Annotated in this window: 50 protein-coding genes and 1 pseudogene; 23 read left to right on the top strand and 28 right to left on the bottom strand. The window is 40.3% G+C overall.

The window, feature by feature from the left end; translation table 11 throughout:
- Positions 1-309, top strand: a 309-nt coding sequence (locus tag CALSC_RS07935; protein WP_200817592.1) for a Spy/CpxP family protein refolding chaperone, incomplete at its 5' end; no start/stop codon positions are given.
- Positions 310-717: 408 nt separating this feature from the next.
- On the opposite strand, the gene CALSC_RS07930 is transcribed toward CALSC_RS07935, so the two are convergent.
- Both CALSC_RS07930 and CALSC_RS07925 read right to left on the bottom strand, forming a co-directional pair.
- A complete protein-coding gene (locus tag CALSC_RS07930; RefSeq protein ID WP_088240828.1) occupies positions 718-933 on the bottom strand; it encodes a DUF2839 domain-containing protein in 216 nt (71 codons plus the stop codon).
- A gap of 70 nt (positions 934-1,003) precedes the next feature.
- Entirely contained in the window at positions 1,004-2,566 is a 1,563-nt protein-coding gene (locus CALSC_RS07925) for an ATP-dependent DNA helicase (RefSeq protein ID WP_088240827.1), read from the bottom strand.
- Positions 2,567-2,780: 214 nt separating this feature from the next.
- Between CALSC_RS07925 and CALSC_RS07920 the strand changes: the two genes are divergently transcribed.
- The 6 genes from CALSC_RS07920 to CALSC_RS07895 all read left to right on the top strand — a co-directional run bounded on the left by CALSC_RS07920 (position 2,781) and on the right by CALSC_RS07895 (position 7,476).
- Positions 2,781-3,749, top strand: coding sequence for a M48 family metallopeptidase (locus CALSC_RS07920; RefSeq protein WP_088240826.1), 969 nt, complete (start codon positions 2,781-2,783; stop codon positions 3,747-3,749).
- A gap of 79 nt (positions 3,750-3,828) precedes the next feature.
- Positions 3,829-4,833, top strand: a complete 1,005-nt coding sequence (locus CALSC_RS07915) for a metal ABC transporter solute-binding protein, Zn/Mn family (protein ID WP_088240825.1) — start codon at positions 3,829-3,831, stop codon at positions 4,831-4,833.
- A 72-nt stretch (positions 4,834-4,905) separates the two neighbouring features.
- On the top strand, positions 4,906-5,757 hold the full coding sequence (locus tag CALSC_RS07910; protein ID WP_200817591.1) for a phytanoyl-CoA dioxygenase family protein: 852 nt from the start codon (positions 4,906-4,908) through the stop codon (positions 5,755-5,757).
- Between the two features lie 49 nt (positions 5,758-5,806).
- Entirely contained in the window at positions 5,807-6,193 is a 387-nt protein-coding gene (locus CALSC_RS07905; RefSeq protein ID WP_088240824.1) for a nuclear transport factor 2 family protein, read from the top strand.
- A gap of 93 nt (positions 6,194-6,286) precedes the next feature.
- Complete coding sequence (locus CALSC_RS07900; protein ID WP_088240832.1) at positions 6,287-6,619, top strand: excinuclease ATPase subunit; 333 nt, start codon at positions 6,287-6,289, stop codon at positions 6,617-6,619.
- A gap of 161 nt (positions 6,620-6,780) precedes the next feature.
- Positions 6,781-7,476: a CAP domain-containing protein gene (locus tag CALSC_RS07895; RefSeq protein ID WP_088240823.1), complete on the top strand. Its 696-nt coding sequence runs from the start codon at positions 6,781-6,783 to the stop codon at positions 7,474-7,476.
- Between the two features lie 41 nt (positions 7,477-7,517).
- On the opposite strand, the gene CALSC_RS07890 is transcribed toward CALSC_RS07895, so the two are convergent.
- Both CALSC_RS07890 and CALSC_RS07885 read right to left on the bottom strand, forming a co-directional pair.
- Complete coding sequence (locus CALSC_RS07890) at positions 7,518-7,901, bottom strand: type II toxin-antitoxin system VapC family toxin (protein WP_088240822.1); 384 nt, start codon at positions 7,899-7,901, stop codon at positions 7,518-7,520.
- Positions 7,898-8,128, bottom strand: a complete 231-nt coding sequence (locus tag CALSC_RS07885; RefSeq protein WP_088240831.1) for a type II toxin-antitoxin system Phd/YefM family antitoxin — start codon at positions 8,126-8,128, stop codon at positions 7,898-7,900. Before CALSC_RS07885 ends, CALSC_RS07890 begins: the two co-directional genes overlap by 4 nt.
- Positions 8,129-8,380: 252 nt before the next feature.
- On the opposite strand from CALSC_RS07885, the gene CALSC_RS07880 reads away from it, so the two are divergent.
- Positions 8,381-8,992, top strand: a complete 612-nt coding sequence (locus CALSC_RS07880; RefSeq protein WP_088240821.1) for a hypothetical protein — start codon at positions 8,381-8,383, stop codon at positions 8,990-8,992.
- A gap of 66 nt (positions 8,993-9,058) precedes the next feature.
- Here the strand turns inward: CALSC_RS07880 and CALSC_RS07875 are convergent, their stop codons facing one another.
- From CALSC_RS07875 to argS, 5 genes are all read right to left on the bottom strand, one after another.
- A complete protein-coding gene (locus tag CALSC_RS07875) occupies positions 9,059-9,403 on the bottom strand; it encodes a Dethiobiotin synthetase (RefSeq protein WP_088240820.1) in 345 nt (114 codons plus the stop codon).
- Between the two features lie 330 nt (positions 9,404-9,733).
- Positions 9,734-9,994 carry a type II toxin-antitoxin system TacA family antitoxin gene (locus CALSC_RS07870; RefSeq protein WP_235006720.1) on the bottom strand — a complete coding sequence of 87 codons (261 nt, stop codon included), beginning with the start codon at positions 9,992-9,994 and terminating at the stop codon, positions 9,734-9,736.
- Between the two features lie 255 nt (positions 9,995-10,249).
- Complete coding sequence (gene vapC / locus CALSC_RS07865; RefSeq protein WP_088240819.1) at positions 10,250-10,651, bottom strand: type II toxin-antitoxin system tRNA(fMet)-specific endonuclease VapC; 402 nt, start codon at positions 10,649-10,651, stop codon at positions 10,250-10,252.
- On the bottom strand, positions 10,652-10,879 hold the full coding sequence (locus CALSC_RS07860) for an antitoxin (RefSeq protein WP_088240818.1): 228 nt from the start codon (positions 10,877-10,879) through the stop codon (positions 10,652-10,654). It lies immediately after the preceding gene.
- A gap of 130 nt (positions 10,880-11,009) precedes the next feature.
- Positions 11,010-12,767, bottom strand: coding sequence for an arginine--tRNA ligase (argS, locus tag CALSC_RS07855; RefSeq protein ID WP_088240817.1), 1,758 nt, complete (start codon positions 12,765-12,767; stop codon positions 11,010-11,012).
- Positions 12,768-12,950: 183 nt separating this feature from the next.
- On the opposite strand from argS, the gene CALSC_RS07850 reads away from it, so the two are divergent.
- Together CALSC_RS07850 and CALSC_RS07845 are read left to right on the top strand one after the other, a co-directional pair.
- Complete coding sequence (locus CALSC_RS07850) at positions 12,951-13,331, top strand: recombinase family protein (protein WP_088240816.1); 381 nt, start codon at positions 12,951-12,953, stop codon at positions 13,329-13,331.
- 515 nt (positions 13,332-13,846) lie between these two features.
- Positions 13,847-15,064 carry a CBS domain-containing protein gene (locus CALSC_RS07845; protein ID WP_088240815.1) on the top strand — a complete coding sequence of 406 codons (1,218 nt, stop codon included), beginning with the start codon at positions 13,847-13,849 and terminating at the stop codon, positions 15,062-15,064.
- Here the strand turns inward: CALSC_RS07845 and CALSC_RS07840 are convergent.
- Positions 15,038-15,937 (bottom strand): DUF1338 domain-containing protein, encoded by a 900-nt coding sequence (locus CALSC_RS07840; protein ID WP_088240814.1) that lies wholly within the window; start codon positions 15,935-15,937, stop codon positions 15,038-15,040. The two genes, CALSC_RS07845 and CALSC_RS07840, sit on opposite strands and share 27 nt — an antisense overlap.
- 227 nt (positions 15,938-16,164) lie before the next feature.
- Here CALSC_RS07840 and CALSC_RS25810 point away from each other — a divergent pair, with 227 nt between their 5' ends.
- On the top strand, positions 16,165-16,392 hold the full coding sequence (locus tag CALSC_RS25810) for a hypothetical protein (RefSeq protein WP_143288186.1): 228 nt from the start codon (positions 16,165-16,167) through the stop codon (positions 16,390-16,392).
- Between the two features lie 30 nt (positions 16,393-16,422).
- On the opposite strand, the pseudogene CALSC_RS07835 reads toward CALSC_RS25810, so the two are convergent.
- The 4 genes and pseudogenes from CALSC_RS07835 to CALSC_RS07820 form a co-directional block, all read right to left on the bottom strand.
- Positions 16,423-16,932 (bottom strand): annotated as a pseudogene (locus tag CALSC_RS07835) (MogA/MoaB family molybdenum cofactor biosynthesis protein).
- Positions 16,933-17,129: 197 nt separating this feature from the next.
- Entirely contained in the window at positions 17,130-17,465 is a 336-nt protein-coding gene (gene psb28, locus CALSC_RS07830) for a photosystem II reaction center protein Psb28 (RefSeq protein WP_088240813.1), read from the bottom strand.
- 100 nt (positions 17,466-17,565) lie between these two features.
- Positions 17,566-18,009, bottom strand: coding sequence for a D-aminoacyl-tRNA deacylase (gene dtd, locus CALSC_RS07825; protein ID WP_088240812.1), 444 nt, complete (start codon positions 18,007-18,009; stop codon positions 17,566-17,568).
- Between the two features lie 190 nt (positions 18,010-18,199).
- Positions 18,200-19,318, bottom strand: a complete 1,119-nt coding sequence (locus CALSC_RS07820; RefSeq protein WP_088240811.1) for a CobW family GTP-binding protein — start codon at positions 19,316-19,318, stop codon at positions 18,200-18,202.
- A gap of 138 nt (positions 19,319-19,456) precedes the next feature.
- Here CALSC_RS07820 and cysS point away from each other — a divergent pair, with 138 nt between their 5' ends.
- From cysS to CALSC_RS27340, 4 genes are read left to right on the top strand one after another with little or no spacing between them, the layout of a single operon-like run.
- Positions 19,457-20,923 (top strand): cysteine--tRNA ligase, encoded by a 1,467-nt coding sequence (gene cysS / locus CALSC_RS07815; protein WP_088240810.1) that lies wholly within the window; start codon positions 19,457-19,459, stop codon positions 20,921-20,923.
- Between the two features lie 23 nt (positions 20,924-20,946).
- Positions 20,947-22,026 carry an AI-2E family transporter gene (locus CALSC_RS07810; protein ID WP_088240809.1) on the top strand — a complete coding sequence of 360 codons (1,080 nt, stop codon included), beginning with the start codon at positions 20,947-20,949 and terminating at the stop codon, positions 22,024-22,026.
- A gap of 10 nt (positions 22,027-22,036) precedes the next feature.
- Complete coding sequence (locus CALSC_RS27810) at positions 22,037-22,168, top strand: type II toxin-antitoxin system HicB family antitoxin (protein WP_268807193.1); 132 nt, start codon at positions 22,037-22,039, stop codon at positions 22,166-22,168.
- Positions 22,169-22,207: 39 nt separating this feature from the next.
- The gene (locus tag CALSC_RS27340; RefSeq protein WP_235006719.1) at positions 22,208-22,369 is read left to right on the top strand and encodes a hypothetical protein; all 162 of its coding nucleotides are present in this window, start codon (positions 22,208-22,210) and stop codon (positions 22,367-22,369) included.
- 2 nt (positions 22,370-22,371) lie between these two features.
- Here CALSC_RS27340 and CALSC_RS07800 read toward each other — a convergent pair whose 3' ends face one another.
- Positions 22,372-23,499 (bottom strand): acyltransferase family protein, encoded by a 1,128-nt coding sequence (locus tag CALSC_RS07800; protein ID WP_088240829.1) that lies wholly within the window; start codon positions 23,497-23,499, stop codon positions 22,372-22,374.
- Positions 23,500-23,804: 305 nt separating this feature from the next.
- Here CALSC_RS07800 and CALSC_RS07795 point away from each other — a divergent pair, with 305 nt between their 5' ends.
- Positions 23,805-24,260, top strand: a complete 456-nt coding sequence (locus CALSC_RS07795) for a peroxiredoxin (protein WP_088240808.1) — start codon at positions 23,805-23,807, stop codon at positions 24,258-24,260.
- A 298-nt stretch (positions 24,261-24,558) separates the two neighbouring features.
- Here the strand turns inward: CALSC_RS07795 and hpf are convergent, their stop codons facing one another.
- On the bottom strand, positions 24,559-25,209 hold the full coding sequence (gene hpf, locus CALSC_RS07790; RefSeq protein ID WP_088240807.1) for a ribosome hibernation-promoting factor, HPF/YfiA family: 651 nt from the start codon (positions 25,207-25,209) through the stop codon (positions 24,559-24,561).
- Between the two features lie 560 nt (positions 25,210-25,769).
- On the opposite strand from hpf, the gene lipB reads away from it, so the two are divergent.
- A complete protein-coding gene (gene lipB, locus CALSC_RS07785; RefSeq protein ID WP_088240806.1) occupies positions 25,770-26,432 on the top strand; it encodes a lipoyl(octanoyl) transferase LipB in 663 nt (220 codons plus the stop codon).
- 64 nt (positions 26,433-26,496) lie between these two features.
- Here lipB and CALSC_RS07780 read toward each other — a convergent pair whose 3' ends face one another.
- Entirely contained in the window at positions 26,497-27,039 is a 543-nt protein-coding gene (locus CALSC_RS07780) for a hypothetical protein (RefSeq protein ID WP_088240805.1), read from the bottom strand.
- A 350-nt stretch (positions 27,040-27,389) separates the two neighbouring features.
- On the opposite strand from CALSC_RS07780, the gene CALSC_RS07770 reads away from it, so the two are divergent.
- Entirely contained in the window at positions 27,390-27,956 is a 567-nt protein-coding gene (locus tag CALSC_RS07770) for a Uma2 family endonuclease (protein WP_088240804.1), read from the top strand.
- A 625-nt stretch (positions 27,957-28,581) separates the two neighbouring features.
- Here CALSC_RS07770 and CALSC_RS07765 read toward each other — a convergent pair.
- From CALSC_RS07765 to CALSC_RS07735, 6 genes are all read right to left on the bottom strand, one after another.
- A complete protein-coding gene (locus tag CALSC_RS07765) occupies positions 28,582-31,797 on the bottom strand; it encodes an efflux RND transporter permease subunit (protein WP_088240803.1) in 3,216 nt (1,071 codons plus the stop codon).
- A 6-nt stretch (positions 31,798-31,803) separates the two neighbouring features.
- Entirely contained in the window at positions 31,804-33,252 is a 1,449-nt protein-coding gene (locus CALSC_RS07760; protein ID WP_407641895.1) for an efflux RND transporter periplasmic adaptor subunit, read from the bottom strand.
- Positions 33,253-34,007: 755 nt separating this feature from the next.
- Positions 34,008-35,069, bottom strand: coding sequence for an S-methyl-5-thioribose-1-phosphate isomerase (mtnA, locus tag CALSC_RS07755; RefSeq protein WP_088240801.1), 1,062 nt, complete (start codon positions 35,067-35,069; stop codon positions 34,008-34,010).
- Positions 35,070-35,554: 485 nt separating this feature from the next.
- Positions 35,555-37,468, bottom strand: coding sequence for a 1-deoxy-D-xylulose-5-phosphate synthase (gene dxs / locus CALSC_RS07750; RefSeq protein ID WP_088240800.1), 1,914 nt, complete (start codon positions 37,466-37,468; stop codon positions 35,555-35,557).
- Between the two features lie 719 nt (positions 37,469-38,187).
- Positions 38,188-38,874: an S-layer homology domain-containing protein gene (locus CALSC_RS07740; RefSeq protein ID WP_088240798.1), complete on the bottom strand. Its 687-nt coding sequence runs from the start codon at positions 38,872-38,874 to the stop codon at positions 38,188-38,190.
- Positions 38,875-39,072: 198 nt separating this feature from the next.
- Positions 39,073-39,840 carry a WecB/TagA/CpsF family glycosyltransferase gene (locus CALSC_RS07735; RefSeq protein WP_088240797.1) on the bottom strand — a complete coding sequence of 256 codons (768 nt, stop codon included), beginning with the start codon at positions 39,838-39,840 and terminating at the stop codon, positions 39,073-39,075.
- A 588-nt stretch (positions 39,841-40,428) separates the two neighbouring features.
- On the opposite strand from CALSC_RS07735, the gene CALSC_RS07730 reads away from it, so the two are divergent.
- The 5 genes from CALSC_RS07730 (at position 40,429) to CALSC_RS07710 (ending at position 45,206) form a co-directional block, all read left to right on the top strand.
- Complete coding sequence (locus CALSC_RS07730; protein ID WP_088240796.1) at positions 40,429-41,148, top strand: response regulator transcription factor; 720 nt, start codon at positions 40,429-40,431, stop codon at positions 41,146-41,148.
- Positions 41,149-41,296: 148 nt separating this feature from the next.
- Positions 41,297-42,970 carry a SpoIIE family protein phosphatase gene (locus CALSC_RS07725; RefSeq protein WP_088240795.1) on the top strand — a complete coding sequence of 558 codons (1,674 nt, stop codon included), beginning with the start codon at positions 41,297-41,299 and terminating at the stop codon, positions 42,968-42,970.
- A gap of 5 nt (positions 42,971-42,975) precedes the next feature.
- Positions 42,976-43,401: an ATP-binding protein gene (locus CALSC_RS07720; RefSeq protein WP_088240794.1), complete on the top strand. Its 426-nt coding sequence runs from the start codon at positions 42,976-42,978 to the stop codon at positions 43,399-43,401.
- Between the two features lie 218 nt (positions 43,402-43,619).
- Positions 43,620-44,567, top strand: coding sequence for a tRNA epoxyqueuosine(34) reductase QueG (gene queG, locus CALSC_RS07715; protein ID WP_088240793.1), 948 nt, complete (start codon positions 43,620-43,622; stop codon positions 44,565-44,567).
- Positions 44,568-44,570: 3 nt separating this feature from the next.
- Positions 44,571-45,206, top strand: a complete 636-nt coding sequence (locus CALSC_RS07710; RefSeq protein ID WP_088240792.1) for an HAD-IA family hydrolase — start codon at positions 44,571-44,573, stop codon at positions 45,204-45,206.
- Between the two features lie 43 nt (positions 45,207-45,249).
- On the opposite strand, the gene miaB is transcribed toward CALSC_RS07710, so the two are convergent.
- The 5 genes from miaB to CALSC_RS07680 form a co-directional block, all read right to left on the bottom strand.
- Complete coding sequence (gene miaB, locus CALSC_RS07705) at positions 45,250-46,614, bottom strand: tRNA (N6-isopentenyl adenosine(37)-C2)-methylthiotransferase MiaB (RefSeq protein ID WP_088240791.1); 1,365 nt, start codon at positions 46,612-46,614, stop codon at positions 45,250-45,252.
- Between the two features lie 189 nt (positions 46,615-46,803).
- The gene (locus CALSC_RS07700; RefSeq protein ID WP_088240790.1) at positions 46,804-47,553 is read right to left on the bottom strand and encodes a creatininase family protein; all 750 of its coding nucleotides are present in this window, start codon (positions 47,551-47,553) and stop codon (positions 46,804-46,806) included.
- A gap of 314 nt (positions 47,554-47,867) precedes the next feature.
- Complete coding sequence (locus CALSC_RS07690) at positions 47,868-48,806, bottom strand: helix-turn-helix domain-containing protein (RefSeq protein WP_200817589.1); 939 nt, start codon at positions 48,804-48,806, stop codon at positions 47,868-47,870.
- Positions 48,807-48,824: 18 nt separating this feature from the next.
- Positions 48,825-49,706, bottom strand: coding sequence for a hypothetical protein (locus CALSC_RS07685; RefSeq protein WP_088240787.1), 882 nt, complete (start codon positions 49,704-49,706; stop codon positions 48,825-48,827).
- Positions 49,707-49,847: 141 nt separating this feature from the next.
- Positions 49,848-50,507, bottom strand: a complete 660-nt coding sequence (locus tag CALSC_RS07680; RefSeq protein WP_088240786.1) for an Npun_F0813 family protein — start codon at positions 50,505-50,507, stop codon at positions 49,848-49,850.
- Positions 50,508-50,686: the final 179 nt, after the last annotated feature.

The following is a 50,686-nucleotide window of genomic DNA, read 5'->3' as shown; positions in this document are numbered from 1 at the left end:
CAGCAAGTAGAAAAGATTAAAAGCATTTACAACGAAGCCAAACAAGATCCAGAGATGCAAAGTTTGTATCAGGATATGAAAGCAGCCAAAGAGGAAATGGGTAATCTCATAGCAAGTGATAATGCTACCAATGAAGAGTTAATTGAACAACATAACAAAATTCAAGGTATTCGTCAGCAGTTATCACGGAAGCGTTTGGATAAAAATCTAGCAGTTCGCGAAGTACTTACATCCGAGCAACGGAAGAAAATGGTTGAGTTGAAACGGCAGCGCCGTCAACGTTGGAAATCAAGAAGAGGCAATCGTTAGAGCAACTTTTGCTAGATAAATCATAATTTTTTTCACTATTCAGAAAATTCGCCGTAAATCAGAACAAGGTTGGTAATGAAAAGTTTGAGAAAACAACGTCAATATCACAGAGGTAGCAATTTGAGCGGTAAAAGTTTCTAGAAAAATCAATCAGTAGTCATATTTATTAGTCTCTGTTTCTATGAAGAATGGAGATTTTTTTTCATGGTTATACCAATTCAAATAATCTTTACGACACATACATTCTTCGTCAGGGCACGGCACCAGTGAGATCATTTTATATACCAAAAGATTGTGGATGCCGTGCCCCTACACATCTGTCCCATTCTTTTTTCAAAATGGTATTATTTTGGCACTATGCAATATTACTTATTACTTATTACTTATTACTTATTACTTATTACCAGTCTAATCTACTACTTGCCACCAACCAAAAGCTGGGCCAATAAAGCGGATGGTTAGCCAAATTACCACCATCAAACCAATGCCCAACCAACTACCCCTGGTTGTCAATTTCATAAACAAATCTGCTTGGGTTTTGGTAATGGGAACCCAAGGGAGGATGCGAGATTCTTGACCGTAGTTTTCTCCTAATGCAGCTTTACGACGCTTTGCTTCGCCCATGTTCTTAAAATCAAATGCTGTTTATGGTCGATCATAACGTTTGTCTGCCCACTGGCTAAGGATCATAATGTTAAGAATTATCTTGATCATTATTACTAAACAGGCTGGGATCTAAATAGTTGATTCTAGCTAAGGGACTCAAAGCCGCTAGAACTTGAGCACCATAACTGCGATTAACTACTCGACTGTCCAATAAAGCGACAATTCCTTGACTTTCCCTCGCAGGAGCGATGGCGCGTTGTAATTCATTTAAGGCAGTGGGTAATAAATATAACCGGAACCAATCTTGGTGCGATCGCTTGTAGTGGGCAACTCTACCAGCCACCAGGGGATGTTCTAAGGATGGTAAGGGTAAGGTTGCCACAATTAACAGATGGGGTGATGGTAAGACATTTTGATGCGATCGCCAAAATTCCCAGCCGGTGATCAGAATACTGTTTTCATCCAAGCAGGTTTTTTCCACTTGTACTCGGGAACCATATTCAGCAGCGAGAATTGCGGCTACCTGTGCCCTCAATGGGACATCTCCCACCAATATCACTGTTAATCCCGGTGCAGTGGCACTTAAACAGATGAGAGTGCGGACTTTGTGAATAAATGCTGGTTGGAATTCTGGGGTATTTGGTAAAGGTAACTTGTAGGGAACATATAATTGGATCGCTTCAGTTTGGCGATCGCTAGAAAAATTTAAACAAGTTACATCTTCTAAACCCATACGTTGACGGAATAAAGGAGCCTCTGTATCTGGTTCCAAGGCACTACCAATTAATACTACTGGTTGTCTTTGCCAAATCGGTGCCAGCAATGTATCAACTTCTATGGGAGCACAGTGGAGAGAGAATAAACCTTGACGACGGGCAATAGTTGTCCAGGAGAGGGAAGTGTGGGGAGTGTGGGGAGTGTGGGAGGTGTGGGGAGTCAGATGAGTGAATAATTCCCAGAATTTTTGCCACGGTTCTGGGAGATTGGGAATATCTAAGGCTGAGTAAAGACGGAGTAAGATTTCTGTTTCTGCTGAGGAGATGACATAACATTCATAAGGATTGGCGGGATGCTGGAATAATTCATGGGTGAGTTGTACCTTAGCTGCTTGAATTACTTCTGCTTCTTGGGGACAAGCCAGTTGCAGTTTTTCCCAGTCTGGGGGTTGAATGGTGACTGTGAGTTGTTGGCGTACCCAATCTTCCAAATCATCCACTCCATCAATAATTGTGGGAATATGGCGAGGAAAGTTATTTGCTGGTGATAACTGTGCTTGTAGCCAAGCCTGGGGGGATATTAATAACAACCCAGAAAAATTTTCTCCAGGGAAAGTATCCTGAGTGTAGATAGGCTTGTTAACTTGTAACCATTGCTGCAACCTGGGAATTTCCACCCTCAGCAACCTTTGCTGCACATCTTCAGGAGCCACAATAATTACAGCACCATGCCAAATCAAAGCTGAGGCGACAAAACTAGTGCGATAACGTCCTTGATAACCACAAGTAGCTCCCACTTGAATTAAAGAGCTACGTCCAGTCCGTAAAGTACGTGCTACTAACCTCGCCATCGTCAGATGATGATGCCAAGAAGGTACACCTGCCTGCGATCGCAGGAAGTTATGTAATGATAAATGAACTTCTGCCTCAATCACAAGCTTTTAGTCCCATAAAGTCATTTTTACGTCCAATCTCCCCACTCCTATTATGTATCTTGTCACCTTTAGGGGTGTGACAGTTTCCTTGTATCAGTTGTTAAACTACGAAACATCCCCTCTATAAAAATTTTGCCTAACCCAATTACAAACAGTACTTTGGCAATTATTCCGGAGTTTTCACCCACTGATTCATTACTAATTACCTCGACAAATGGCAACATACACAGGAATTTCTAGCGAAGCCTTCAAGCACCCTTTGGACATTCAAGCCGAACAAGCATTACGCAGCTTACCAGGATTTGATTTAATTGCCGGTAAATTCGTGGAGTTTATTTATGAGCGTCCCCAGTTTATTTCGCTGATGGGTAACTCCATTCAAGTTGGACCTCGCCAATACTCTACTATTTACCAGATATTTAGGGAATGTGTTCGAGATTTGGATATTTATCCAGAACCCGCCCTATTTGTCGCCCAAGATCCCCAGGTAAATAGCTACGCTCTGGGACAAGAACATCCTTTCATCGTCATTAATACAGGTTTACTAGATTTGCTTAATGAAGCCGAAATTCGGACTGTACTAGCCCATGAATTAGGACATATTAAATGTGGTCATACTATTTTAATCCAGATGGCGCTGTGGATGATGAATGCGGCAGCCTTCTTGGGTGATGTCACATTTGGCTTAGGTAATTTTGTCAGCACTGGTTTAATTTTTGCTTTTTTTGAATGGCGGCGTAAAGCAGAGTTATCGGCAGATAGGGCGGCATTATTGGTGATGGATGACTTGGAACCAGTAATGTTATCAATGATGAAGCTTTCTGGTGGTAGTCACAAATATGCCAATGAATGTAGTTTACAAGAATTCATTAATCAGTCAGATAATTATCAAGCTTTGGATGATGATAGCTTGAATCAAGTATATAAATTTTTACTTTACAATGGTGCTCAAGGGATGATGCTGACCCATCCTTTTCCTGTAGAAAGGGTGCGTTATTTACGGGATTGGTCAGTTTCTCAGGAGTATGAGCAAATCAAGCAAGGAAATTACAAAAAATCTCCCGCATCTGGTGCTGTGGATGTAGAAGTTGGAGATGGGGAAAATCAAGAAGAGGTAGAAAATTTACGCCAACAAATTGAAGAATTGCAGCGAGAAATAAATAAAATGAGAGATTCTAGATAATTATGTAAACTTTCGCCATAAATATCAGGTGGGCAGTATCCACCTGACAAATTATTTCCCTTACTCATTTTTTAATTTCATGTCAAATAAATTACGTGTAAATCATCGTTTATATTTAATCCTATTTGTTCTCAGTTGGGGATTGTTGGGCTGTAATAATATAGGTAATACATCCGGTTTTGTTTCCGTTACCACAACCCAAAATACACCAATTAAGAATACTTTACCCCAAGTGATTGCCACTACTAATATTATTTGCGACTTAACAGATAAAATTGCCGGTCAAACAATTAATCTTAATTGCTTAATACCCCCTAATACTGACCCCTATATTTATCAAGTCAAAGCTACAGATCAACAAGCTATTAATCAAGCTAAATTAATTTTTTATAATGGCTATAATTTAGAACCAAATATTATTAGAGCCATTAAATCTAGTAAAAATCGTGCCCCCAAGGTAGCAGTTGCTCAATTTGCCGTTAAAAAACCATTATACGTCAGTATTAATCGCCGCAAGCAAGCCAATCCCTACATTTGGCATGATATAAAAAATGGCATGAGAATGGTGGATGTAATTAGTAGCTTCTTAGGTCAAGTTATTCCCCAAAATGCCCAGATTTATCAAAAAAATGCCACAGCCTTAAAAGTAGAATTATCTCAAGCAAATCAATGGATTAAATCGCGGATTGCAACTATTCCTAGCAAGCAACGTCAGTTAATTACAGCTCGTAATTCTATGGTTTATTATGCCAAGGCTTATGGCTTTTCTGTATCGGGTTCTGTGAATAATATTAATACCAATAAAAAACCTACTGCTGGACGAATAAAAACACTAGTTAAAGGTCTGAAAAAAGCCAGAGTCATGACAATTTTCCCCGAAGCCACCGTTGAATCTCAGTCAATTAATACCGTGGCTCAACAAGCAGGGGTGAAAATTTCCCCCAGAAAGTTATACAGCGATACACTTAGTCCACCGGGAACCGAGGCTGATACCTACCAGAAAATGATGACCAGCAATACCCGGACAATTGTTGAAGGCTTGGGAGGAACTTATCTCATATTTACACCAAAGCTATCTCAGTGAAAATACATAGAGATTTCTGTAAGATAAAAATAGCTGATATCAAGTAACTGTTTTTTAGGGGGAAAGTGTAAAGTGAACCAACGCGATCGCATTATTTTTGATCTCAAAGGTTACATTGTCAAGCCTGGTGTTCTTTCACAAGGTGAGGTTGAGGAACTAAAAGAATTTGTTCTCCGCCAAAAGCATGAGCCAGATTCCTTACCTCCCCACCAGCGTTCCTTACCGGGGGGTGCTTTTGAAAGGTTCATCGATCATCCAGCAGTTATGGATGTGTTGCACGATGTAATTGATAGCAAAACAGAAAGGATACGCTTAGAAAGTACTTTTCTCAGCTATCGTCAACAGGGAGAAGGTGAATGGAGGCCCCATGCAGGGAGACGCACTACTAACCCCAACTATGCATACAATTTCCATGACGGACGTATTTATGCTGGTATGACTAGGGTGGTTTGGGAATTGGGTGAGGTATTAGAAGGAAAAGGCGGAACCTGTTTCATCTCTGGTAGCCATAAAGCTAATTACAATATTCGCAACTCCACTGAAACTAGCCTGGATGCCAAGGATTCTGGTATTTGGGAGAGTTATAGCTGTCCTCCCGGCTCCTTAGTAGTGTTTTCCGAAGCTGTGCGCCATTCCGCCGACTTTTGGAATAATCCCCATAACCCCCGAATTGCAATTTTCTGCGCCTATAACCATATCAATGTCCGCCATCACAAACCGAGCTTTGCACCAGAGGTAATTGAGGGACTAACCCCCGAACATCAACGCTTTTTTAACGAAGTTTACCATCCCCAATTTGACCGTTGGCAAGAACAAGAAGAACAGAAGCAACAGTATATTAACGCAGCAAATAGGCTAGGGGGTAATAAAATAGATCGTGGATTGAAAACAAAAATAAAATCCATTGTTCAGAGATTTCGCTAATTGGCTAAAGCTCCGTTCTATTTATCAATAATCTAAAATCTAAAATCCTATGACAGAAGAAGCGATCGCTAATATTATTGAATCATACTTTGCGAATGTGTCCGCCATGAATCCAGAAGGGTGGGTGAAAAACTTTGCCGTAGATGCTATCAGCTATGATCCTGTGGGCGAACCACCGACAAAAATCCATGAAGGATTTCGAGATTTCATCGGACTTCTGCAAGCCACCTATGAAAAGTTAGAATCCAACATCGAACATGTATTTATTGCTGGTAATGAAGCTGCAGTTAAATGGGAAATGCAAGGTATTAGCAAAACTGGTAAATCTGTAACATTTGCAGGGATTACCATATTTGAAATCAACGACGAGGGTAAAATTCAAACCACCCGCGCTTACTGGAGTCCTGCTGCCATGATAGCACAACTGCGTTCTTAGGAATAGATGATGCGCTACACTAACTATAGATTGAAGCGGATATCTCTAGTGGTAAGTCCTATTGATTTATGTACTTCTAGCGCTTCATTTATTATGTCCGCAAAAAAAGCAGAAATTCCATCTCAGTTTTATCAACTTAAGCCAGTTCACTTTGCTGACTTAATCAGAGCTGCACAATTAATTTTTATACCCTCCAAAGGTGTTTCTGGAGTGTATACGGACATTAATTGGGAAGAAATAGGGATTCCAGATGATGTATTAGCAAACTTACGAGCTTTAGGTCAAGAGTATCAATATTCATCTCCTCACATTCCACCAGACATTATCTGGAGTAAATTAACCCCTGAGACTAGGGTATGGTTTGTTGAGAATAAAGATGAGTTATGGACTCTAGAAGAATTATTTCCTATGCTTGATGAGGATTAGGATTCAGGGGAGCAGGGGTAAAAATGTATTTTCCTCTGCTTGAATGGTTTTAATAATTTTGTCATTAATTCGGGAAAGTGATTTGTTTGTTGTGTATTTAAATAATAATTTATCTGCAATTTTGAAAAAATCTTTCATTTACCTTTATTTTGAGGTTATTAATGCGTAGTAGGATACTCTTGTGGATGTTTGCCCCCATTACCTTCATCACTGGATGTTCAATAGAGAAATTACTTCCCAGTAATTCTTCAGTAGCACAAAAACCTCCAGAAGATGCAACTTTATTGTCCCAGAGAAAAAGCCTTTCACCCTTAGAACAGAATGTGATTGTGGAAATGAATAAGGCAAGAACAAATCCTACTGCTTATGCTAGGATTCTGGAGAACTATAGAACACGCTTCCAAGGAAAACAAGTACGAATTTCTGATCGGGTTTACTTGCAAACTCAAGAAGGAGTAAAAGCAGTAGATGAAGCGATCGCTTTTTTAAAAAAGGTACGTCCTGTAGGAGCTTTAACCTCATCTAGGGGTATGTCTTTAGCTGCAAGGGATCATGTGAAAGACCAAGGTAAGAAAGGAATTACTGGTCATAATGGTAGTGATGGTAGTACTCCTTCTATGCGACTTGAGCGTTATGGGAAATGGCTAGTTACCGCCGGTGAAAACATCAGCTATGGTTCCCATACAGCCCAAGATATTGTCATGCAATTAATTATCGATGATGGAGTGCCCGATCGCGGTCATCGTATAAATATCTTTAACCCAAATTTTAAGGTTGCAGGAGTGGCTTTTGGTATTCATTCCCAATATAGGCAGATGTGTGTTATTACCTATGCAGGTGGATATTTAGAAAGTTAGTTAAAAGCGGGACTTCAAGGTTTTTCCCACATATCCTCAATTTACCAAATTACATTGGAGTAAAAATCTCTTATTTCTTGATCTGCTGTAATGATTGAAGCTTGATTACTTCTTGCTAAAGCTACCACAACTCGATCAACTGGATCCCTATGCTCCCATTCTAGTTTGACACTTTCTAACCACAAATCTTCATTAATGGGGACAACACTGGACTTTTTTAAAGAGGCGACGTATTGGTTCAGCTCGACTCCTAAATCTAATTTTTTCTTGTTGATTTTGATGGCTATTTCCCAGATAGTGATGGATGGAACAAGACCATTTTTTTTCGTTTTCATCTGCTTGCAAACATCTGAAGCAGGTGGAGAAAGTTTACCTGGATCTAAACTCCACCAAATCAAAGCACAAGTATCGAGAACAATTTTCACAGTTCTCCCCATTCTTCAGTTGTAGGAGTCGTTAAATCTTCAAAATACTTGATTTTCCCCCGCATTTGCCCAAATAAATCTTCTGTTGATGGTGAATCGCCGTATTTAGAAATTTTCACCACTGGTTTTCCTCGATCAGTGACTATAATTTCTTCCCCTTCTGACTCTACAAGCCGCAAAAACTCCAGCAGTTTGCTTTTAAGTTTACTTTTGGAAATACTTTTCATAATGTCTCTGGTCATGTTGAGAATGTATCACATTTTCTAATATTGGGCTTCTCACAGAAAAGTTCAGTTCTTTTTTTACTTGATCAACAACTTTACAATTGGTTTGCAGCTAGAGAGTTGCTCTCAGCAATATTACTCACATATAAGATATGAAATGTAACTTAAGTTTTATCCAAAAACGGGAAGACTAAGATTAATCCCCAAGTATGAATTATTTCATGGGGAATTGCTAATATAAGTTATGAGGATAAGATGCTGAACCAATCTCTGCGTAAATTGGCGATCGCCCCTATTGCTTTGTTTTCCTGGATAGCTGTGGGCACATTTATCAATACCACTGCTCAAGCATTACCAGGACGTTCGACAGAAGATGTTGGTGCTTGGATTAAATCTCATCCTACACTTCGTCCTCGTAGAGGAGAAAAATTCTTAGTCAGAAAAAGTGATACTGCGGCTCAACGTTTTACTTTTCAAGCATCAGTTTTACCCCCTGGTAAAATCACATTTAGTCGGGATCGCAGCACTATTCGGACTGAAAGAATTGCCATGTATGATGCAATTAATGGCATGAGTTTGTCACGTTTACAGGAATCATTGCGGGTTATTTATGGCTTGGATGTCTATCAAGATTTTCAACGGGCACAGGTAATTTATAATTATCCTAACCAGAGTGCAATTAATTCAGCCCGATTTGCCAAAACCCCGGTTCGGGAGGCTTTACGGGGAGAATTGCGAGTGGGCGATCGCTATGCATATTGGGTGGAGGTAGCTAAACCAAATCAAGGTAAAGCCTTCACTGGTCAAATGACTGTTTTACTCAAAAAGGACTTAAATAAATTAGAATCAGAACTACGAAATCGTTAATCCAATTTAAGATTATTGGGGTGGGTTGACTTTTGATTTTTCCCTTGTGTAGCCCAGCCCATTATTTCACAAAGTCTTCCAGTCACCAGAAAAAATACTTTCTACAGCGATCGCTATTCTCAATAAATCTTCTTTGAATATTGGTGGCCAGTTTACCCCAGCTTTGCGTCCGGCGACAAATAATTGTTGGGTTTTCACACTCAGCATATACAGAGCGCAAGCCAGTTCTTTATCGATAGCGATCGCATTTTGTAATTCTGCAAACACAACTTTTAAAGCCAACAAAATTGACGTGATTTGACCGGGAACTGGTGGCTTACCCTGGTGCATATGCATTAACAGGCTATCTGGATTTTCCTCGGTGGTAATTGTTTGAGCAATGAGGAATTTGCGAGCTGTTTGGTAGTTCATCTTCTGGTTTTGCGAATTAATAAATGCGATTTAATAGTCTGTTTGGTAGAGCATCCCTCAAAAGATAGATTAGCAAGTATTTCCAGGGGTACTTGTAACCCCGGACGAAGAAATTATTGGGACAATTAGTAGTTAATATAAGGCAATAGTAAAACGATTGTAGGGACGTTTGACAAGATTAGGGGAAATTTCACCAGAGTGTGCTTTTTTGCTAAGATTATTGCCTTTGGCTCAGTATTTTGGCTAAAATTGGGCTTTCATAATCAAATCCACAGTAGAAATTTGAGGGGATATGTTTGCGGGTATCAAGGGGTTCAATCTTGAAAACCATTAAGCTGACATTATTTGTTTGTATGTTTGTGCAGCCGCCTTTAGTGCATCATTAGGCTCCGGAGGGTTGAGGAGTGCATCAACAAATGCTTCGCTATCCTCAACGCTAAGTTTAAGTGTTTGGTGTTGCTCAATGACTCGACAAGCTTCTGCTCGAACAGCTGCGATCACAAAATCAGTTAGGGTGCGTCCCTCTAAATCGGCTGCTTTTTGTAAAAGGGCTTTAGTTTCTGGGCTAATACGAACTTCAAGGAGCGCCATTGACTTTGAATGATTTGTACCAGCCATATTGATTGCATCAAATGAAAATTTCACGTGGATTATTGCTTTAATTTTATGTGGCAAATTGCCGTATAGCAATCTAGAGACGCATAGACTTGAATCTTAATTATCTGAAAAACTGCGCGACATAAAAACTGAGTTATGCCATAGCGATCGCAAAACTCAGCAATTTTCTACTATCGACAGTTTGATCATAGTAATGATCATGTCAGAACTAGTCCCATTTGCTATGACTTATTCTGCCCAGTTTTCTAAAGATAGGTTAGAAATACGCGAAAACTCTCCCACGTTGTTGCTTACAAGAGTAACTCCAAGGCTCAAGGCATGGGCAGCAATCAGCATATCCATTGAGCCAATGACAAGCCCCCTACTTTCCAGGTTATTTCTAATCGAGCCATAAATTGTTGCAGCATTTTGATCAAACTCAACAATTTCTAGGGGTATTAAAAATTGCATTAAGGCATTACGATTTTTCTCTTGCTGCTGACTCTTACAAACACCATATTCTAATTCCGCTACAGTGATGGAGGAAATACCAACATCTGACAAGGTAAGGGTTTGGAATCGCGCCAATACTTTAGGAGGTTTTTGCTTAATCAGATAAATGCAAATGTTGGTGTCAAGCAAATATTGCATTTAGAAAGCCTCTCGAACATCAAGAGGGGGTTGATTTCTGGTTGTCATGAAATCTTCAGAGAATTGCTCTAAACTCTCAAAGAGGGATTGCCAGGGGTTATCTTTGGCGATAAGAACGATCGCATTACCCACTTTCTTAATGTAAACCTCAGTACCCGTCATTTGAAAGTCTTCGGGTAATATAACAATTTGATGAGTGCCATCAGTACTAAGTTTGGCTGTGTTCATGGTATATCCAGTTACATGCGAAAATTAAGACTAGGGTAGCAATTGTCGTGATCGTCAACTATCCATTCGCAATGACATAGCGTGAATTATTTAAACCGTTCTACTTTACCTCAAATGAATACAACCGATTCTACATCCTCTCTAAAACCCCAATCCCCAACAAAGACAACCCTAATTTCAACGTCCGCGCTGTGACATCACACAACGCCAACCGAGAAGTCCGCATGGGTTCGGAGGATTTCAATACTGGGCAATTCTCGTAGAACTTATTAAATTTATCGCTCAATTGATACAAGTAATCACACAAACGATGGGGTAACAATTCTACTTCCACCGCACCAATTACCTCACCCAATTGCAATAAATGCTTGGCTAAAGTATATTCCGCCTCTTCCTGTAAAATAATCTTGGCATCTGCACCCAACTGGGTAAAATCAATATTACCAGAACGGGCAATTCCCTGGGTTCGCACATATGCATACAACATATAAGGAGCCGTATTACCTTTCAGGGACAGCATTTTATCAAAACTAAATTTATAGTCACTAGTGCGGTTTTGACTTAAATCTGCATACTTCACCGCACTAATACCAACCACCTCAGCAACATTAGTCACAAACTCCAGGTTTTCTTCCCTTCCCTCTTCTTGTAACCTGGTTTCTAAATCTGCACGGGCACGACTTACCGCTTCATCCAGTAAATCCCGCAACCGCACTGTATCACCAGAACGGGTTTTAAATTTCTTGCCATCTTCCCCTAACACTAAACCAAAGGGGACGTGAACTATTTCCACGTCCTCAGGAATCCACCCCGCCCGACGTGCTACTTGAAACACTCCTGCAAAGTGGTTAGCTTGTCCCGAATCGGTAACGTAAATGATGCGCTTGGCTTTATCTGATTGAATCCGGTAGCGCAGGGCGGCAAAGTCAGTGGTAGCATAGTTGTAACCACCATCGGATTTTTGGATAATTACGGGTAAAGGTTCTCCTTCCCGGTTGGTAAAGCCTTCTAAGAAAACTACTTTTGCCCCTTGGTTCTCTTCTAGTAAGCCAGATACTTCTAAGTCTGCTATGACTGCTGGTAAAAAGGGATTATAGAAAGATTCTCCCCGCTCTGTTACCTTAATATCTAGCAAATCATAAATTACTTGAAATTCATGCCGGGATTGTTCGCAAAGCAATTTCCAAGCATGGATTGTATCCTCTGCCCCTGCTTGTAAGCGTACCACTTCCTGACGGGCGGTTTCTTGGAAAGCTGTATCCCCATCAAATCGCTGTTTGGCTTTCTTATAAAAGGATACCAAATCCCCAATATCTAAAGCATTTGCCGTTGTCAGTGCTTCTGGGTATACTTCCCGCAGGTAGGTAATTAACATCCCAAATTGGGTTCCCCAATCCCCCACATGATTTAACCGCAACACATCATGACCACGAAATTCTAAAATTCTGGCAATACAATCACCAATTATTGTCGATCGCAAATGCCCAACATGCATTTCTTTGGCAATATTAGGGCTGGAAAAATCCACAATTTCCCTTTGCGCGGTATCTGTGAGAGGAATACCCAAACGAGTATCACCTTGCATGGCGTTGATTTGCCCTTCCAAGTATGTCGTTTTTAACCGAAGATTAATAAAACCAGGACCAGCAATTTCTGGAGATTCGCAGATATCAGATACATCCAGCTTCTCTACAATAGCAGCTGCGATCGCTCGTGGTTGCTGTCCTATTTTTTTTGCTAATGGTAAGGATACGTTAGATTGATAGTCACCAAATTTGGGATTACTTGCTGCAACCAGAATCGGATCAACTGTGCCATACTCATTACCAAATGCCGCAGCTAAAGCTTGTTGAAATTTGTCTTGTAATAGTACTTGTGTAGGGTTCATATATAAATTTGGCAACTACTTAATAAAATAGAAATTATAGGTTTAACTGAATCAGCTAGACTCTGCACAATTAACCTTACTACAGGTTTGGGAATTGCATGTAAAAATTCCTGGACGATAAAAATAAATTACGAAAAAAGTTAAGTTAGTATATATTGGCGGCTTATTTAGTTATAAAGAATAATGGCAGCCCACAACGAAAAAAACCAATCTACTTGGGAACGACTAGAACAAGGTAGACAAGCAAAAGCAGCTAAGGGTGGCTATGTTGGCTATGGCTCGCCCCCATTTGGACAATGCTCCGTTAATGGTGAATTAGTAGATAATCCAACTGAAGCTGAAGTCGTTGAATTGATTCGCCGCCATCATAAATCTGGTAAATCTTTGCAGAAAATTGCTAATTGGCTCAACAATAATGGCTATAAAACTAAGCGGGGACAACTGTGGCAGCGTATCTCAGTGAAACGAGTTTTAGATCGTCTTTATGGAAAAACTCCCAAAATCACAGCAGTAACTTCCCAATCTGATGACAACCCTGAATCCCCTCAGTCAAGCAGTGAGTGAACTAGTTAACCACTTTAAGCTTAAAATTATATTTTAATTGACATCTAATTAATTCAGCTGTAACATTTGTCATATCGTATATCAATATATACATCCAGATAGAAACAAAATTTTGGATTATTTAAACTTTTGAATGTTAAAAAACGGGATATATACCTCCAAACGTACTTAATAACCAAATAAAAAAGCTTTCAGCCTGTGATAATGCAAGTGCTGCTAACCAAAAAAGCAAAGGATACAAGCACCCAAATTTATTTGTGGAAAAATTAGAAATAATTGTGCCGCGATGCATAAGCACTCTTTCGCAATAATTCCTTTCTTGATGCAGTCGCTCATGGGGGGGGGAACAACGCCAGTGGTCTACAACGCTGGCTCCCCAAGACCTCGCTGTATAGCTATTTCAAGCCCCTATCTATATTCATATATGGGGTTTCTTCCCTGCTCCCTGCTCCCTGCTCCCTGCTCCCTGCTCCCCTGCCTCTTTGTGACTTGTCAATTCGCCAGGTAGCCAAATCATGCAATTTGATAACCCACTGAATTGGGGACCCGATTTACAAGATGCAATTGAAACAGATCCATTGATTGTTTCTCCACAAACTCCATTAATTGATGCAATTGCACTGATTAGTCAAGCCCATCACCATACTTGCTTGCTGACTGATACAGAGGCATTTTCCAACCATTCCGTTCTAGGAGTACGTGCTAGTTGCATATTAGTGATGCAAGAGAAAGAACTGTTAGGAATCTTAACAGAACGCGATATAGTACGATTAACTGCCCAAGGGATTGACCTAAATGATGTAATGGTTGCAGATGTCATGGTTCATCCCGTCATTACCCTATCTCAATCTGCAATTAAGGATATTTTTGCAGCCCTATTTTTGTTTCGTCGTTATTGCATTCGTCATTTACCCGTAGTGGATGATAGAAGACAATTAGTAGGGATGATTTCCCATGAGAGTGTTCGCCGCATTTTACGTCCAGCGAATCTGCTACGACTTCGCCGTGTGTGTGATGTGATGACTACTCAAGTTATTAATGCTCCACTAACAGCATCTATTTTGCAATTAGCTCAGTTAATGGCAGAAAATCGAGTTAGTTGTGTAGTAATTGTAAAGCAGGATGTTGAAGAAAATCTGCAACCTGTTGGCATTGTCACTGAGCGGGATGTAGTCCAGTTTCAAGCACTACAAATTGATATAGCTCAAACTCAAGCAGAGACTGTAATGAGTACCCCCTTATTTCTCCTCAGCCCAGAAGATTCTTTGTGGACAGCCCATCAAGAAATGCAAAGGCGACGGTTAGGTAGGCTGGTAGTATCCTGGAATTGGGGTATGGGTTTGGGTATTGTCACTCAAACTAGCTTATTGCGGGTGTTCGATCCCATGGAAATGTATGGAGTGATTGAAAATTTACAGCAGACCATTCAACAGTTAAAACTAGAGAATAATGAGGGATCACAAATTAAATCCTGTGGAGTATCACCCATTATTTCAGAAATGCAATGCCAGGGTAATTATCACACAGTTACACTGAATCTAGATGATTTGCACACCTCATTGGATAAAATTTCCACTTCTGTAAAACAACTGATTGACAAGCCAGATTTATCAAATCAGCAGAAACTACACTCTACAACAGTAGCTTTGCGATCGCAATTGAAATCTATTTTAGATAGTCTTAAGCAGCTAGATGATAAAATTCGTTTAGACCATACGAGTCATCTCAAATAATTGTTGGGCACTTCTGCCTAAAAAACCATCAAAAAGCTCCTCTTTTCCAGTTTCAGTTTTTACCATGTAACGCTGGGCAATTTCATAATAAGCATAAGTCCAGGGAATTTGTTTTTCTTTACCCGTAGCATCATCTAATACTGTTACCATTTCTGTAACTGCATGGGTAGCAGTTTGTCGCAAGCCTACAGTCTCACTACCTTCAATTTTTTCCTTCATGGGTATACCCAATTTCCCTAAACCACTAACTGTAGCTTCAATATCAGGGTATTGAGAAGTCTGTTGATGATTGACATAACCAGTAAAGTGGTTAACAGCGTAACCATGTAGCAGTACCCAAGCACCGTACTGAGTGATTGTATTTACCTCTTCTACAACAGAATGCCGGGGAGCGCGCCAAGGACGTTTAAAGATTGGTTGTAATTGTCGGGAAATTTCTACGGGTGTTGAAGTATCAGTTCTTGGCAAATGGGTGGGAGTAAAACTAGATACTGTTGACTTAATTAATTCTTGAGTACGTTGTGGTAATTCTTCCACAATCAACTCACTGATAAATAACTTTGGTAAATCCCATTCTGCTTGCTGGGGATGGCGATAGTGGCGAGCGTACAAATGGGTATCTGGGAAAAAATACTCCCCTTGGGCTGAATAACCGAGAAAATGAGCGATCGCATCTAGATATTCTATACCCAATTTAACTTGACCTTGGGGACTATCTATATGAAGACGCAAGGAACGCAAGGCAATATGATCATTGGCAATAGTACCACCCGCAGCAGTAATCATTTCTTGATAAATCCGGGCATAACTAACCCGACTGCTGTATTCTTGCCACAGTAATTCCCAAAGATAACGAGCAATTTCTGGTTTCATCAAAATTCCTGGGTCTAAAACCCCGTGCTTTTAGCACGGCTTTGCATGGTATGATTAACATGGTCAACGGCCCACCCGAGACGTTGGCGAAGCCTGCGCGAAGCGCATAGGAGACATAAAGCCTAACACCAAAGTTTGCATAAAATGCAACGGCGCAGAAAAATCGGTAGACCGGGAAAAGAGGATAGGGCAATGGGAATAACCATCCCTTGAATCAATAAAAATATATGAGAACTTCTTTGTCGAGTTTCCATGCATATGGCGGTGGGGCACACCGTTACAGCCTGTGGAGCGAACATAAAACCAAATCTCCTTGTGAGTGGCGGCGGTTGCGAAGAAACAGGAACCCAAATAGTGATATTTGGGAATCACCACGGCTTTATCCCGGTGAGGATGTCAAAGAGATAACCCTTCATCAACCCAATGGCTGCCCATCTTTATACAAACAATTATAACTATTGAAATTGTTTGATAATCCTCATCGTTTATGAATTTTGATTTAATTGGCTAAGTAAATGTGTCAGTTCTGGTAATATCAATTTTTCCATTGCTAACCTCACAGCATTACTAGAACCGGGAACCGAAAAGATTCATTTACCTCGATATACCCCAGCAACAGCACGGGATGCGAGCGCACGAGAGCCAATCTCTTGATAACTTAAGGAACGAAATATCTCTCCAAATCCAGGTAAAACTTTTTCTAGTAATTTCTCAATGGCATCATAAGTAGTATCTCTGGGAGCAATGCCAGTACCACCATTAAAAATTACAACATCTATTCCTGGATTTGTACCTATAATTTCTAGCTGTTGTTGAATTTGGACTGGTTCATCAGGTAAAATTTCGTACTGTCTCACGGCATGATTGCCATTGCCAAGTAATTGTTGAATTAGTTGACCGCTTTTATCTGTTGCTGGCGTTCTGGTGTCGCTAACGGTAATAACAGCACATTTTGCGGATATTTCTGATGTATTGGGATGAGGAAGATGTGACATCAGCAACTTCTAAAATTAGTTAGGATAAGATGGTACCAAAAAATAGCGTAGCCAGAAAAAGCAAGTAGAAATACTGGTCGAAAAACAAAAGAATACAAGCCCCTATATTCATGTATGGGGTTTCTCCCCTGCTAAGAGCTCCCTGCTCCCTGCTCCCCTGCCTCTTCCTGACTACTGACTATTAACTATGAACTTCTTTAAGACTTGCTTAATCCCAAATCATTTTCTTCTGCATACCGATTCATAAACCGCATAAAGCGATCCCATTCATCTGTGGACTTCATTAAATAAGTTGCTTCTATTATTTCTGGCTTACCATTAATGAACTTACCCTTAACTTCACGGGTAATAATTTCTCCTTCTTCATCAATCATGTACATACCGGTAATTTCTTCGGTACTATTTTTGTCTAAGGCGTTGGGATTTTGAAAAATGAATTTTGCTGTACCAGTGTCACCACTGCGGGATCTTGTTAAACGTACATCCGGAACTACTTTTTCGTCAATACCTCTAGTAAACTGAATTTTTGCCATAATGTAACTATCTTAAAGTTTTGTAATGTTTAAACTAACATTTTCTCATTATTTGGTACATAATGAGCAATTTGATATGTATTACAGTTTTCGTATATATTTATTTTTCCAGTATTAAAGTTACAGGGCCATCATTGGCGATCGCAACTTCCATCATTGCCCCAAACTGACCTGTTTCTACCTTTAAACCGCTAAGTTGTAATTTGCTAATAAAGCTGTTATATAAGTCTTCTGCGATTTGGGGATTGGCAGAACGGTCAAAGGATGGACGACGACCTTTACGACAATCACCGTAGAGAGTAAATTGACTTATAACTAGTAATTCTCCCTGAATTTCTTGTATAGATTTTTGCCAACGGCTATCACTTTCTGATTCTGAGAATAGTCGCAATTCTAGACATTTACGTGCCATCCAGTCCAGTTCGGTTTCAGTATCCTTATCAGAAATACCGACGAGTAAGTTTAGTCCTCGTCCAATTTTGCCAATAATTTCACCGTTAACAGTGACTTGTGATGATTTTACTCTTTGGATTACTACACGCATGATAGGAGAGTGATGGAGTGGGGGAGTGAGGGAGTGAGGGAGTGATGGAGTGAATGTGTATCTATTAATTTTAGGAATTATAATCTAAAAATTCCTTCCCTCTTCCTCTCCTTCCCTCCTTCTCTCTTTCCCTCCTTCTCTCTTTCCCTTCTTCCCTTCTTCCCTCTTCCACTCCTTCCCTCCTGTTTATCTATTTACCAAACCCTTCTCCACGATTGACGGAAGGAGGACAAATACAGTGTTCTAGTTGTTCGTATAACTTACCGTGGTCTAAATTCTGACCAATTAGCACCAACTGATTTTTCTTTTCACTTTTCCACTCATCATCATCCAGAGTAAAGCGTTTACCACAAAGGTGGAAAATATGCCGTTGGGGACTTTCATCAAACCACATAATTCCTTTACCACGGAAGACTGTTTCTGGTAGTTGGTTATCTAAGAAATACTGAAACTTTCTAATTGAAAAAGGTTTATCACTCTCAAAGGATATGGAAGTAAAGCCATCATTTTCCAAATGGTGGGAATGGTCATGATGGTGTTCGTGGTGATGATGATCGTGATGATCATGATGGTCATGATCACATTCGGAATGATCGTGGTCATCATGGTGATGATGATCATGGTGTTCGTGTGTGTGTGCTTCTTCTGAGTCAAAATACTTATCTGACTCAAACAAACCCACGCTGAGAATTAACGGTAAAGAAACTTGAGAATTAGTAGTGCGAAGAATTCTCGCCCCTTCCTTCACATCCCTAATTTTGACTTCCAACAGGTCTAAATTTGCTTCATTCACCAAATCAGCCTTATTGAGAATAATCACATCTCCATAGGCAATTTGACTGTGGGCAGCTTGGGAATTAAATAAATCTAAACTATAGTTGGCTGCATCGACAATGGTAACAATGGAATCCAGACGAGTTAAATCCCGCAATTCAGAGCTGAGGAATGTCATGGCTACTGGTAGGGGATCAGCAAGTCCCGTGGTTTCTACCACCAAATAATCTATATTTTCTCGGCGTTCTAAAACTTTGTAAACTGCATCAACTAAATCATTATTAATGGTGCAGCAGATACAGCCATTATTCAACTCCACCATATTTTCATCAGTGGAGACGATTAATTCATTGTCGATGCCAATTTCGCCAAATTCATTCACTAAAACGGCGGTCTTTAAACCCTGTTGGTTACTCAGGATATGATTAAGGAGAGTTGTTTTACCACTACCGAGAAATCCAGTGATAATTGTCACTGGTAAGCCCTGTTTCGGGGCATCTATTGCTTGAGAATCGGAAGTAACTGCTGATTGCATGGTGCTGCTATCAAAAAATAAAAGCTAAAAGTGTAGCGCACAGAGTCCAGAACACTCTAGCATAGGGATTGCTGGTATTTTATCCCAGCTGCTTAAAACTATTATTACTTAATCCCCGTATTTGAGACTTATTTGGTTATGACCCTAACAGTTTACAATACCCTATCCCGTCGCCAAGAACCTTTTACAACAGTCGAACCGGGAAAAGTTAAGATGTATTGCTGTGGTGTGACGGTGTATGATTATTGCCACTTGGGTCATGCTCGTTCTTATATTGTCTGGGATACCATTCGCCAATATTTAAAGTGGCGTGGTTACGATGTGCACTACATTCAAAATTTTACCGATATTGACGATAAAATTCTCAATCGTGCCAAAGAGCAAGGCTCAACAATGGAGGAGGTGTCAAATCGCTTTATTGATGCCTATTTTGAGGATATCCGACGGTTAAATGTGACGGATGCGGATGAATATCCCCGTGTTACAGGACATATTGCTGAAATCCATGCTTTAATTCAGACTCTGGAAGCCACAGGTTACGCCTATGCGGTGAACGGTGATGTGTATTATCAGGTAGAACGGTTCCCCAGTTACGGGAAGCTCTCCGGTAGGGAACTCGAACAAATGCAAGCCGGGGCTAGTGGTAGGGTAGATGCTGGGGATGGAGAAGCTGTCAAAAAGCGGCACCCCTTTGATTTTGCCCTCTGGAAAGCTGCAAAGCCTGGGGAACCTGCTTGGGATTCTCCTTGGGGTAAGGGTCGTCCGGGATGGCATATTGAATGTTCGGCGATGATTCGCTCAAAATTGGGGGACACCATTGATATCCATGGTGGTGGGGGAGATTTGGTATTTCCCCACCATGAAAATGAAATTGCTCAGTCGGAAGCGGCTATGAACAAACCCTTAGCCAGGTATTGGATGCACAATGGCATGGTGATGGTGGATGGACAAAAAATGTCCAAGTCTTTGGGGAATTTTATTACTATCCGAGATTTACTGGATGGGAAATGGTCTATGCATCCCCAACCTGTTGAGCCAATGGTAGTACGATTGTTCGTATTACAGGCTCATTACCGTAAGCCTTTAGATTTTACCAATGAAGCGATCGCAACTGCGGAAAATAGCTGGAAAACCCTCAAGGAAGGTTTGTTATTTGGTTTCCAGTACGGGAAACAACTCGGTTGGTCACAAGATTCTCCATCCCTGATTCCGGAAGTAATGGAAAGGTTTGCAGAGTTTGGAGATGATGACTTTAATTTTACGGGGGGTTTGGCGGTATTGTTTGAGCTAGCCAAGGAGCTCCGACGGGAGGGTAATATTTTGGTGCATGAAGGTAAAACCCAGACTGATTCAATAGAATTACATCAACAATGGCATACTTTAGTTACCCTAGCTCAAGTGTTGGGTTTAGAAGCAACCCAGGAATCAGAAACTTCCCAAACCGATGGATTAAGTGATATAGAGATTGAGGCTTTAATTCAGCAAAGGCAAGAAGCACGTAAAAATAAGAACTTTGCCGAAAGCGATCGCATTCGAGATGAGTTAAAAGCCCAAGGGATTACCTTAATTGATAGCAAGGAAGGAACAAGATGGCATCGTGAGTAGGAATTATAAATTTGAACTAGCATATGTCTTTTGAAAATAAAGGGGTTTCCCTTGTTGATTTACTGCTAATTATTGCTACAGGCTTAGTCGTATTATTACTGTGGCAATTAAGAAGCCTGTTATTAAGTTTAATGATTGCCGTAGTTCTAGCCGCAGCGATTTCGCCCATAGTCAGTGCAGCCGAAAAAAAATTACGCCTACCCCGTTGGCTCGGTGTGATTGTGGTATATATTACTCTAATCTCTGGGTTAATTGGCATGGGTTTGCTGATTGGTCCTTCTGTTTCCGAGCAAATCCAGCGATTACTTCGTAAACTACCCATTTATCTCGATAATTTACGCAGTACATCCGAAGCTTTAGCTTTGCGAATGGGTGTCAATCAAATAGAATCCATTGAGCGATTCTTTGATATCCAAGGCTTTATTAATTTTGTGCTACGTTCCAGCCAAAAACTCCTAGTTAGTTCATTTGATTTGACCTTTGGTATTGTAGGTGGGGTTCTCAATATAATTTTTGCTGTGGTGATTTCTGGCTACATGGTTGCTGGAAGCACAACTTTGATTAGTGGTTTGGTAAACCTGTTTCCCCAACCTTGGGATATGCGTCTTGCAGAGCAAGTTACACCCATTTCTCGGCGCATGGGGGGTTATATTCAAGGTAGAGTATTAGTATCAGCTATTTTGGGGGTTGTAATTACCCTAGGGTTAAGTATTTTAGGATTATCAGAGTTTGCCTTAGCTTTGGGGGTAATTGCTGGATTTACCAACTTAATCCCCTTCATTGGACCAGTATTAGGTGCAATTCCGGCATTAATTGTTGCTATTCCCCTAGGTGGGTGGACATTTTTATGGGTATTCCTATTGTTTGTGATTATCCAAAATGTCGAAACTTATGTACTTGACCCCTTATTGGTTGGTTCTTCAGCGCGAGTTCACCCTTTATATCAACTTTTAGCAGTATTGGGAGGAACTCAAGTTTTAGGGATTCTGGGGGCTTTAATTATTCCACCTTGGGTGGCTGGGATTGCAGTCTTACTAGAAAATCTCTATTTAAAGCCGAAGTTATTGGCACAGGCAGAAAATAGTCATATTGGTGAAAATTAATTCCAAATTTATGAATCTTCAATCCGTCGCAAATTTAAATAAAATGTCTCTTCATGTTCTGATTGAACGGGTTGAGTCGGGACATTTTATGGCATCGATGCCAGAGTTGGTTGATTGTGTAGCATGGGCTGAAACCCGTTAGGCTGCCATCGCGGCTGTACAGGAGAAGGTTAGGGCGAGGTTGACGAATATTGAGGTTTTGATGCTAGAAGTTGCAGATAATCCCTGGACAGAATTTATTGGCATGTTTGAAGGGGATGATGAGTTTGCGGAGCTAACGGCGGAATTGCGGGCGGAACGTGAGTTGGAGTTGACTGAAAGCGTTTTCATTACTTGCCCATAGCCCTATACCTTTACAAACCATTGTTTCCGATACATAACATAAGCAACCAGTATCCAAAACAAGGTAGTAATCATGGCAAATAATAGAGAACCATTGACTGCTCCTAACCAGGATGCAAACAGATTTTGATAAATCCAATTATAAATGTGAGAAGCCTTTTCCCCAGAACCAATTTTAGTTAAAACCAAGATTTTAATTAGCAATATAGAAGCAACGAATAAGGAAATAGCATTTAATCCCATCACTTCAAAGGGTTTACTCCAACGACGCACTCCCCTAACTTCAACTAGCTCATAACAAGATGCAAGCAACAATAATGCCCAACCACTAGTAAAAATTACATAGGAACTCGTCCACAGTTTTTTATTCATGGGAAATGCCAAATCCCATATACCGCCAATTACCAAACAACTAAGACCAAACAGCACTAAATCCATGCTAGTATCCGAGTTAATTTGTTTTTTACTACGTATCCATTGTCCGGTAAAATAACCAATCAACACACTAGCGATCGCAGGAATAGTACTAAACAGCCCTTCAGGATCTCCCATTAAGTTAAAATTATCACCCCTGTACAAATGAGCTTGGGGAATAATCATTCTGTCGATGTACGCTCCCAGATTACCAACCCTGGTTAACACACCAGCACCATAACCAGGAACAGGAATGTACATCATTGTTAACCAATAACCAATTAGTAGCCCTGCGGTGACAATCCACTGACCTTTACGTGGTAATTTGAGGATAATGAGGGAGGCGAAGAGGTAGCTCAAACTAATGCGCTGTAATACTCCCATAATCCGGATAGTACTGAAATCATACTTCCAAAAGCCGTTGAGTAATATCCCCAAGGCAAAAAGAATAGCAGCACGCCTAAGGATACGCCAATAGGGAGGGTTTTTTTTCCCCTCTGTATCTCGATTATCGGTGTATTTAGCCAATGAAAAACTCATGGCGACACCAATGATAAAGAGAAAGAAAGGAAACACTAAGTCTGTTGGGGTACAGCCATTCCAAGGTGCATGACTTAGGGGAGCATAGACATTGGGTGCAGCAATACTTGCCATATTCACCAAAATCATAGCAGCAATGGTAATGCCGCGAAAAACATCTAAAGAAGTTAAACGCATAGGTTGAGATTGTGCTTTTGCAAATATATCAGATAATACCAATTTGAAAAATGATTGCGACAGATAGAAATTTGAAAAGCTTATCTATTAACTCTTTCACAATCCAAAAAAAACGGCATGTGGAAAAGTCAGAGGGTGTGGAGTATGGGGTGTAGGGTGTAGCAAGACTTTCTTCTTTTCCCTACACCCTACACCCTATCCCCTACCCCCTGCCTTTACAGATGTTGAGCGGACTTCCCATGAAAAGTCAGCCCCCAGACAAGGTAAAATTTTGTTAAGAGATTATTTGCATTTATTAAATTGTTATGGCAGTCAAAGTTGGAGAACAAGCTCCTGATTTTAACCTTCAGGATCAAAATGGGACTCAAGTCAGCCTCAAAGATTTTCGCGGTAAGGCTGTTGTCCTCTATTTTTACCCTAAAGACGATACTCCTGGATGCACAATGGAGTCATGTGCTTTTCGGGATCAATATGAAGTCTTTAAGTCTGCTGGTGCAGAAGTAATTGGTATCAGTGGAGATTCTCCGGAATCTCACCAACAATTTAGTAGCAAATACCAACTACCATTTACCCTCTTAAGTGATAAAGGTAATAAAGTCCGCCAACTATATGGTGCTACTGCTGCTTTTGGCTTATTTCCCGGTCGTGTTACTTATGTAATTAATGCAGAGGGAATTATACAATATGTTTTTGACTCCATGTTGAACTTTAAAGGTCATGTGGAAGAAACCCTTAAGCAACTCCAATCTTTGCCAAACTAGTACCGCAAGACACAAGTCAAACAATTTTGGATTTTGGATTTCCCCCCTTGAGGGATAGAGGGGAGTTGGATTGACTATGAAGAAGCATCCATCTTCATCACCATCAAAAACATAGATGCAGTAGAAGAGGGAAAAAGCTGCAAAAAGCTACCAATTCCGCATCTATGTTTATATAGTCATACTCTTTTAGAGCCTTTGATAATTAATTCAAATAAGAGATTTTCCCAGCTTTCCCCATTCTCTCAATTTGATTTTATAGAATTTAGCGCAAAACCCATCGGCTTTAACCTTGGGAGTGTCAATTAGGGGATGGAGATGTCTCGTGGGTATGACTATAGTCATGTGCTGCTCTACCGTTTTTACCATTGGTAGTATTATTAGGATTGCGGGGCAGAATCACACCATAACCACCATGATTGCGCTCGTAAATAACGTTAATTTCCCCAGTTTCGCTATTGTGAAACATATAAAAGTCATGTCCCACCATTTGCAATTGTTCTAAGGCTTCTGCAATCGTCATCGGTGGCATGGCAAAATATTTAGTACGCACCACCTCATTGGGAAGTTCGGGAGTGCGATCGCCAATCAAATCTGGGACAATATTCTCAGAGGGAACAGCTTCCTTTGTAACTTGAGTATTAGTTTTCTTGTTGTGACGACGCTCTTTATATTTACGTAGCTGGCGAGCGATTTTATCTGCAACTAAGTCGATACTGGCGTAGAGATTCTCACTACTTTCTTCTGCACGGATTACACTTCCATTGATAAAAATCGTCACTTCTGCCGATTGCTTTGTAGTAATTCGAGGATTACGAGCTACACTCAAATGCACGTCCACTTCATTCGTAATGTTTTGAAAGTGATTTACTGCTTTTTCTATCTTTTGATGCACGTATTCCCGAATCGCATCGGTTATTTCAATATTTTTTCCGTGGATGACAAGCTTCATTTAAACTCTCCCACTCAATATTTTGGATGTATTTTGGGTTTGTCTGAAAACCATTGCGGTCATTTTGATCGCTGCTACCATAAGCTAAATGGGTAATGTCTGAGAAATTGATGGTGGTGAATATTTTCTCAAATCACTGAACCTGAATTTGGAGTGAAAATAGGGAAATCCTAGTTAGAAATTAGTATTCCACAGTACCATAGATTGCTTCTTAACTTTATATGGCTTCTATCTAGACCCCGATTCCAATAATAGGATTTTATCGAGAATATAAACTCTCTGGGTGTTTTATTGCTGATAAATACACATGAATGATTCTATACTATTCACGAAATTATTTTTATTTCCGCTCATACTTCTTGCAGATAATTCCTCCCAAAAATATTGAGGTTATATATTCAAATTAGCATCTTGTATTTTGTAAAACGAAATCCCTTTACTTTCCTTTATGTTCCTTTAAAATCCTTTGCATTGTTTGATGTTTAGTCAAGTTCTAAATTAGTTGCAGTTAATACTAAATAAGTACTGATGTAATTTAACTATTTTTTAAGTATTTTAGTATGTCCACACCGCAAAAAAAATGTTTACTATATCACCGAGGATTAGTACCATACATAGAGGCGCATCAATGGCAAAGATCCCTATTAGGCGATCGCATTCAAAATCCCAACTTAGAGGATGTGTTAATCTTGCTGGAGCATCCAAATGTTTATACTCTAGGGCGGGGAGCGAGTGAAGAGTTCCTCAAGTTTGATTTACAAACTAGTAACTATGAAGTACATCGTGTAGAGCGTGGGGGGGAAGTTACTTACCATTGTCCCGGACAATTGGTGGGGTATCCCATATTAAATTTGCAACACTACCGCAAAGATTTACATTGGTATTTGCGACAACTAGAAGAAGTGTTAATTCGGGTACTAGGAATTTATGAACTTAGGGGAGAACGCTTACCTGGTTTTACAGGTGTTTGGCTAGAAGGATATAAAGTCGCTGCTATTGGGATTAAGGTCAGTCGTTGGATAACAATGCATGGTTTTGCATTGAATATTTGTTCTGACATGAAAGGCTTTGGCGATATTGTACCCTGTGGTATTACTGATAAACCAGTAAGTAGTTTAGAAATGTGGATTCCAGGGATTACCGTGGATGAAGTTCGTCCCCTAGTCGCACGTTCCTTCGCAGAAGTATTCAATCTGGAATTTGTTGAATCAGTTAACTGTTAACTGTTATCTTGCCCAATAATCCTAATTTTTGGGGAAATATTATTTACATTTTTTCCATATCTGACTACACATCTTGTGATAATTGTAAAGCCTCATTGAGTAATTTCGCGTACTCATTAGCTTCATTTTTTACTTGCAATGCTTGTACAGGAGTCAAACTACTATCTAATAATTCCTGATTGCGAGCTAGAAAAGTGCGGTTCTGACGTAAAATGCGCTCCGTTTTCAAAGCACTGAGCAAATTTTTTCTGGTAGTTTCCAGAGTTGTTCTCAACTTTTTGCGGTCAGTAAGGCTGACATCTTGATTTCCTGCGGCTATGAGTTCTTCTTTAATTTCCACAGATTTGACCACAGTATTATACTGAGTAATCTCATCCAACAGATTTCTCTGACGTTTCCGCAGCCACTTCCACTTGATTAAATAACCTAAAGGAATTAATCCCCAACCCAAAAGTAATATTTGCTCCACATGTAGAGCTATTTGTAAAGCAAGTGCAGGGGAGGGTGCTTGTAATTTATGATACGCACTTAAGTCGCGATCGCTCACACCAGCAATATTTTTTAAGTCGTCCTTGGTGATATAAAGTTGTTGTAAATCAGCTTGCATATTTGTGGATTGGTAAACTTGGTTTGGGCTATTTCCTCTATTTTATTGATTGAGACATTTGAATTATCATGATTTACAAAATATTCAAAAACATATTTCAAAACATATTAAACCTCATCCATGTTGGAACCTGGAGTTTCTAATTATTCTGAAAATTCAGCAAAATCCCAATTTAGGAAGCCCATACAAAATTGAAGGAATACGTCGTTATGTTATTCAACGTTTTCCCTATCTGATTTTTTATTCTTCATATCACGAAAAACTGCCCTAAAAGCGACGCACTGAGGGCAGAAGATTAAGGTTGGGTTGAGGAACGCTAAAATATCAATAACACGGAAGATAAAAAACCCATGAACCAAAGCACTGATGAGCGGGTACGATGGACTACAGCTGATATAGAACTATTGCCTGATAACGGAAATCGTTATGAAATTATTGATGGGGAATTGTTTGTGACTAGAACACCACATTTGGGACATCAAAAAACCATTGGTAATGCTTATGTAGAGTTAAGAGCTTGGTCGGTTTTATCTGGTTTAGGAGAAGCTATTCTTAATCCAGGAATCATTTTTACTGATGCGGATAACGTAATTCCCGATGTTGTTTGGGTAAGTAAAGAGCGTCTGCCAATGTTACTTGATGAAGCGGGACATTTAACAGGTGCGCCGGAATTAGTTATTGAGGTGCTTTCGGAAGGGGTAGAAAATCAACGCCGAGATAGGGAAGTTAAGTTGAAATTATATTCTTTTAGGGGAGTGCAAGAATATTGGATTTTAGATTGGCGTTTACAACAACTTGAGGTTTATCGGCGAGAGAAAGCGCTGTTAAAGTTAGTCGAAACCTTGTTTGTTGATGATGATTTAACTTCACCAATATTACCTAATTTTGTTTGTCCTGTATCACGTTTGTTTATTTGATGATAGTGGAATAAATCGTTGATTATTGACGAATTCAATAATTTTTTACCTGGGTGTGGAGCCGCGCGCGTTTCCAACTATAGCGCTACGCGCAAGTAATAAGTAATAAGTAATAAGTTTACTGTTCTTAGGTTTCAGCCTTCAGCAATGTCCTAACGTAATTGCGTAGTGCTATAATCCGGATTAACCCAATCCCTTAGCTATAACAGAAGCTTCAACACACAAGTTTTGAACTGATATAACCCACATTCCGCAGGTATCCTAAAAATGTTCGATAATTCCATTTTTAAAATACCAAAATCTTTATTTCAACCTGCGGAATGTGGACTAAATATAAAATTCAAATAATATTTAGTCCACATAAACCCTTCGTAAGGGCACGGCACCAGTAAGATAATTTTATATCCCAAAAGATTGTGGATGCCGTGCCCCTACAAGACTATCCCAGGGTATTACTCAATGGGAGATCCCAATTTTTACGCAATACCCTGGAAGGGTATCGCTACACGAACAAAGCCCACGGACGTGGGCTGTAAAACCCTCTTAGTCCACGCAGACTGGCTTGGCTTGTGTAGCCCCAGGCTTTAGCCTGAGGGCTTTTTGAAAAAATGGGATGCTCCTTTACTCAATTGCTGAAGAATTGATTATCAAATATCTTCGCCCATTTTCCAGCAAAAATATCATGTAGCAAGGTATAAAAACAGGGAATTATCAGCAAAGTCAATACTGTTGCTAAAGACAACCCAGAAAATACCACCACACCCAAAGGCTGCAAAAATTCCGAACCGGCTCCAACCCCCAAAGCTAAGGGAAACATACCCAACACCGTAGTAATGGTTGTCATCAGTATGGGACGTAAACGTTGGGGTGCTGCTTGCAAGATGGCTGTTCTTCTATCAATCCCCTGTTGTTTGCGGATTTGATTTGCCAGCTCAATCATAATAATGGCATTATTCACCACAATCCCCACCAATAAAACAGCACCAACAATAACTGTGGCACCAATGGCTGTATTGGTAATATAAAGACCGAAAATCCCCCCCGCTAATGCCAGAGGAATAGTTAACATAATTACCAAAGGATCAACTAAAGAGTTGTATTGCACTGCCATAACCACAAATACCAAAAAGGCTGCCATTCCCCCTAGCAACTTGATGGAGTTTTGTAATTCTTGATTTGACTCAGAGGTAGCACTTGGTAATATAGTCACTCCTTTAGGGAAATTTGAGTTAGCTAAAACTTGATCTACCTGTGCTAGGGCTTGACTAAGACTAGCTCCCTTATTCAAGTTACCAGCAATAATAAACACCTGACGCTGATTAATTCGCTGAATTTCTCCTGGTGCTTGACTTTTAATAATCCGCGCCACATCATTCAGACGTACTTGGTGATTGTCCTTCACAAATAACGGTAATCTTTCTAATTGTGAGGTTGATTGGACGGACTCTTCATTTAATTGCACCCTGACATCAACTAAACGATTGTCCCGTTGTAGTTGGGTGGGGACACTTCCTAAAATAGCTGTTTGAATGGTTTCACCAATATCTTTCGTAGTCAATTGTAAAGCCTTGACCCTTTCCCAATCAGGTCTAATTTGAACTTCTGGTTGACGAGGATCGGCATCAGGACGGAATCTAGCGAGGGTAACTTGCTCATCTAATTGTGTCAGTAGTTGTCTCCCGGCTGCTTCCAAATCTTGAGTATTATTACCTTGCAACATAATATCTAAGTCTGCACCACGCACGGGAGAGTTGTTCACAAATAAACCCCGCACCCGTCCTGGAACTAGGCGTAGCCGAATTTTGACTAGATTGAGCTGATTAAATTGTCGGGAAATTTTTTCTGTATAATCTTGTACATTGGTACCGGGTTTGAGGGTAATGGTGCTGGAACCCCGTAGGGGATTAGTACTGGTATTACTACCGAATAGAAAACCGCCAACGGTGGAGAAAACATACTCCGTTTCTGGTTGCTGCAGGAGAATTTTATCGACCTCAGCCATAACTTGTCGATTTACCTCTAGGGGTGTACCGGGGGGGAATTGAGCGAATAATCGAGCTTGTCCGGTATTAATCCGAGGGATTATTTCTTGGGGAATCTGGGGAGCGAGCCACAGACTACCACCACCTAAAAATAGGATAGCGATCGCTAGTACTAACCAACGTCGTTGTAATACTTTTGTTAATAAACGGCTATATCCATTGGTTGCAGCCTCAAACCGTTGATTAAATTGCTGTAACAACCACAACTGATTGATACCGCTAGAAAAACGCCATGCTAATAAACGGGATGTAAGCATAGGCACAATAGTCGCAGCAATCAAAATCGATGCAGCTACGGAGAAAGTGATAGTTAAAATTAATTCATTAAATAGTAAGGAAATAAAGCCACCAGTCAGTAAAAATGGCAACACTGATACTAAATTGGTACTAGTGGCAGCAATTAAGGCTGATTCCACTTCTTGGCTACTGGTTTGTGCCTGTTGAATGATCTGCTCCTGGCTGCACTGGGTTTTCAGCTTTTTGCTGGGATTCATACCTATTCCCTGGGCAATATTTTCCAGCATGACGATGGAATTATCTACCACAATCCCTACCCCTAGGGCTAAACCACCCAAACTAAATACATTCAGGGATAAACCAAATATGCCCATGAGAATAATCGCCGCCAGGGTAGCTAAAGGAATAGCAATGACAATAATTAGGGTTTGTCGCAGGGAACCCAAGAATAATAAAACAGCCATTCCAGCTAAAGCCGAACCACATAAACCAGCAATGGTAACGTTAGCAATTGAATTACGTATAAATACAGATTCATCTAAAGTTGGTGTGAGAATTGCTTCCTGGGGAATTAACCCAGATTGTTTTAACTCCTCAATCCGTTTTTTTACAGCATCAACCACATTGATGGTATTAGCATCTGGTTGTTTTTGCACACTTACCTTAATTGCTTCCTGACCATTCAAGAGGACAAAAATCCGTTGTTTCTCCGTGCCATCAATCACCTCAGCAAAGTCCCGCAAATAAACACGACGGGGGCTAGAAGAGGTAGAATTAGATTCCCTAGCAGAAGGAGAAACTTCAAAGGAGAGGTTTCTGATTTGATCAGCATTGGCAAACTTACCCACAGTACGAGTCAGGGATTCAGAATTTCTCCCCAGAATTCTCCCCCCAGCAATATCTTGATTGCGCTCTTCCAATTCTGACAAAACGTCTGCCAATCCCACCCCCATAGCTTGCAGACGTGCTAAATCAATATTGACCCTGACTTCCTCTTGGACTCCTCCAGATACATCTATTCCCGCCACCCCAGGAACAACACCCAACTCTCGCCCTAGTTCTTCTTCGGCAAAGATGCGTAAATCAACTCCCCCCAAGTCAGGAGAAGTTAAGGCTAATTCATATATAGGTAGCTGAGAAGGCTCAAACTTGAAAATGCGCGGTTCTTCAATAATATCTGGTAATCTACTTCTGGCTCGGTTAAATGCTGCCGTCGCATCATTCAGAGCTTGGTCAATATCCCCCCCTGGCTGAAAATACAAATTGATACTTGCTCGTCCTTCACGGGTTTGAGAGAAAACCTGTAACACCCCATCGGTGGCAGCAAAAGCCTCTTCTAAAGGTTTGGTAATTTGATCGACAGCGACTTCTGGGGATACTCCTGGGGCTTGGATACGCACACCAATGCGAGGATAGGTAATTGATGGGAGTAAATCTACAGGGAGTATAGAAATAAAAAATATACCAATTACCATTACTGCCAAAGTCAACATGAGAGTACCAATATGTTGACGGATAGCCAAGGTGCTAATACTAAATCCTCGACTGTTTACTGGTTGCATTATTTTTTATCTAATGGTGGCTGATTTTTCCGAAAGTATGGATATTTTGACGGGATCACCATCTTTTAATGGTTTACTACTCCGCAGAACATAAGATTCTCCCGGCTGCAAGCCAGATAGGATTTCGACTTTGCCATCGGCTTGTCTGCCGAGGGTGACTTTTCTGGCTGTGACTTTTGTTTTGCCGCCTTTACTGGTAACAACAAATACCTTACTATTTTTGATCAGCTGAGATGCTTCTGCCTCTTTGGTGCTTTGAATAGCTGTTAAGGGTGCAACTATGTTTTGAGGTGCGTCACTTTTAAAAGTAATTCTGCTCAACAGTCCGCTACCAATTTTCCCATCATCATTGAGAACAACTATTTCCACAGGTACTAAGCGAGCCGTAGAATCTGCTGCTGGGGAAATACGGGTAATACTGCCGAGATATTTCTGATCGGGAAAAGCATCCAAACGAACTTTGGCAGTTTTTCCTCGCTGAATATTTGAGAGCTCTAATTCTGATACTTCAACTATGACTTTTACTCGGTTGAAATCGGCGATTTGAATAATTTCATTGCCTGGTTGCAGCAAATTACCTGGTTCTGTCATTTTCTCCAATACTACCCCTGTAATGGGGGATTTGACTTGACCATAGGATTTACGTTCTTTGGCTTGGGCAACTACCGCTACTTGGGCACTTAATCGACCCTTGGCGGTGGCGAGGGCTTGCTGTTCTGTGCGAACTTTTTCTTGGGCGGCACGCAAGAGTTGATTGTTGGTGCGGGCAACAGTTCGGGTTTGCTCAGCTGTTTGTTTAGCGATCGCTCCTTCTTTTAAGAGTTTTTCCTGTCTTTTGGCATCTGCTCGTGCTTGCAATAACTCTAATCGCGCCCTTTCTACATCCACACGGGCATTACTAATTTGACTTGTGGCTTTGGCGACTTCTGATTTGAGGGCTGCTAATTCTGCCTGTGCCTCATTTAACGCTGTTTTCAGTAAAGCATCATCTATCTGGGCGACGATTTGCCCTTGTTTAATGTTATCCCCCACATCCACATTTAATTCCAATAGCTGTCCCTGCACTTGCGATCGCAAAGATACAGTGCGAAATGGCATGGTAGTACCAGTATATTCTGCAGGCAATCGTAAGAATTTTAGGCGGGCAATCCCCACATCTACAGAAATCGCACCACCTTTATTTCTACCTGCACCTCGCCGTTGAGATTGAGCGTCTGCTGATTCTTTGGGAAATGAGCCACAACTTGCACTTAGTAATCCAATGCTGAAGAAAGCAGCAATCAAGGCAATATACCGAAATTTGAGAACCTGGGGCAGTAGGCATATTTTTTCATGTAGCTTTTTGCTGTCTTCTGTTCTGTCGAGTCGTAAATTGAGGTTCATTTGCTGAATTGTGATGAAAACAGATGGCTTTTTGACCGCAATCGGGGGTTTATGTTTGTGCAAAATCATCATTGTTGCTCCTTTCAGGACTTTCTTTGGTCAAAACAACCTGATGTGAACCAACGAAAATTTAGTAGTTATCACTTTTGCTGGCAGCCATGATATAGACAGTTATGGATTGCTAAATAATTAACAAACAGCAGAAAATTTCCCTGATAATACTTGTCAAGGGGCAGATAATTAATCAATTAGTTTTTACAATTATAAAAATAGTATAAATCTTTTTAACTGGGTTCAGTAATTCCGACCCAGAGAAATTTTGAATTGATCACTGCTAAATTGAAAATGGAGAGTGAAAGAGTGAAGGAAGTATTTTAACGTTTGGTTGTGTATAAAACATCACGAGGGACTAGCTAGCAAATAGGGAATGGGGAATCGGGAGTCGCTTTTATGGGTAGGGATTTTGTATTTGGTAATTTTTTCTCCGTTTCAGTCGATGCTTAAACGCTGAAATGACCAAACCATGTTAGACAATTGAGAATTCTATCAATTATTTCCGGTATTTTGAAAACCCTACCCTTGAAATATCGGGAGTCGGGAGTTGGTTAAAAGCTTTAATCAGGTATTTTTAAATTTGGCGTTGTATAAATGCGGGATGAATGGATATTTTTAGCCCAGAGTCAGTCACAGGAAGGGAAGCAGGAAGCAAGGGAGAAACCCCATACATGAAAATGCGCGAGATAAAAATCATCCCCTGAACCAGCAACGCCTTCACTTTTCTGCACCTTCACCAACTCGAAACTTTGGTATAAATTCAGAATCTTGACTTACACTATTTGCTTTTCTCGGTGATTGGGTAATTCTTCAGGAGAGAATGCCCCAGTTTCCGTAATAATGGCTGTAATCAATGCTGCAGGAGTAACATCAAATGCTGGGTTATAAAATTCCACCCCTCCAGGAGTGATAACGGTGTCACCCAATTGGTAAATCTCTACTGGATGCCTTTCCTCAATGGGGATTTGGCTACCATCAGTCAGGGAAAAATCAACGGTAGAAAGGGGAGCAGCAACAAAGAAAGGTATATTATGAGCTTGAGCCACCAGTGCCAAACTATAGGTACCAATTTTATTCGCTGCATCACCATTAGCGGCAATCCGATCTGCACCCACAACCACTGCATCAATAAAACCCTGTTTCATACAGTGAGCCGCCATACTATCAGTAATTACCGTGACAGGAATGCCTTCTTGGGCACATTCCCATGCTGTAAGTTTCGCTCCTTGTAATCGGGGACGAGTTTCATCTGCATATACCCGTGACAAGCGTCCCGCCGTCCATGCCGATCGCACCACTCCCAAAGCTGTACCATAACCCGCAGTTGCCAATGCACCGGCATTGCAGTGAGTCAATAGACACAGCTTATCTGGCTCTTTTGGTAAGACTTTTAAACCATTAGCACCGATCGCCTGACAAGTTTGTAAATCTTCGGAATTAATATTTTGGGCAGTTTGAAATAGACTAGTTTTGATTTCCTCCACAGAGCCTAAAGTTTCATAAGCAGTTCTCATTATCCGTGATACTGCCCAGGATAAATTGACTGCTGTGGGACGGGTAGCACGCAACATTTCTGCGACTTTTTCCAAATCTTGTAAAAAGCGATCGCGGTTATTGGTATCTATTTCCCTAGCACCCATGTACATACCATATGCCGCAGCTACACCAATGGCAGGAGCGCCACGTACAATCATAGTTTTAATCGCCTGTGCCATATCTTCACTACGGCTGATTTCCACAAAAATATACTCACCAGGTAAGCGAGTTTGATCAATTAAAGAAACGGCGTTGTTATGCCAAATAACTGGATATACTTGGTTTGTCAGGGAATTCATGCAATTAAATAAAATCAAAGTTAGAGGTTTTAGGTAATTAGAACTTCGACAAGTTCCGGCATTTTTTAGTAGATGTACCTTTTAGGATATTAAAACTATTAAGGACATGGTGAAAAACATCTACCATTTCTGTAGGAAGATGAGCTCAGTCAGGAAGAGGCAGGGGAGCAGGAAGCAGGGAGCAGGGGAGCTTCCACAAATAAATGATACTGTGGGCACTGATAACTTGCACCATTCTCAACAAGGAGGGTTGCAAAGAAGATCAAAATCTGGAAAATAACTAATAAGTTTACTGTTCATGGGTTTGCTGCTTCAAAAATGTCCTAACGTGCTTTGGTAGTGCGATATAATGGTTTCAGCTGATGTTTCTTGAAAATAAAGAAACCCGGCTTATAGGAGAAATCATTGGTTTCAACAATAGAAATCTCCAAAAAACCAGGTTTCTAGCTTTAGCTTTTGAGAAGTTGCACAATGTGCCTAAATGGTTAACTTTGTTGTACAACAGCTGATTCTTGCTGACCAAAGAAAGCCTGCAATACCCTTTCAGCAATTTGAGAACTAGATAAACCTAATGCTGCCTTAGATTCATGTGGCTGAGCATGATCTACTAATACATCTGGGACACCAATACGTTTTACTGGTACTACTACATCAGCATCTAATAAAGCTTCCGCCACTGCGGAACCAAATCCACCAGGGATACACCCCTCTTCCAAGGTGACTACTCGCCCAATCTTCTCAGCCAAAGGTAAAATTAACTCTGTATCCAGAGGTTTGACAAACCGGGCATTAACCACCGTCGCTTCAATACCATGTTCACTAAGAATTTCCGCAGTTTGCAGTGCCGGATGTACCATTGTGCCATAACCTAGCAATAGCACATCATTTCCATGACGCAACATCTCTCCCTTGCCGATTTCCAATGCTTCCCAACCTTCTTCCATTAAAGGTACACCATAACTGTTACCACGGGGGAAACGCATGGCAATTGGACCGGTATGGTTAATTCCAGTCACTACCATGCGTTGCAGTTCAGCCTCATCTTTTGGTGCCATTAACACCATATTGGGAATACAACGCAAATAGGCAATATCATACATACCTTGGTGAGTAGGACCATCTGCACCGACAATTCCGGCTCGATCCAAACAGAAGAATACTGGTAAATTTTGAATGCAAACATCGTGAACAATCTGGTCATAGGCACGTTGCAAGAAGGTAGAATAAATTGCCGCCACCGGGCGCATTCCTTCACAGGCAAGTCCTGCTGCTAAAGTCACAGCATGTTGCTCGGCGATGCCCACATCAATATATTGATTTGGTAATTTTGCCTGGAGCTTATCTAAACCCGTGCCTGTAGCCATTGCTGCTGTAATACCAATGATTTTGGGGTTCTGTTCTGCGAGCTTGACTAGGGTATGGGCAAAAACTTTTGAATAAGAAGGGGGCTTAGGCTTATTGGAAGGAATAGCTTTACCGGTGGAGAGGTTAAAAGGAGATTGGGCATGATAGCCAACCCGATCTTTTTCCGCAATTTCATAACCTTTACCCTTCACCGTCCCTACATGAACTAAAACTGGTCCTCCCATTTGATGGGCTTGCTGGAAGGTATGAATTAGCTCTTCCAGATTATGCCCATCCACAGGTCCCATGTAAGTAAAGCCCAGTTCTTCAAATACAGCTCCTACTTTAGGAACAGCTAACCGTTTCATACCTTCCTTAACTCTCTCTAATTCAGGAGATAGGGATTCACCCAGAAAGGGAATTTGTTTAAATTGTTCTTCAATATTGTCGGTAAAAAACTGTACGGGTTCACTTAAACGCATCTTGTTTAGATAACGAGGAATTGCTCCCACATTGGGAGAAATGGACATTTCATTATCATTGAGAACGACTATAAGATTAGTTCTAGGTAAATGTCCGGCATGGTTAATGGCTTCCAAAGCCATGCCACCAGTCAAGGCTCCATCACCAATAATGGCTGCAACTTTAAACTTTTCTCCCTTGATGTCCCTTGCTAATGCCATTCCCAGTGCAGCAGAGATACTAGTGGAAGCGTGTCCAGCACCAAAATGGTCAAATTTATTTTCACAACGCTTGAGATAACCAGCTACTCCATCTTTTTGCCGCAGGGTATGGAAGTCATTGTAGCGCCCTGTGATTAATTTATGGGGGTATGCTTGATGCCCTACATCCCAAATAACTTTATCTCGATCTAAATCTAGAGTTTGGTAAAGTCCTAGGGTTAATTCTACAACACCCAATCCTGGCCCCAGGTGCCCTCCAGTTGCCGCCACAGTTTGCAAATGCTTATCTCTAATTTGACGGGCGATTTGTTGTAATTGCCGAATTGATAAACCATGCAACTGATTAGGGTGGGTGATTTCGCTTATGTGCATACTAATAATTTTTTACTTGTTTCAGTTTAGTTCTCGTTATTCTAATTTTGCCATGCTCAGGTTGCTTACAGAATGAATTGAATTGCGACTAAAAATAGTAGAATTTTGTACTTTTTAATACGTTGTTTGCAATATTGATATTCTTTAGTGAGAAAGCATTGGCTAAGTAAAAATAAAAACATGTAATTTTCTGGATTTTAATGCTATTTGTATGCTAAAGCTATAAAAGTAGCGGTTTAAGATTAACTTGATATTGTCAAAAATAATTAAATATAATGTATTGTTTATACTATTTTATTAAGTATTTATTAGGTTAAATCCTGTTTGAAAATACTGAGAAATAAGCAAGTAATTATTTTTAATTCAACTACAAAATACGTATTTTTATTGATATAAATGTTGATTTTTCCTATTTTTAAAAATCATAGATTTTTGATAAAAAAAGCATTTCATTCTGACAATTTACACCAAAGAGGATTATTTCATGGTAAAAAAACTCCGGCAAAGTCTCTGAAGCAGAATAAAGGACGTGAACTAGCCACACTCCTCCTAAGGAGTGAGTTGGGAAAAACATGCTCAAATCAGCGAGTGCCTTTGCGGCGCGGGGGTTTGATCTATTATCAAACCCCCGCGCCGCAAGCCAAAAAAAGTGAATTTACTGAGTATATTTGAGTAAGGCCTGGCAGATTTGGGTAACTTTTATGAAACCCCAGGTATTTTTATTCAGAAGATGGCAAGGAATTGGGAGCAGGGGGAACTTTTGGGGTGTCTGGTTGTGGCTTCTTTCTTTCTAAATATTTACTTAAAACAAATGCCATATCTCTACGAGTCATGGGTTTTAAAGGAGCAAGCTTTCCATCCTGGATATTAATAAATTTTTCTGCTACCACAGTTGCGATCGCTTTTCTTGCCCAACTAGGGATAAACTTAGAATCAGGATAGGGAGAGAGTAACTCATCTACAGTGTCATTGCTAAACTGGAAAACTCCATAGGCTTGGGCAAAAATTGCCAAACCCTCTGCTCTACTTACTTTTTGATCGGGGAAAAACATATTACCCCGATAGCCCCTCATAATATTAGTCTTTAAAACTACCTGAATATCGTTAAATGCCCAATGGGAAGAGGGAACATCTGCAACCACTACTAGTTTTTCCTGTAAAGCTTCTTGCCGCTTATCTAAGCGAAATGCCTTTACCATAATCGTAGCTAGTTGTGCCCGATCAAGCCACCTTTCCCCATAAAAATTACCGTCGGCAAAATTGCTCATTAATTTGGTATCTACTACCCGTTGAATATAATCTGATGATTTTTCAGGAGTAGAAGAACTATTTTGTTGAGCGATCGCTTTGAAGGGTAAGCAATGTAATAATACTACTAAGGATAGAGTACTTAGAAGCTGACGCATAACTTAATTTACCACTCAGTACTATTTATATAAATTGATACTCACTATCTAAAGCTGAGGAAATTTTGAGTTGATCCAAACAACTTTTCTATACACTTATGATTTTTAGACTTACTGGAGTAGTTGTAAAGTTCCCCCTATTTTTTGTCAGTAGGCAGAGAGAAAAATTGACTAGGTTCTGTTTCTAATCAGTAAAAATTATGACAATGATTGGCTAATACGTAATTTTTCAGATATGCCAGAAACCAAAGCTTTACAAGCAAACTCTGGTAAAGCTAACATCCGTCGCCAGCGCCACGGTTCTTGATAAAGCCGATATAACCATTCTAAATTGTTATTTGCCAACCACTGGGGAGCGCGGGTTTTTTGCCCTGCCCAAATGTCAAAACTACCACCAACCCCAATCCAAATAGCCTGGGGACATAGCTGACGATTTTGGTGAATCCACATCTCTTGACGGGGTACTCCCAAGCCAACAAAAATTACATCCGGTTGTAATTTAATCAGTGTTTGCCGTAATTCCTCTGCCTCTGCTGGTGAATGATAACCAGAATAAGTACCGATGACATTTAAACCAGGTACTTCTTGTCGCCATGATTCTGCGGCTTTCGTCGCTATACCAGCAGCCCCTCCATAGAAAAATACCTTTTTATCTATATTTTTTCCCCCTAGGTTTTTTAACAAGTCTTCAGCAAGTTCAATCCCAGGAATTCTTTCTACTTTTTGCCGCAGCATTAATTTTAAATATAGAACTACTCCCGCTCCATCGGGAATCACCAGTTCTGCATCATGGATCACTTTAGCCAGAGATTGATTACGTTCTGCCTGCATAGTCATTTCTGCATTTAGAGTAATTACATGACCTCCAGAACCTTGTCGCAATCTTTCTAGCAACCAATCCAAATAGTTACTCATCACATTAACAGGTAATCCTAAAACGGAAAAGGCTCCATGCAATTCAGACATAACCTGTGTTATTTACCTCATCACGATCCATATGGCAAGTAGTTTATCAAATATTTTTGAATATACCATGAATTAGGGATTAAATTTTAGTTATCTAATTCTGCAAGAAGGCTTCCGCTTACTCCTAGAGAAGCGGTGAGAGGAATTGCGGATTGCAAACGAAACGCCCCTTGACCGAAAAAAATGTTGCAGCTATTTTGGGAAAAAGCAAAAAATGCAGTTGCCAAGCCCCATTATCAAATCTCCAATATTGAACGTTTGCCCATCCCTTGTGCGACCAAGCTGATATGATTTTTGTTGAAGATATCGACTTGCGAATCGGCGCTAAAGGCTTCTTGGGTAAGCTCATCTTGACGGTGGCTTGAGGCAATTTCCAGATTTATTGTCTTGGGTTTACTGACAAAGAGATAAATAGTACCGATGGCTCATGGGAGAAAAAATGACCTGTAAAGTTCTACCGTCGGGGGTGCAATGCTAGATCATTGGTGCGGTGCAGGAATGTCTTATCCCCAAATAAACCTACACTCCCGCTGAACTAGGAGTGTGTGGAGTAGTCACAGCTAATAATCTAAAGAGCAGAACTTGACCATGAATAAAATTCGTGTGGCATTAATTGAAGATCATGATCTTACCCGAGTAGGTATTCGCACAGCATTACAACAAAAAGAAGAAATTGATGTTGTGGGAGAAGCTGCTAATGCTACTGAAGGCTTACAAATGTTACAACAAACCCACCCAGATATCGCAATTATCGATATTGGATTACCAGATAAAGATGGCATTGAATTAACTAGGGACATTAAATCCGCCTCTAGTGGAAAAGAATCAGCTATAAAGGTTTTGATTTTGACTTTACGGGATAATAAAGAAGCGGTACTGGCTGCCTTCGCAGCAGGTGCGGATTCTTACTGTATGAAGGATATTCGTTTTGATAACTTGCTGGAGGCTTTACGAATAACCTACAACGGTAATTCCTGGATAGACCCCGCAATTGCTCGGATAGTCTTGCAACAAGCACAACAAACTTCACTGAAGTCAGAAGCAAATATTGTGGAAAATACTACCTCTGTAAATGCTTCTGTGAAAAGGAAAAGTGATGAAATGATCGATGCTTATACCCTAACGGAACGAGAGTTAGAAGTGCTACAGTTAATTGTTGAAGGATGCAGTAATGCTGTAATTGCTGAAAGACTATACATCACAGTCGGTACTGTGAAAACACACGTCCGTAATATTTTAAATAAGCTATGTGCTGATGACCGCACTCAAGCAGCTGTTCGCGCTTTGCGTTCTGGGTTGGTGGGATAGGTCAATGTATTAGGGTAGCAACAATCGGGGTAACTATAAAGACATTTACAACTTTTACTTGCTTATGACTTGTGTATTCTTAGTTCAGTTCTGCATTGCAACATCATTGAAATTGCCTTGAAAAGCAAAAAATAAGTGAAGTCAAAGTATGGCAGATAAAACCCGTAAGCTGAAGCTCATGGTTGTAGACGACGAGCTAGATAATTTAGAATTGCTCTACCGCACTTTTAGACGAAATTTCCAAGTGTACAAGGCACATAATGCCCAAGTTGCCCTAGACATTTTGGGAAAAGAAGGGGAAATGGCAGTAATTATCTCCGACCAAAAAATGCCGGAGATTAATGGCACTGAATTTATCGGTATGACCGTGGAGCGTTTCCCCAATACAATGCGAATTTTGCTGACCGGTTTTACTGATGTGGAAGATTTGGTAGATGCAATTAATTCTGGTCAAGTATATAAATACCTTACTAAACCTTGGAAGCCCGAGCGACTAAGGGCAGTAGTCGAACAAGCAATTGAAACATATCTTTTAGTCAAAAAGCGTACTGATGAACTCAGTCGTGCTCTACGCCGAGAATCTTTGTTTAATGAAATCACTTCGGCTATTCGAGAATCTTTAGACTATTACAGTATGTTGCACAAAATTGTTGCCACTATTGGGCAAACCTTTGCAGCTAGTAGTTGTTTATTGCGACCGGTAGAGGACGATCGCTTAACAGAAGATGAGTTTTCTTACTACGACTCCCAATCTCCTGTTGTTCATGAAGATTTTGATTCCAGTGCGGTTATTAAACAAGTTTTAGCAACCAAAAATTATCAATTAATTCAATCTACCCATGATCAGAAATCTTGCCATCAATTAGTAATTCCTTTTACCTATCAACAAAACTTTCTAGCTGTTTTAAGTCTCTACCAATGGGGTAGTGATGATCGCCCCTGGGATGACGAAGATATTCAATTAATTTGCAGTGTAGCTGAACAAGCAGCTTTAGCTGTTTCCCAAGCCAAACTTTACCAAAAACTCCAAGAGAAGCAGGAGCAGACTCGCATTGAATTAGAAGTTGCTCGGCAAATTCAGCACAACTTACTACGCCAAGAATTTCCCCGAATACCTGGAACAAAGGTACAAGCCTGCTGTCAACCAGCTCGTGAAGTAGGGGGGGATTTCTTCGAGGTATTTTCTCACCCGAAAGGGGATATATGGGTAGCTGTGGGAGATGTATCTGGTAAAGGTGTACCAGCAGCCTTATTTATGGCGAGTGCAATTTCCATATTACGCCGAGAATTATCTGCAGAAACCCCACCAGAGCCCAATATTATTATCCAAAATCTGAACCATGCTCTGAGTGATGACTTAATTAGCAATAATTACTTTATTACTATGGCTTTAGCCCGTTACACCCCTGAAACTGGTGAGTTGGCTTATGCTAATGCCGGTCACATTTACCCTTTAATTTGGTCACGTCAAGCCCAGATGGACTGCACACCCAATTATCTCAAAGTCCGTGGTATTCCTTTGGGTATATTACCTCATTGGCAAGCAAAGTCCGGGCGTTTAGTCTTGGAATCGGGAGATATTTTGCTGCTAACTAGTGATGGAATTACTGAAGTAAAATTAACAACTTCAGTATTACAGCCCGCTATTATTGGTGATAGCCAAGCAATATCTAGTAGTTCTATGCTCAATCAAGATGGTCTCTGGCATATCATACAACAGCAGTCACAACCATTTTCTTTGCAAAACTTGCTGACTCGCATACAAGAATATAGCCAAATTCAAGAAGATGATCAAACTATACTTTCTTTGGAGGTTTTATAAGTAGTATGAAAACTGAATTAAATGTACCCAGCGATTTAAAATTTTTAACTATTGTCGAAGATTGGTTATTGGGAAGCTTGAAAGCTGAACTCGGAGAATCTGTTGATTGGACCAGACAATCTGCTCGCTTGAGGCTAGCTTTGGTAGAAGCTTACTCCAATGTTGTCCGCCATGCCCATAAAGAAGAATACAATTTACCTGTACGAATTCTTGTGGAACTCAAAGATGGAGAACTTGCCCTAGAAGTTTGGGATCGAGGTGAAGGCTATAATGCAAATGCTTATTTAGCACCTAACCCTGAAGATAAGCAAGAAGGGGGTTATGGTTGGTTGATCATGAATCGTCTCATGGATAAGGTGGAATACCAATTGCAAGTTAACGGTGGTAATTGCCTGAAGTTAGAAGCTTCCCTAATAGAATCAAAAAAATAAAATCACCTCTTTTGGGCTATCAGATTTGTGGCTTATTTCTCTAAAAATTAAATACCCATAAAAATCAAATTTTATCAACTTTATAATTCATGATTGCAATAAATGATTTCGTAGAGATGCAACATGTTGCATCTCTACAAAGTTGCATTCTTTGTTCTTGTTCTTATTTAAATTGAGGTAAAATATATATTTTTAAAAATAGATGTAATTGATAGCCAATGAATCAACGTACTGAGATAAATAGTGATTTAGTTAAGCAAAAAGCCCTAGATTTGGGATTTCATCAGGTAGGAATTGCGGCTGTAGATGGGGTCGATACAACAGCAAAACAGCGATTAGAAGCTTGGATAGCTCTGGGTTTTCATGCTGATATGGCATGGATGACATCCCCCAAGCGCCATAATATTCAATTAGTGATGCCAGAAGTGCGATCGCTAATTTGTGTAGCTTTAAACTATTACACACCCCACCAACGTCCTGGAGGGAAAGAATATGCCAAAATATCTCGTTATGCTTGGGGACGAGACTATCACAAAATTATGCACAAAAAATTGAAGGCTCTTTCCAACTGGTTACAAAGTTTGGGTACAGGTATTCAAGGGCGTTATTATGCGGATACAGGCCCCATACAAGATAAAGTTTGGGCACAACGAGCTGGTATTGGTTGGATTGCCAAAAATGGCAATTTAATTACTAGGGAATATGGTTCTTGGGTATTTTTAGGAGAAGTATTGACAAATTTACAGTTATCCCCAGACAAGTCTCATACCCAGCACTGTGGTAGCTGTACCCGTTGTTTGCAAGCTTGTCCTACTGATGCCATTACCAAACCATTTGTAGTTGATGCCAATCGGTGTATTGCTTACCATACAATTGAAAATCGGGATGAGAAATTGCCCGAGACTATTGCAGCTAATTTACAAGGTTGGGTTGCTGGTTGCGATATTTGTCAAGATGTTTGTCCTTGGAATCAAAGATTCGCCAAAGAAACTGATGTAGCGGAGTTTCAGCCTTATTCTGGAAATGTATCACCAAAGCTGGTAGAATTAGCTCATATCTCTGATAGAGATTGGGATCGCCAATTTACAGCATCGGCATTGCGAAGAATCAAGCCAAAAATGTTACAACGAAATGCCCGTGCTAATCTTGAGGCATCCCCCATGTAAGTTATGACTAAAAAGGTAATTATTTTTGATTTTGACGGCACAATTGCTGATACATTCGATGCCGTTGTTAGTATTGCTAATCACTTAGCAGATGAATTTGGTTATGCACCTATTACGACAGAAGAATTGGCGTATTTGAGAAATTTAAATTCTAGGCAAATAATTAAGTATTCTGGTATATCTTTTTTAAAAATTCCTTTTTTAGTTAAAAAGGTGAAATCTAAATTAAAAGGGAAAATCCACGAATTAAAACCAATTGTAGGTATTAAAGAATCCTTAGTTGCTTTAAGGGATGAGGAGCATCGTCTAGGAATTATTACTTCCAACTCTTCAGAGAATGTCATGGATTTTCTCAAAAATAATGATTTAGCAATATTGTTTGACTTTATCTATTCTGGAGTCACAATTTTTGGCAAAACCACTATTATTAATAATGCATTAAAACAAAATAACTTATTGTCACACCAAGTAGTTTACGTGGGAGATGAAACTAGAGATGTAGAAGCATCCAAAAAGGCTAATATTAAGGTCATTGCAGTGGCTTGGGGTTTTAATTCTCACGAGGTACTAGCTAAGCAAAACCCTGATTTTCTAATTCATCAACCACAAGAATTATTACAAGTGGTTGAGAATTGTTAACTCGCTACGCGAGAAGGAAAAAGGAAGAGGTAACTTGTAAATTTCAAACTGATAAAACCTGTGGTGCTCCTACAAGTTCACCAGTCAAGCTAAAGGCACGACAATCTGTAATCTTCACCTTCACCAATTTACCTTTCAGTTCACTAATATCCCCTTCAAAGAAAGTTAAACGATTACCTCTAGTGCGTCCCATTAGTTGAGCTTGATTCTTGGTATTTTGTTCTTCTACCAAGACTTCTTCTACTCTTCCCAGGTATCGTTGAGAACGTTCGGCTGCTCTTGTTGCTACAAGGTGATTTAACCTTTGTAAGCGATCACTTTTTACTTCATCGCTCAATTGTTCATCCCATAATGCTGCTGGGGTTCCTGGGCGGGGAGAATAAGCAGCAGTATTAATGAGGTCAAAACCAATATATTCTACTAGTTTCAGAGTATTTTCAAACTGTGCCTCTGTTTCCCCAGGGAAACCAACAATCGCATCTGCACTAATTGCTGCATCGGGCATATACTCCCGAATTGTATGGATAATCCGGCGATATTTCTCATGGGTATATCCCCTGGACATCCGTTTCAACAGTTTATTATCTCCTGACTGGAAGGGTATATGAAAGTGTTCGCAGACCTTGGGTAATTCAGCACAGGCTCGAATTAACCTTTCAGTAAAATAACGGGGATGGCTAGTTGCAAAGCGAATACGTTCAATCCCCGCTACATCATGGACATAATAGAGTAAATCCGTTAATGTATTTTGCCGTCTACCTTCTGGGGTAATTCCTGGTAAATCTCGCCCATAAGCGTCAATATTTTGTCCTAGGAGAGTAACTTCTGGATAACCCTGTCTGCCGATTTCTTCCATTTCGGCACGAATTGCTTCTGGGGTGCGGGACTGCTCCACACCACGTACATTCGGGACTACACAATAGGTACAGCGTTCGTTACAGCCATAAATCACATTCACCCAAGCAGTTACTTTGCTATCTCTTCGAGGCTTGGTAATATCCTCTATAATATGGACAGGTTCAGTCGCTACCACCTGATTGCCATCAAATACCTGTTGTAGTAAATCTTGCAAGCGATTAGCATGTTGTGGCCCCATTACCAAATCTAATTCTGGCACCCGTCTTAATAAGGATTCACCTTCCTGCTGTGCCACACAACCAGCAACAACTAAGGTTAAATCTGGCTGTTGATGTTTACGCTTTGCTTGTCTACCTAGATAGGAATATACTTTTTGCTCTGCATTATCTCTGATGGTGCAGGTGTTGTAGAGAATTACGTTAGCATCATTGGGATCTTCTGACCATTCAAAGCCCATATCTTCCAAGATGCCAGCCATACGTTCTGAATCGGCTTTGTTCATCTGGCAACCGAAGGTAGTGATATGATAGCGACGGGATGAAGTGGTCATTGGTAATTTGACTGAATCAGGTAGGAAGTATATCGAGTTATATATTCTATACTATTAAAGTATAGGCAAAATTAGCAGGTTTAGGAATTTATCTCCACAATTTCTCCAGTTAATATAGGTTTGGCAATGAATTTTGTCACTGTTTTATCAGGATTGGTGATAGCTGGGAAAAATTGCAGCAATTATTTGTTATTCTTCCATGCCTAAAAAACGCAAATAACCATTGCTGAGTTCTTTTACAGCTAAATCATAAAACTGCTTGCCATGTTCTGGTGTGGCTAGGCTGGGGTCTGAACCCATTCTCCCATCTGGATAAGATTCTCGAAAGTTGGTTGCGCCATAAATAGGATATCCCTTACTTACTTCTGGGGATAGAGGTGCTTGCCTGATAACATCGGGATAAATATACTGAGTTACAGCCACTTCACTGGGAGTAGCATGGGAACCCTCACTATCACCATATAATTCTTTGGCTAATTTGTATACAGAAGAGCACATAAACCAGTTAGCAACTTGGCATTTTACCCTGGATGAATGTGAGATCTGTAAATCTGACAAATATGTATAGGTTTCGGCAAATGCTGCCTTGAGAGTAGCAATATTACCTCCATGACCATTAATAAAGTAAAAGTTGGTAAAACCAGCTTTGGTCAAAGAAGTAATATAGTCTCTAACTACCTGAATCATGGTAATAGGACGCAGACTAATGGTACCGGGGAATGCCATATGATGCAGTGCCATGCCCACATTAATTGTAGGAGCAACCATAGCTTTAGTTTCTTTCCCTACTTGATGGGCAATGGCTTCCGCACAAATAGCATCAGTACCAATTAACCCCGTTGGACCATGTTGTTCCGTAGAACCTATGGGAATAATAATACCTTGCGATCGCTGTAAATAAGCTTCGACTTCTTGCCAGGTACTTAGATGCAGTAACATTTATCAATTTTGAATTGGAGATTTTGGACTTCGTCGTGAGCGCTCAGTAGAACTATTTTGACTTTCCCCCTTATCCTCTAAGGGGGGATTGACCAAGCCCCATTGGGGTAGGATTTGGGGCTTGGGGTGTGGAATTTTGGGGAACAGACAGCCCCAACAACTCGTGGGATACAAGCCCCCTGTTTCCAAGACGATTGTGTTGGTCACAGTTCAAGCCTCTGACAACACAGTGTTTCCTACACCCTACACCCTAATGTTGACTGATGCTTTACGGTACTAGTGCCCATAGCACCACTGCTAACGAATCACTAGATCTAAGCCAAAGAGTAAACTTGACCATCAATCAATAAGCGAGTGATTCCCTTGGCATTTAGATGATAACGAGTCTTATGTAGCATTTTACTATCTGGTACCTTAATCACGCGATCGCGTTTCGTCGAAAATCTTTTCGCTACACGATGGTTGTCAAACACTGGTAGTGTATTTGACAATGTTTCCAGGTTAGGGATTTGACCCAAATCAGCAAAATCCTTTAGAGGTTTGGTAATTAATTCTGCCGAACGGTCAATTACCAGGTAACAAGTTCTAGGTAAATTAGCGGTAGATAAAGGTAGAACTTGTACCACTGAACTGCCAGAGATCCGTTTTCTGAGGATGGGTGTTGTTTCTTCAAACTCCTCATCATCGTCATCATCATCGAAATCTTCCAGCTCCTCTTCATCAGTTAACAAGTCTTCACCGAGCATTTCGGCAATTACCTGGTTTTCTATGCGATTATCCTCATCTTCTAACAAAGGACTGGGAATTTCTTCGATTTCTGGGGATTCTGGTTCTAAAAGTTCTAATTGTTCAGCAATCTGGTTACCCGATTGTGTGACGGCGGAAGAACGCCGTCTCACTCGACGAGTCCCTGAACTATCTACATCAGCAGATTTTTTAATCGCCTTCGAGATAGATGGCTTAGATGGTTTCGCCTTGACTGGTTTTGGCTGGGCAACTTCCTCCGGCTCCGGTGGCTCCGGTTTAAATGGTTGTTGTTGGTAACTTACCTGGGCTCGTCCTTCAGGAGTTCTAGCAGCCCGCTTTAAGGAAACCAAATATTCATACTCATCTTCCGGTAAAGTGCTTTTGAGTAGGCGACTAATAGTCGAGTTACTTACCCCGTAGCGTTCTGCCAGAGTTGAGGTAGTTTCAGCACTTTCTCGATATAATTTGAGAATTTCTTGTTTATCAGAATCAGTTAATTTTCTCACGGTAGACACCAAAAAACTTTAGGCTCTTTTTCGTCCACTACGGCGCAAACGGTTAAGTGATGCGTCATATTCCAAGGCAGCTCCCATTCCAAATAAAACTCCACTAAATACCCAAAATACCTCTAATATGTCCCCACTTTCATAATTGGGATACCTACTAGCATGTTTGAACCACATATCTGCAATGTAAAGGGAAAATGACGCGGCTGCAATCATTCGCCAAGACAAAGAGACTCTACCTCCCCAAAAAGCCAACAGTAAGGTAGTGGCAATTATTAGTAGTAGCACATCACTGATAACATAGAACCAATTCAATATTGGGGCAACGGTTTCTACCCATGAGGGTAACTCCTGCTTAGCGACTTCTGCTCCTTCTACTGGGCTAGAAATTAACCACACTAAGGCACTACCAAAGACTGCAATGGCCAATACAATTAGCCATTGCCAAGGTTCGAGATTGATCCGTCTAGAAGTAAATGCCAAAATGATTGCCGTACCTACAAATATATAACTAATAACAAAAAATATATCGCCCACAGAAACAATTGGTTCTGCTTTCAATACTATTTCTGTATATCCGAAAAATATACCTCCTAAGAAATAGGAAAGCATACCCATGCCTATTAGTAGCCACACCGGTCTTCCGCTAACAATTTGCGGACTGCGCCAATTCCTTAAGCATAGAACACTAGCTAGTAAATAGGCTAGAGCTTCCAATATATTTGTACCCATTACATACCATTCAGGACGCTTGGCAATCCCATCCACTGCTGGCACTTTGGCACTGAATAGTAAAAAATATAACAATGCTAATACAGCCCAAACAATGCTAAATAAAATAATATTATTAGTAGATATTAAAGTATTTTTACTTAAAGATTTGTGTGATATATTACTCATAATATAATTGACTGTGTAAATTTGCTGTGGTGAGGGATGTGTGGCAAGCAATCTTTACAAAAGCCAGATGGCATTTATCTTACTTACTTTATGAAGACAAAAATCATGATGATTTTACATTTGTAAATAACACATTCCAGCTCATTGCCACAGTTTACTCAGTGGAGATATTTTTAGCCACCTGATGAATACCGAACGATCCTCATCTGTCATTTCTTCTAATTGATCAGTTACTTTATAGGCAAAGTTCTCATTCCCAAAGTATTTTTTGCCTAATTGGTGTAATTCTTGTAAAAGAATCACCAATTGTTTCTCTTTCCATATAGGACTTTGTGCGGCTCTAAGAGGATTAATGTTAAGTAATTTTTCTACTGTCTCTGAGGGATTGGAAACAAGTTTATGCTTCTCTAAGATTTTTGCAATATCTTGGGTAAATAATTTTGAACTTCGAGAACCTAATAAGTCTTCGATATCCATGTGTACTGCTTGAATTAGCAAAAGACTAGCTTTGCTTAAAAGGCTGACTTTGCTTAGTTCATCTGTATCACAATCATTAGGCTGTTTTAAACGAACCTTACCCCAGATACTATAGCGTTCTGGTTCTTCCAGTAACACACAAGCTTTGCCACGGTTATCGGTTAAGTCTCGCCATAGAGCTACTGCTTCTTCCTCTTCACTAGCTGGAAAAACATGAATCAAACGGAAGGTTTGCTCCTGATAATAGAGGACGGGCACCTGCTGATCCCGTTTTGGATGCTGAATAGTAGATATTTCAACATCCTGTTTTTTGAGAATAAACATGGTACTGGTGAATAACTCCTGACAGGGGCGTTCCAAATATGGGAAACTACGATATTTTTTGGATATATTGCTAAAACAAGACACTTCTGGCAGAAGTCGGGAAAAAATTCAGTTTATCCTTATTCTTCACCAGTCGCCAAATTTTTCGTTGCAACATTTCTAACATTGATCAAGATGCT

Source organism: Calothrix rhizosoleniae SC01, from assembly GCF_900185595.1.
Classification (GTDB): domain Bacteria; phylum Cyanobacteriota; class Cyanobacteriia; order Cyanobacteriales; family Nostocaceae; genus Calothrix_A; species Calothrix_A rhizosoleniae.
The sequence above is the reverse complement of the archived record's forward strand: the minus strand, read 5'-3'. Positions and strand labels throughout refer to the sequence as shown.

Excerpts from the sequence above, each read along its gene's own strand:
- CALSC_RS07845 (WP_088240815.1), top strand. The coding sequence starts at position 13,847 with ATGCAATTTGATAACCCACTGAATTGGGGACCCGATTTACAAGATGCA.
- CALSC_RS07915 (WP_088240825.1), top strand. The coding sequence starts at position 3,829 with ATGTCAAATAAATTACGTGTAAATCATCGTTTATATTTAATCCTATTT.
- CALSC_RS07875 (WP_088240820.1), bottom strand. The coding sequence starts at position 9,403 with ATGAACTACCAAACAGCTCGCAAATTCCTCATTGCTCAAACAATTACC.
- CALSC_RS07885 (WP_088240831.1), bottom strand. The coding sequence starts at position 8,128 with ATGAAAAGTATTTCCAAAAGTAAACTTAAAAGCAAACTGCTGGAGTTT.
- CALSC_RS07860 (WP_088240818.1), bottom strand. The coding sequence starts at position 10,879 with ATGAACACAGCCAAACTTAGTACTGATGGCACTCATCAAATTGTTATA.
- hpf (WP_088240807.1), bottom strand. The coding sequence starts at position 25,209 with ATGAAGCTTGTCATCCACGGAAAAAATATTGAAATAACCGATGCGATT.
- vapC (WP_088240819.1), bottom strand. The coding sequence starts at position 10,651 with ATGCAATATTTGCTTGACACCAACATTTGCATTTATCTGATTAAGCAA.
- CALSC_RS07905 (WP_088240824.1), top strand. The coding sequence starts at position 5,807 with ATGACAGAAGAAGCGATCGCTAATATTATTGAATCATACTTTGCGAAT.
- CALSC_RS07780 (WP_088240805.1), bottom strand. The coding sequence starts at position 27,039 with ATGCAAGCTGATTTACAACAACTTTATATCACCAAGGACGACTTAAAA.
- CALSC_RS07760 (WP_407641895.1), bottom strand. The coding sequence starts at position 33,252 with ATGATGATTTTGCACAAACATAAACCCCCGATTGCGGTCAAAAAGCCA.
- CALSC_RS07770 (WP_088240804.1), top strand. The coding sequence starts at position 27,390 with ATGAACCAAAGCACTGATGAGCGGGTACGATGGACTACAGCTGATATA.
- CALSC_RS07735 (WP_088240797.1), bottom strand. The coding sequence starts at position 39,840 with ATGTCTGAATTGCATGGAGCCTTTTCCGTTTTAGGATTACCTGTTAAT.
- CALSC_RS07765 (WP_088240803.1), bottom strand. The coding sequence starts at position 31,797 with ATGCAACCAGTAAACAGTCGAGGATTTAGTATTAGCACCTTGGCTATC.
- CALSC_RS07700 (WP_088240790.1), bottom strand. The coding sequence starts at position 47,553 with ATGTTACTGCATCTAAGTACCTGGCAAGAAGTCGAAGCTTATTTACAG.
- CALSC_RS07680 (WP_088240786.1), bottom strand. The coding sequence starts at position 50,507 with ATGTTTATTCTCAAAAAACAGGATGTTGAAATATCTACTATTCAGCAT.
- CALSC_RS07730 (WP_088240796.1), top strand. The coding sequence starts at position 40,429 with ATGAATAAAATTCGTGTGGCATTAATTGAAGATCATGATCTTACCCGA.
- CALSC_RS07810 (WP_088240809.1), top strand. The coding sequence starts at position 20,947 with ATGTCTTTTGAAAATAAAGGGGTTTCCCTTGTTGATTTACTGCTAATT.
- CALSC_RS07840 (WP_088240814.1), bottom strand. The coding sequence starts at position 15,937 with ATGAAACCAGAAATTGCTCGTTATCTTTGGGAATTACTGTGGCAAGAA.
- mtnA (WP_088240801.1), bottom strand. The coding sequence starts at position 35,069 with ATGAATTCCCTGACAAACCAAGTATATCCAGTTATTTGGCATAACAAC.
- CALSC_RS25810 (WP_143288186.1), top strand. The coding sequence starts at position 16,165 with ATGAGAACTTCTTTGTCGAGTTTCCATGCATATGGCGGTGGGGCACAC.
- CALSC_RS07725 (WP_088240795.1), top strand. The coding sequence starts at position 41,297 with ATGGCAGATAAAACCCGTAAGCTGAAGCTCATGGTTGTAGACGACGAG.
- dtd (WP_088240812.1), bottom strand. The coding sequence starts at position 18,009 with ATGCGTGTAGTAATCCAAAGAGTAAAATCATCACAAGTCACTGTTAAC.
- lipB (WP_088240806.1), top strand. The coding sequence starts at position 25,770 with ATGTCCACACCGCAAAAAAAATGTTTACTATATCACCGAGGATTAGTA.
- CALSC_RS27810 (WP_268807193.1), top strand. The coding sequence starts at position 22,037 with ATGAATCTTCAATCCGTCGCAAATTTAAATAAAATGTCTCTTCATGTT.
- CALSC_RS07930 (WP_088240828.1), bottom strand. The coding sequence starts at position 933 with ATGGGCGAAGCAAAGCGTCGTAAAGCTGCATTAGGAGAAAACTACGGT.
- cysS (WP_088240810.1), top strand. The coding sequence starts at position 19,457 with ATGACCCTAACAGTTTACAATACCCTATCCCGTCGCCAAGAACCTTTT.
- CALSC_RS07870 (WP_235006720.1), bottom strand. The coding sequence starts at position 9,994 with ATGGCGCTCCTTGAAGTTCGTATTAGCCCAGAAACTAAAGCCCTTTTA.
- psb28 (WP_088240813.1), bottom strand. The coding sequence starts at position 17,465 with ATGGCAAAAATTCAGTTTACTAGAGGTATTGACGAAAAAGTAGTTCCG.
- CALSC_RS07710 (WP_088240792.1), top strand. The coding sequence starts at position 44,571 with ATGACTAAAAAGGTAATTATTTTTGATTTTGACGGCACAATTGCTGAT.
- miaB (WP_088240791.1), bottom strand. The coding sequence starts at position 46,614 with ATGACCACTTCATCCCGTCGCTATCATATCACTACCTTCGGTTGCCAG.
- CALSC_RS07820 (WP_088240811.1), bottom strand. The coding sequence starts at position 19,318 with ATGCAATCAGCAGTTACTTCCGATTCTCAAGCAATAGATGCCCCGAAA.
- CALSC_RS07900 (WP_088240832.1), top strand. The coding sequence starts at position 6,287 with ATGTCCGCAAAAAAAGCAGAAATTCCATCTCAGTTTTATCAACTTAAG.
- CALSC_RS07850 (WP_088240816.1), top strand. The coding sequence starts at position 12,951 with ATGGCAGCCCACAACGAAAAAAACCAATCTACTTGGGAACGACTAGAA.
- CALSC_RS07920 (WP_088240826.1), top strand. The coding sequence starts at position 2,781 with ATGGCAACATACACAGGAATTTCTAGCGAAGCCTTCAAGCACCCTTTG.
- CALSC_RS07795 (WP_088240808.1), top strand. The coding sequence starts at position 23,805 with ATGGCAGTCAAAGTTGGAGAACAAGCTCCTGATTTTAACCTTCAGGAT.
- CALSC_RS07740 (WP_088240798.1), bottom strand. The coding sequence starts at position 38,874 with ATGCGTCAGCTTCTAAGTACTCTATCCTTAGTAGTATTATTACATTGC.
- argS (WP_088240817.1), bottom strand. The coding sequence starts at position 12,767 with ATGAACCCTACACAAGTACTATTACAAGACAAATTTCAACAAGCTTTA.
- queG (WP_088240793.1), top strand. The coding sequence starts at position 43,620 with ATGAATCAACGTACTGAGATAAATAGTGATTTAGTTAAGCAAAAAGCC.
- dxs (WP_088240800.1), bottom strand. The coding sequence starts at position 37,468 with ATGCACATAAGCGAAATCACCCACCCTAATCAGTTGCATGGTTTATCA.
- CALSC_RS07720 (WP_088240794.1), top strand. The coding sequence starts at position 42,976 with ATGAAAACTGAATTAAATGTACCCAGCGATTTAAAATTTTTAACTATT.
- CALSC_RS07895 (WP_088240823.1), top strand. The coding sequence starts at position 6,781 with ATGCGTAGTAGGATACTCTTGTGGATGTTTGCCCCCATTACCTTCATC.
- CALSC_RS07800 (WP_088240829.1), bottom strand. The coding sequence starts at position 23,499 with ATGCGTTTAACTTCTTTAGATGTTTTTCGCGGCATTACCATTGCTGCT.
- CALSC_RS07685 (WP_088240787.1), bottom strand. The coding sequence starts at position 49,706 with ATGAGTAATATATCACACAAATCTTTAAGTAAAAATACTTTAATATCT.
- CALSC_RS07880 (WP_088240821.1), top strand. The coding sequence starts at position 8,381 with ATGCTGAACCAATCTCTGCGTAAATTGGCGATCGCCCCTATTGCTTTG.